40 protein-coding genes, 2 tRNA genes and 1 pseudogene are annotated in these 40,974 nt (G+C 62.2%); 25 read left to right on the forward strand and 18 right to left on the reverse strand.

Annotated elements, in window-relative coordinates:
- Positions 1–201: 201 nt before the first annotated feature.
- Genes FJ319_06380 through FJ319_06395 form a run of 4 tightly spaced genes read left to right on the forward strand, consistent with a single transcriptional unit; the run spans position 202 to position 4,999 of the window.
- Positions 202–1,212 (forward strand): D-2-hydroxyacid dehydrogenase, encoded by a 1,011-nt coding sequence (locus FJ319_06380; GenBank protein MBM3933915.1) that lies wholly within the window; start codon positions 202–204, stop codon positions 1,210–1,212.
- A 5-nt stretch (positions 1,213–1,217) separates the two neighbouring features.
- Positions 1,218–2,513: a M48 family metallopeptidase gene (locus tag FJ319_06385; protein ID MBM3933916.1), complete on the forward strand. Its 1,296-nt coding sequence runs from the start codon at positions 1,218–1,220 to the stop codon at positions 2,511–2,513.
- A 3-nt stretch (positions 2,514–2,516) separates the two neighbouring features.
- Positions 2,517–2,978 carry a four helix bundle protein gene (locus tag FJ319_06390; GenBank protein ID MBM3933917.1) on the forward strand — a complete coding sequence of 154 codons (462 nt, stop codon included), beginning with the start codon at positions 2,517–2,519 and terminating at the stop codon, positions 2,976–2,978.
- Complete coding sequence (locus FJ319_06395) at positions 2,975–4,999, forward strand: CocE/NonD family hydrolase (protein MBM3933918.1); 2,025 nt, start codon at positions 2,975–2,977, stop codon at positions 4,997–4,999. The genes FJ319_06390 and FJ319_06395 overlap by 4 nt, the downstream gene beginning before the upstream one ends.
- An 83-nt stretch (positions 5,000–5,082) precedes the next feature.
- Here the strand turns inward: FJ319_06395 and FJ319_06400 are convergent.
- Together FJ319_06400 and FJ319_06405 are read right to left on the reverse strand one after the other, a co-directional pair.
- Positions 5,083–5,155: transfer RNA gene (locus FJ319_06400), tRNA-Arg, on the reverse strand.
- An 81-nt stretch (positions 5,156–5,236) separates the two neighbouring features.
- Positions 5,237–5,308 (reverse strand) — tRNA-Arg (locus FJ319_06405).
- An 89-nt stretch (positions 5,309–5,397) separates the two neighbouring features.
- On the opposite strand from FJ319_06405, the gene FJ319_06410 reads away from it, so the two are divergent.
- The 3 genes from FJ319_06410 to FJ319_06420 all read left to right on the forward strand — a co-directional run bounded on the left by FJ319_06410 (position 5,398) and on the right by FJ319_06420 (position 7,787).
- Positions 5,398–5,625, forward strand: a complete 228-nt coding sequence (locus FJ319_06410; GenBank protein ID MBM3933919.1) for a hypothetical protein — start codon at positions 5,398–5,400, stop codon at positions 5,623–5,625.
- A gap of 184 nt (positions 5,626–5,809) precedes the next feature.
- The gene (locus FJ319_06415) at positions 5,810–6,706 is read left to right on the forward strand and encodes a hypothetical protein (GenBank protein MBM3933920.1); all 897 of its coding nucleotides are present in this window, start codon (positions 5,810–5,812) and stop codon (positions 6,704–6,706) included.
- 157 nt (positions 6,707–6,863) lie between these two features.
- Positions 6,864–7,787: a PAC2 family protein gene (locus tag FJ319_06420; protein MBM3933921.1), complete on the forward strand. Its 924-nt coding sequence runs from the start codon at positions 6,864–6,866 to the stop codon at positions 7,785–7,787.
- A 6-nt stretch (positions 7,788–7,793) separates the two neighbouring features.
- Here the strand turns inward: FJ319_06420 and FJ319_06425 are convergent, their stop codons facing one another.
- From FJ319_06425 to FJ319_06435, 3 genes are read right to left on the reverse strand one after another with little or no spacing between them, the layout of a single operon-like run.
- Positions 7,794–9,371 carry an NAD(P)H-hydrate dehydratase gene (locus FJ319_06425; GenBank protein ID MBM3933922.1) on the reverse strand — a complete coding sequence of 526 codons (1,578 nt, stop codon included), beginning with the start codon at positions 9,369–9,371 and terminating at the stop codon, positions 7,794–7,796.
- Between the two features lie 39 nt (positions 9,372–9,410).
- Complete coding sequence (gene acpS, locus FJ319_06430) at positions 9,411–9,842, reverse strand: holo-[acyl-carrier-protein] synthase (protein ID MBM3933923.1); 432 nt, start codon at positions 9,840–9,842, stop codon at positions 9,411–9,413.
- Positions 9,843–9,891: 49 nt separating this feature from the next.
- Positions 9,892–10,920 carry a hypothetical protein gene (locus FJ319_06435; GenBank protein ID MBM3933924.1) on the reverse strand — a complete coding sequence of 343 codons (1,029 nt, stop codon included), beginning with the start codon at positions 10,918–10,920 and terminating at the stop codon, positions 9,892–9,894.
- 199 nt (positions 10,921–11,119) lie between these two features.
- Here FJ319_06435 and FJ319_06440 point away from each other — a divergent pair, with 199 nt between their 5' ends.
- The 6 genes from FJ319_06440 (at position 11,120) to FJ319_06465 (ending at position 16,222) form a co-directional block, all read left to right on the forward strand.
- Entirely contained in the window at positions 11,120–11,497 is a 378-nt protein-coding gene (locus FJ319_06440) for an FHA domain-containing protein (GenBank protein ID MBM3933925.1), read from the forward strand.
- Between the two features lie 68 nt (positions 11,498–11,565).
- Positions 11,566–12,795: a hypothetical protein gene (locus FJ319_06445; protein MBM3933926.1), complete on the forward strand. Its 1,230-nt coding sequence runs from the start codon at positions 11,566–11,568 to the stop codon at positions 12,793–12,795.
- Positions 12,743–13,279, forward strand: a complete 537-nt coding sequence (locus FJ319_06450) for a secretion system protein E (GenBank protein ID MBM3933927.1) — start codon at positions 12,743–12,745, stop codon at positions 13,277–13,279. Before FJ319_06445 ends, FJ319_06450 begins: the two co-directional genes overlap by 53 nt.
- A 19-nt stretch (positions 13,280–13,298) precedes the next feature.
- Complete coding sequence (locus FJ319_06455) at positions 13,299–14,132, forward strand: class I SAM-dependent methyltransferase (GenBank protein MBM3933928.1); 834 nt, start codon at positions 13,299–13,301, stop codon at positions 14,130–14,132.
- Between the two features lie 28 nt (positions 14,133–14,160).
- Entirely contained in the window at positions 14,161–15,759 is a 1,599-nt protein-coding gene (locus FJ319_06460) for a D-aminoacylase (GenBank protein MBM3933929.1), read from the forward strand.
- Complete coding sequence (locus FJ319_06465) at positions 15,671–16,222, forward strand: hypothetical protein (GenBank protein MBM3933930.1); 552 nt, start codon at positions 15,671–15,673, stop codon at positions 16,220–16,222. Before FJ319_06460 ends, FJ319_06465 begins: the two co-directional genes overlap by 89 nt.
- A 91-nt stretch (positions 16,223–16,313) precedes the next feature.
- On the opposite strand, the pseudogene FJ319_06470 reads toward FJ319_06465, so the two are convergent.
- The 3 genes and pseudogenes from FJ319_06470 to thyX form a co-directional block, all read right to left on the reverse strand.
- Positions 16,314–16,679, reverse strand: a pseudogene (locus FJ319_06470) (hypothetical protein).
- Complete coding sequence (locus FJ319_06475; protein ID MBM3933931.1) at positions 16,676–16,924, reverse strand: DUF433 domain-containing protein; 249 nt, start codon at positions 16,922–16,924, stop codon at positions 16,676–16,678. The pseudogene FJ319_06470 and the gene FJ319_06475 overlap by 4 nt, the downstream one beginning before the upstream one ends.
- Before the next feature lie 7 nt (positions 16,925–16,931).
- Positions 16,932–17,732, reverse strand: coding sequence for an FAD-dependent thymidylate synthase (thyX, locus tag FJ319_06480; GenBank protein ID MBM3933932.1), 801 nt, complete (start codon positions 17,730–17,732; stop codon positions 16,932–16,934).
- A gap of 211 nt (positions 17,733–17,943) precedes the next feature.
- On the opposite strand from thyX, the gene FJ319_06485 reads away from it, so the two are divergent.
- The 4 genes from FJ319_06485 to FJ319_06500 all read left to right on the forward strand — a co-directional run bounded on the left by FJ319_06485 (position 17,944) and on the right by FJ319_06500 (position 20,916).
- The gene (locus tag FJ319_06485; protein ID MBM3933933.1) at positions 17,944–18,417 is read left to right on the forward strand and encodes a peptidylprolyl isomerase; all 474 of its coding nucleotides are present in this window, start codon (positions 17,944–17,946) and stop codon (positions 18,415–18,417) included.
- 69 nt (positions 18,418–18,486) lie between these two features.
- Complete coding sequence (locus tag FJ319_06490; protein ID MBM3933934.1) at positions 18,487–19,263, forward strand: SDR family oxidoreductase; 777 nt, start codon at positions 18,487–18,489, stop codon at positions 19,261–19,263.
- Between the two features lie 51 nt (positions 19,264–19,314).
- Entirely contained in the window at positions 19,315–20,040 is a 726-nt protein-coding gene (locus tag FJ319_06495; protein MBM3933935.1) for a hypothetical protein, read from the forward strand.
- 9 nt (positions 20,041–20,049) lie between these two features.
- Positions 20,050–20,916: an SMP-30/gluconolactonase/LRE family protein gene (locus FJ319_06500; GenBank protein ID MBM3933936.1), complete on the forward strand. Its 867-nt coding sequence runs from the start codon at positions 20,050–20,052 to the stop codon at positions 20,914–20,916.
- A gap of 48 nt (positions 20,917–20,964) precedes the next feature.
- Here the strand turns inward: FJ319_06500 and FJ319_06505 are convergent, their stop codons facing one another.
- The 3 genes from FJ319_06505 to FJ319_06515 are packed head-to-tail and all read right to left on the reverse strand — an operon-like array spanning position 20,965 to position 24,569.
- Positions 20,965–21,825, reverse strand: a complete 861-nt coding sequence (locus tag FJ319_06505) for an ABC transporter permease (GenBank protein ID MBM3933937.1) — start codon at positions 21,823–21,825, stop codon at positions 20,965–20,967.
- Positions 21,822–22,775 carry an ABC transporter permease gene (locus FJ319_06510; protein MBM3933938.1) on the reverse strand — a complete coding sequence of 318 codons (954 nt, stop codon included), beginning with the start codon at positions 22,773–22,775 and terminating at the stop codon, positions 21,822–21,824. The genes FJ319_06505 and FJ319_06510 overlap by 4 nt, the downstream gene beginning before the upstream one ends.
- An 18-nt stretch (positions 22,776–22,793) precedes the next feature.
- A complete protein-coding gene (locus FJ319_06515) occupies positions 22,794–24,569 on the reverse strand; it encodes an ABC transporter substrate-binding protein (protein ID MBM3933939.1) in 1,776 nt (591 codons plus the stop codon).
- A 129-nt stretch (positions 24,570–24,698) separates the two neighbouring features.
- On the opposite strand from FJ319_06515, the gene FJ319_06520 reads away from it, so the two are divergent.
- From FJ319_06520 to FJ319_06540, 5 genes are read left to right on the forward strand one after another with little or no spacing between them, the layout of a single operon-like run.
- Positions 24,699–26,510 (forward strand): hypothetical protein, encoded by a 1,812-nt coding sequence (locus FJ319_06520; GenBank protein ID MBM3933940.1) that lies wholly within the window; start codon positions 24,699–24,701, stop codon positions 26,508–26,510.
- A 38-nt stretch (positions 26,511–26,548) separates the two neighbouring features.
- Positions 26,549–27,967, forward strand: coding sequence for a hypothetical protein (locus tag FJ319_06525; GenBank protein MBM3933941.1), 1,419 nt, complete (start codon positions 26,549–26,551; stop codon positions 27,965–27,967).
- A gap of 51 nt (positions 27,968–28,018) precedes the next feature.
- A complete protein-coding gene (locus FJ319_06530; protein MBM3933942.1) occupies positions 28,019–30,052 on the forward strand; it encodes a CocE/NonD family hydrolase in 2,034 nt (677 codons plus the stop codon).
- 51 nt (positions 30,053–30,103) lie between these two features.
- The gene (locus FJ319_06535) at positions 30,104–30,439 is read left to right on the forward strand and encodes a hypothetical protein (GenBank protein ID MBM3933943.1); all 336 of its coding nucleotides are present in this window, start codon (positions 30,104–30,106) and stop codon (positions 30,437–30,439) included.
- 11 nt (positions 30,440–30,450) lie between these two features.
- Positions 30,451–30,705 carry an addiction module toxin, HicA family gene (locus tag FJ319_06540; protein MBM3933944.1) on the forward strand — a complete coding sequence of 85 codons (255 nt, stop codon included), beginning with the start codon at positions 30,451–30,453 and terminating at the stop codon, positions 30,703–30,705.
- Between the two features lie 11 nt (positions 30,706–30,716).
- Here FJ319_06540 and FJ319_06545 read toward each other — a convergent pair whose 3' ends face one another.
- The 3 genes from FJ319_06545 to htpX form a co-directional block, all read right to left on the reverse strand.
- Positions 30,717–32,135, reverse strand: a complete 1,419-nt coding sequence (locus tag FJ319_06545; protein ID MBM3933945.1) for an amidohydrolase family protein — start codon at positions 32,133–32,135, stop codon at positions 30,717–30,719.
- Between the two features lie 134 nt (positions 32,136–32,269).
- Positions 32,270–32,836 (reverse strand): hypothetical protein, encoded by a 567-nt coding sequence (locus tag FJ319_06550; protein ID MBM3933946.1) that lies wholly within the window; start codon positions 32,834–32,836, stop codon positions 32,270–32,272.
- 133 nt (positions 32,837–32,969) lie between these two features.
- On the reverse strand, positions 32,970–33,902 hold the full coding sequence (gene htpX, locus FJ319_06555; GenBank protein MBM3933947.1) for a zinc metalloprotease HtpX: 933 nt from the start codon (positions 33,900–33,902) through the stop codon (positions 32,970–32,972).
- A gap of 271 nt (positions 33,903–34,173) precedes the next feature.
- Here htpX and FJ319_06560 point away from each other — a divergent pair, with 271 nt between their 5' ends.
- Complete coding sequence (locus tag FJ319_06560) at positions 34,174–36,696, forward strand: hypothetical protein (protein MBM3933948.1); 2,523 nt, start codon at positions 34,174–34,176, stop codon at positions 36,694–36,696.
- Between the two features lie 204 nt (positions 36,697–36,900).
- On the opposite strand, the gene FJ319_06565 is transcribed toward FJ319_06560, so the two are convergent.
- The 3 genes from FJ319_06565 to FJ319_06575 all read right to left on the reverse strand — a co-directional run bounded on the left by FJ319_06565 (position 36,901) and on the right by FJ319_06575 (position 38,270).
- Positions 36,901–37,335, reverse strand: coding sequence for an OsmC family protein (locus tag FJ319_06565; GenBank protein ID MBM3933949.1), 435 nt, complete (start codon positions 37,333–37,335; stop codon positions 36,901–36,903).
- Positions 37,336–37,436: 101 nt separating this feature from the next.
- Positions 37,437–37,826 (reverse strand): hypothetical protein, encoded by a 390-nt coding sequence (locus FJ319_06570; GenBank protein MBM3933950.1) that lies wholly within the window; start codon positions 37,824–37,826, stop codon positions 37,437–37,439.
- Positions 37,827–37,859: 33 nt separating this feature from the next.
- Positions 37,860–38,270 carry a hypothetical protein gene (locus tag FJ319_06575; protein MBM3933951.1) on the reverse strand — a complete coding sequence of 137 codons (411 nt, stop codon included), beginning with the start codon at positions 38,268–38,270 and terminating at the stop codon, positions 37,860–37,862.
- Positions 38,271–38,400: 130 nt separating this feature from the next.
- Between FJ319_06575 and FJ319_06580 the strand changes: the two genes are divergently transcribed.
- Both FJ319_06580 and FJ319_06585 read left to right on the forward strand, forming a co-directional pair.
- Entirely contained in the window at positions 38,401–39,297 is an 897-nt protein-coding gene (locus tag FJ319_06580; GenBank protein ID MBM3933952.1) for a 2-hydroxy-3-oxopropionate reductase, read from the forward strand.
- A 276-nt stretch (positions 39,298–39,573) separates the two neighbouring features.
- Entirely contained in the window at positions 39,574–39,924 is a 351-nt protein-coding gene (locus FJ319_06585; GenBank protein ID MBM3933953.1) for a hypothetical protein, read from the forward strand.
- Positions 39,925–40,287: 363 nt separating this feature from the next.
- Here the strand turns inward: FJ319_06585 and FJ319_06590 are convergent, their stop codons facing one another.
- The gene (locus tag FJ319_06590; protein MBM3933954.1) at positions 40,288–40,473 is read right to left on the reverse strand and encodes a YjzC family protein; all 186 of its coding nucleotides are present in this window, start codon (positions 40,471–40,473) and stop codon (positions 40,288–40,290) included.
- Positions 40,474–40,974: the final 501 nt, after the last annotated feature.

A 40,974-nucleotide genomic window follows, 5' to 3' on the forward strand; every position in this document is an offset into this window, starting at 1 on the left:
ACACATGTCGCTCGCTGACACCCATCAGCTCAGCGGCCTTACTTGCCTCGCAACGCCCCTCCAGAACAAGGTTCAGTATCTGTGCTCTCTTCGCTTCTCGCTCGGTCAAATGTAGTCCTCTCATGGACTGACATATTCACTGAGCAGTTACCTACTGACAATATCACTGAGCAAAGACACACGTTCGCCATTCCCGTTGACATGCCTGTACCCCAACCTTATACTCCCGCCACTATGGCATTCAATCTGCTGATACTTACCTCCAGCATCAAAGACAAGCGTGAAAAGGACGCGGTCAGGACCTGGCCGGACCAGCTCCGCAAGCGCCTGCCGGACGTTCGCGTCACACTCTGCGAGAGCGTGGAGGAGGCCCACCGCCACATTGGGGAGGTAGATGCTGCGTTCGGGGACATCGTCCCAGAGCTATTCTCAAAGGCGAAGCGGCTCCGCTGGATTCACTCTCCCAGGCAGGGCCAACCGCCGGAATACTACCACAAGGCGCTCGTGGAGAGCCCCGTGCAGGTCACGATACCGCGAGCCATTTTCTCCGACCATATCGCCCACCAGGTACTGGCGTATGTCCTGTCATTCTCCCGTGGGATCCACCACTACGTGAAACAGCAGGCGCTGCACCAGTACGGCCCCAACCACCCGGTGACCTACCTGCCGGACTGCACGGCGCTGATAGTCGGGATGGGCGGCATCGGCGTGGAAACGGCCAGGCTCTGCGTTCCATTCGGTATGCGGGTAATCGGCATCGACGCGCGCCGCACGGACCCTCTCCTCGGCGTTGCCGAGATGCACGGCCCATCCTCGCTGCATTCGCTGCTCCCGCAGGCCGACTTCGTCATCCTAACCGTCCCGCACACGCCGGAGACCGAAAAGATGTTCACGATGCGTGAGTTCAAACTGATGAAGCGGAGCGGGGTCTTCATAAACGTCGGCCGCGGTGCGACGGTGGTGCTGGACGACTTGACGGACGCTCTAAATTCCGGGACGATAGGCGGCGCGGCGCTGGATGTGTACGAGATCGAGCCGTTGCCGGCGGGGCACAGGTTGTGGGACGCGCCCAACACGATTCTCACTCCCCACATGGCGGGCGAGGGGGCGTACATTGACGACCGCCGGCGCGAGGCGTTCTTCGAGAACTGCGCGCGCTTCATCAAGGGCGAGCCGCTGAAGGACGTGGTCGATAAGCGGATGAGGTTTTGAGCGACATGAACATCTTCTTCGTGGTGATACTGGCCGCGCTGATTGCGGAGTTTGTAATAGAGCTTGTGGCGGACTTCCTGAACCTCCGCGCTCTATCGCACGAGCCCCCCGCGGAGCTGAAGGGCGTTTACGACCCGGAGAAGTACCGGAAGTCGCAGGAGTACACGCGCGTAACGACCGGCTTCGGCATCATCACCGCCGGCTTCAGGCTGGCCGTCGTGCTGACCTTCTGGCTGGCCGGAGGGTTCAACGCCCTCGACCAGGCGGTAAGGGACCTCGACCTGCCGGTAATCGTGAACGGCATACTGTTCGTCGGTGTGCTTGCGCTTGCGAGCGGCCTGCTCATGCTCCCATTCGAGGTGTTTCACGCCTTCGTGATAGAAGAGCGGTTCGGATTTAACAAGACCACTCTGAAGACGTTCATCCTGGACCAGGTTAAGGGTGTCGCGCTGATGATCGTCGTCGGCCTACCGGTGCTGGCGGCGGTGCTGGCCTTCTTCGAGTACGGCGGCGACCTGGCCTGGCTGTACTGCTGGGTGGCGGTAACGGCGCTCATTCTGGCGCTCCAATACGTGGCGCCGACGTGGATCATGCCCCTGTTCAACAAGCTCACGCCGCTGCCGGAAGGGGAGCTCCGCACCTCGATACTTGACTATGCGAAGTCCTTCAACTTCACTCTCAACAACATCCTGGTGATGGACGGGTCCAAGCGGTCGACGAAATCGAACGCCTTCTTCACGGGTTTCGGCCGGAACAAGCGGATTGCGTTGTTCGACACGCTGGTCAAGAACCACACAGTGCCCGAGCTTACGGCCGTGCTGGCGCACGAGATAGGCCACTACAAGAAGCGCCACATCGTGCAGGGCACCGTCATCGGCATCCTCCACCTTGGCGCGCTTCTATTCCTTTTCTCCCTGTTCCTGAGCTCACAGGGCCTGCACGACGCTTTCTTTATGGACGAAAAGTCCGTGTACGCCGGCATCGTATTCTTCGGCCTGCTCTTCACTCCGATTGAGATGGTGCTCTCCCCAATCATGCACTGGCTCTCCCGCCGAAACGAGTACGAAGCCGACCGGTGGTCCGTGGACACCTACGGCAAGCCGCAGGAGATGGCCGAGGCGCTTAAGAAGCTATCGTCGGACAACCTCTCCAATTTGTCTCCGCACCCGATGTACGTCTTCCTGCACTACACGCATCCGCCGCTGCTCCAGCGCGTGCGAGCGATTGAGAGGGCGGGCAGTCAGCAGTCAGCAGTCGGCAGTCGGCCAAACGAAGACGGTGGCACGAGGCGCCAGGGATAACGTATGGCAGTCGCGAGCTACAGAGAACTCCGTGTGTGGCAGGGCGGGATTGACCTTGTAAAGGACATCTACCGCATAACCAGGGCGTTCCCAGCTACTGAAACCTACGCGCTGTCGAACCAGATGCAGCGGGCGGCCGTTTCAATTCCATCAAACATCGCCGAGGGATATGCTCGAAGGCGAGACAAGGAATACTCCCATTTCCTGAGTATCGCACAGGGTTCCCTGGCAGAACTCGACACACAGTTGGAAATCGCCAGGCAACTTGGGAACCTGGCCTGGGACGAGCATGAAAAATGCGTGAGGCGCTCGTCGCATTGGGAAAGCAAATATATGCTCTCAGGCAAGCTCTGGCTCGTGAAGGGTCTGCGGCCCACAGACCGGAAGGTTAATTCCGGGCTGCATTCTCCATTCTGGCCGACTGCTGACTGCCGACTGCTGACTGCCTCCGAGGAGCTCCGTTGACCGACTACTACGGCCCCCACAAAGTCCGCTTCGTCAAGAACGTGCTCATCCCCATGCGCGACGGCGTGAGGCTCGCCATGGACATGCACATGCCGGAGGGCGACGGCCCCTACCCGCTGGTGTTCGTGTACCAGCCTTACCGGAAAGACGACCAGACGCCGTTCACCGGGCCGATGCATTATTTTGCCACGCACGGCATCATTGGCGCGTTCATCGATTGCCGGGGATCCGGCGCCAGCGAGGGCATGAACGACGACGAGTACCGGCCTATTGAGCTGCAGGACGGCTATGACGCGATTGAGTGGATAGCAGCCCAGCCATGGAGCAACGGCAAGGTGGGCATGATGGGCGTTTCCTACAGCGGCTTCACCTGCGTGCAGGTGGCCGCCCTCCAGCCGCCGCACCTGGCGGCGATTGTGCCGATCATGTTCACGGACGACCGGTACACGGACGATTGCCACTACCGCGGCGGCGCGATGCGCTGCTACTACGACATTGGCGCGTACGGCGCATCGATGATCGGCATGAACTCCATGCCGCCGTACCCCGAGTACAGCGGGGCGGACTGGGCGCGGCTGTGGGAACAGCACCTGGCGGACAACGCGCCGTACATCCTCACGTGGTTGGCGAACCAGACTGACGGGCCGTACTGGCGTCCCGGCAGCGTGCGAGGGCGCTACGGGGATATCAAGGCGGCCGCGCTGATGATAGGCGGATGGCGGGACGGGTACTGCAACGCCCCGCTGCGATTTTCCGCCAACATGTCAGCACCGAACAGGGTGGTCCTGGGCCCCTGGAACCATTCCGGCCCCAGGACTGAAACGCCGGGACCCGCGGCGGACCATTGGCCGGAGGCGCTACGGTGGTTCAGGCACTGGCTGATGGGCGAGGCAAACGGGGCGATGGACGGGCCGAAGGTGGCCGTGTACGTGCAGGCGTATGACGAGCCGCGCCCAATGCGGACCGCGACCAGCGGATACTGGCGAGCGGAGCCATCGTTCCCTGTGCCGGGTGCCCGTACAAAGACCCTGTGGCTCTCACCGGGCGTACTGTCGGAAGATGTCCCGGCCAAGGCCGCGACTCGCTTCGAGGAGTACAGGTACCGGCCGACGGTCGGGATTGCAGGTGGCCTCTGGAGCGCAGGCGTACCCTACGGCCTTCCAACGGACCAGCGGGCCGACGAGGCATACTCCCTCACCTATACCACCGCTCCGCTTTCCCAGCCACTGGAGATCATCGGCATGCCGCGGGCGGTCATACACGCGGATTCCACCGCGCCGGTGATGGCGTTTGTGGCGCGCCTATGTGACGTTGCGCCGGACGGCACAAGCGCCCTCGTGACGATTGGGGTGCTTAACGGCACCCGCCGCACTTCGCTGGAGCGGCCGGAGGCCATGACTCCCGGCGAGGTTTACGAGCTCTTCGTAGACCTGGATGCTACCGCGTGGCGGTTCGACAAGGGGCACAGGTTACGGCTTTCCATCAGCAGCGCGGACTTTCCCAATCTCTGGCCTACGCCGTACGACGGGATAAATCGGCTGTACATGGGCGCGCTCCGGCCCTCCCGGTTAGATTTGCCGGCCGTGCCGTTGCGAAATGGCGCAGGCGACGCGCTGCCGGGCAACGAGTTCGATCTCTTTGTGCCTCCCACTGCCAATACCTGGTACCAGGGCGAGCCTGACAACCCGCCATGGCAGATAGTCCACGACCTTCTCAACGATCGTACGGGGCTGAAGCTCGACTTTGTGTCAACGTACAGGGGCGGAAAGTCGATGGTGGCGACTCGGACATCGAAGCTGACGGTGTGGGCGAGCAACCGCGACCCGTCGGACGTATCGGCGGTGGGCCAGCACCTGCGGACCATAAAGCGGCTGGACGGTGTGATGAACATCGATACCAGCGCCAACCTTACAAGTACGGTGGACAGCTTCCATCTTTCGATCCAGCTGAACGTGAAGGTTAACGGGATGCTGCACCACCAGGCGCGATGGGCCAGGAGCTACCCGAGGGCACTGCTGTAGACTAGCTGGGGCTTGAAGTGTCAGGAAAAAGGGAAGCCCTTCCGGAATTGCCGGGAAGGGCTTTATTGTGGGGTTCTTGAGAGTGCCCCCGCCCGGAATCGAACCGGGGCACACGGTTTAGGAAACCGCTGCTCTATCCGACTGAGCTACGGGGGCATGCGGGACCATTCAATTCTAGCCTATGCTGCGGCCCATGGCCAGACAGGCGGCGGCGTGGCGGGGCGCTGGAAACGGGAGTGCCCCCGGCGGGACTCGAACCCACGCTCCCGGCTCCGGAGGCCGGTGCTCTATCCGCTGAGCTACGGGGGCAACTACACAAATATAGCAGGATGGCACGCCCCTTCACAAGCCGAGTGCGCCTGGCCACGGTAATACTAAGGTAATACTGGGAATTCAGAATGGGCCTCATCACGGTGCCGCGAGTGACGAGGCTGGGCGGAAATGCATCCATTATTTTAGCCCGCAAGCAAGCTAAAGTATTGGATATTTTCATTTTCATCGACGTAATGCTTCCTGAGGTCGTTCGTCACGTTTTGCTCGCTTTCCACCAGGAACCTTCTCCGGCTGCCGAAACGGCGATGGCGGCGGTCGGACATCGCCGTAAGAAGGCCATTCAGGGGGGTTGACAACGGTATATGGCCTGAATATGATAAGGGCCGCTGTGGCGGGCAAGCCCTGAGTAGTCCGGCACCGGAGGGCGGTAGGGGCGGCCTGAAATCGTGCGGCCTAGTTCTCCCGCGGTAGTTCCAAATCACTGGAAATTTTAGGATAGGGGGCCAAATGAGAAAGCATTTTGCTTCGCGTGGCATCATGTTAGTGATGCTTATTTCGGTGTTTTCCTTCCTGCTTCTGATCGCGTGCGCCGGCCCTACCGGCAAGCCCGGTCTGCCTGGAAACCCTGGTAATCCCGGTCCCGCTGGCCCTCCGGGCCCCGCGGGTCCTCCGGGCCTTCCCGGTCTCCCCGGCAATCCCGGTAACCCCGGTGAGCCTGGTCACCCCGGCGAGCCCGGCCTCCCTGGTCCCACCGGTCCTTCGGGTCCTGCGGGCGTATCGCCCGAGGCCGCTCTTGCAACGTCGCCCAGCGGCATTGTATGGCTGAACCAGCCCTTGACGGTCTGGGGCTCCGGCTTCCAGCCGTTTGAGCCGGTCCAGGTCTACTTCAACCTGGGCGCCAGCAACGAGCCTAGCCTCGGCTTCACCGAGGCAAATGCGGGCGGCGCGTTCTCACTGACCGTTTCGCCGCTCGGCGCGCTGACCGGTGTGGCGAAAGCAGCCAACAAGGCAGCGCTTCTGGCCGCGCCTGTGGTAACGCTGAAGGCCCGAGGCGTTGACGGCACAATGGCCAGCACGCCGGTCAAAGTTGTCGAGACGATGCCCGTTCCTGTGGTCAGGCCCCCGGCGGCTGAGGCTCCTCTGGGCGCGAGCCTGGTGGCGGGCACCGTAGGCCAGGGCCAGACGATCACCCTGTCCGGCGCGGGCTTCCTGCCGCAGGAGAATGTTAACCTGTTCATGATCACCGGCGTGTCCGGCACGGCCAATGCTCCGGTCCGCGCGAGCATCGGCAGCACGGTAGCCAACAACATGGGCGCGTTCCAGATCACGATCACGGTCGCGGCCAACCGCGCAGTGGGTCTGTACACAGTCGAGGCCATCGGCCTTGATCTGTCGAAGTCTTCCGCCCCGCTGATCGTCGTCGCCCCGAAGTAGTCGAAGTCGGTACATCTGAATAGCAAACCGGTTATATAAGCCGGAGAAAGAGACCCCCTCGCGACGCTGAGGGGGTCTCTTTTTTTCCCCCGCCCACCCGCTGTCCCTATGCTAAAATCGTAAGGCCCCCTGAAATCCACACGGTGAATCACCCCGCATGAAGATCGGCGCATTTGAAATAGCAGAACCAGTCCCCGAGCTCAAGAATACCTGCGCAATCGCCATGCTGCGCCCGTGGGTGGACGTTGGACGCGTGGGCACGCTCGCCCTCAACAAGGTGGAGCGGCACCTGGGCGCCCGGGAGCTTGGCCGCCTGGCCCGGCCCGGCGTATTCTTGGACTTTACGCGTGAGCGCCCCAGGATTCGCATTGTGGAAAACCGGCGCATGCTGATCACGCCCAACAGCATCGTCCAGTATGCAAAGTTCGATAATTACAATCGCGACTTCCTCTTCCTCCACCTGCGTGAGCCGCACATGATGGGGGAGGACTACTGTGACGCTATTGTTGAGCTGCTGAAGTTCTTCAACGTGACGGAGTACTGCCGAATCGGTGGAATGTACGACTCGGTCCCGCACACGCGTCGCCTTCTCGTAACCGGCACACTGAGCGGGGAAAAGCTTCGCAAGGCAGGGCACCTCGTATCGCCCCGGTTAAACGCCTACCAGGGCCCAACGAGCATAGTTAACCTGGTGACTGAGGCTATGGCCGCTGCGAACGTGGAGACGACGAGCATCATGGTGCACATCCCTCAGTATGTACAGCTGGATGAGGACCACATGGGGGCCTACCGGCTCATCCAGGTCCTGGCTGCCATTTACGACCTTCCGGAATCGCTCGCGGACCCGGAGATGGGTAAGAGGCAGTACGACGGCATAGAGCTGGCGGTGGACAGTAATCCTGATGTGAAGGCCCTTGTGCAACAGCTCGAGGTGGAGTTCGACAAGGTCCAGGCAAGCCGGGACCCTGAGAGAAAACCTGCCCTGTCTGCCGATATGGAGAAGTTCCTGCAGGAAATGGCGGAGCGATTGGAGAACAAGACCAACAACCCTTCCGAGCCGCCCGAAGAGCACGGCCAGTAGGGCCGGTCAGGGCCGCACGAAGGGGCGGTTGGCCTTGAGGTCTCGGATGGCACGCGGCAGCGCCGGGAGAAGGTCTCCGGCGAGCATCCCCGCATCACCGATCTCCGCAGACGCTATCTCCCCTGCCAGCCCGTGCAGATATACGCCAAGCGCCGCGGCCTTTTCGGGGCTCAGCCCCTGGGCAAGTAGCCCGGCGATGGCCCCCGCCAGCACATCCCCGGTGCCTGCAGTGGCCATTGCAGGATTGGCGAACGGGCTGAGCATGGCCTGCCCCGTCGGGTACGCAACTACGGTATACGCCCCCTTGAGGACCACGATCTTGTTCCACTTCACCGCGGCCTCGATGGCAACGTTGGTGCGGTGAGTCTCCACCTCTCTGACCGTGCTGTTCAGGAGCCGCGCCATCTCCCCGGGATGTGGCGTCACTATGGCATCGTCGTTCAGGCGCTCCCACCATTGCTCGCCGCTCAAGCCGGCAAGGAAGTTGAGGCCGTCTGCGTCCACAACGGTCGGCGGAAGCTCCCGGTAGCTGCGCAGCATGTCCTCAATGAGCCGCACTGCGCTGGCAGACCGCCCCAGTCCGCATCCTATGAGCAGGGAGTCATATCCTTCAACGTTCGCCAGGATAGTCCCTGAGGCATTCTGCGCCGGCTCCCCCGGCGGGTCCTCAGGCAACGGCACGTACGTCGCCTCCGTCGCCTTTGCCGCGACCGCGGCCTGGATGCCCTGCGGCACCGCCAATGTCACCAGCCCCGCCCCTACCCTGCCCGCGCCTGCAGCGGCCAGGTAGGCCGCGCCGATGTAATTGACGGAGCCCGCCACGATGAACGCCCTGCCGAAAGTTCCCTTGTGGCTGAAGAGGGGCCTGGGCGGGAGAGCGGCGGCGGCCCATTTGCGGGTCATAAGCTCCAGCGGGATTTCGCTGTCCAGATCAGCCGGCGTGCCGATGTCCACAGCCTCGATCCTGCCGGCGTATTCTGCGCCCGGGGGCATGTAGAGTCCGATCTTGGGATACCCAAGTGTAACGGTAACATCGGCCACGACGCCTGCCGGGTCCACCTCCCCAGTGTCGGCGTCAAGCCCGGTTGGCAGGTCGAGCGCGACGATGCGCAGGTCCGGACGGTCCAGCTTTTCGGCCATGAGACGCGAAATTATCTCTTTGAGAGGGCCGTCTATGGCCCGGGACCTGCCGATTCCGAGGATGGCATCCAGCACCATATGCGCAGTATGCAGGCTCTCATCCAGCAGCACCAGCCCATCCTTTGTGAAAGCGTTGTGCACAGGCACATTGGCTTTGAGGAGACCAGACACCAGCGGATCGTGCGGTTTGCGGGGGAGGCAGAGAAAGACGGTCGGCCGGGCGCCCCATTCGTTCAGGTGCCGCGCCGCAACGAGCCCATCCCCGCCGTTGTTCCCGGGCCCAACGAGCACGGTAAGGGGCGCTTTCTTTACAAGTCCAAGATGGTCCCACACGCGGCGGGCAACGGCCAGGCCGGCGTTCTCCATAAGTGTTTGCGTGGAGATACCGGCTTTTTCGGAGCGGTTTTCCAGGTCCCGCATCTGGGCGGAGGTTACGATTTTCATACTGGTAATTTCAGCATACGCCTGTGGACGGCGTTCGCGCTATATGGCCGGAGGGGGAGGCGCATCCGCGCCGGCGCGGGTGGGCCTGAAAGGTACGAGGTTGCCGTGAAGGCTGTTACCGACGACGGTGGCGATGGCAGTGTCTTTAGAGTGGGAGAGGGAGACGGAGATATCGCTGAGGCCGATGCGCTCGGCGCGGGCGAGAGCGGTCCCGTGCAGCTTGATCGTGGGGGCCTTGCCGCACTCCCGGACAACCTCGATGTCCTTCCACCTGATTCCCCGGGTGCCTGTGCCCAGGAGCTTCATGACGGCTTCCTTGGCGGCAAACCGACTGGCAAGCTGCGGCGCACGTCCTCGGCAATAGGCAATCTCGGCATCCGTGTAGATGCGCTTCAGGAAGCGGTCGCCGTACTCGGCAGTAACTCTGCCAACTCGCTCTATCTCGATGATATCCACTCCATTGACTAGCATCCCTGCCCCCTGTGCGCTTGCGTCTAATGGAATGATATCAGTTTAAATGTCACCAGGAAGGGCTCGTGTCATTGGCGCTGTTGTTCGTGAGCCGCCGCTGTCCGGAGCCGTCTTCATTCATGACGAATATCTCGGCATCGCCGTCCAGGTAGGACGCAAAGGCAATCTGCTTGCCGCTGGGAGACCAGTCCGGCTGGTCGTCACGGGCCTCGTTATAGGTGAGGCGGGTCTGGGCCAGGTCAACCACGTTGAGAATGTAGATTTCTGCGTTTCCGTCCCTCTCCGACACGAAGACCAGCTCTTTGCTGGAGGGGGACCACGAGAGGCCGTACTCCGGGGCCGGGGTGCTGGTCACGCGTGTCTCCTGGTCTCCAGCAGCATCTACCAGGTAGATCTCCGGGTTGCCGTCGCGATCGGAGATGAAGGCGATGCGCTTGCCGTCGGGCGACCACACTGCGCTGTGGTCAGGGGTCTGCGTGCGGCGGAACTCGTTGACGCCGTCAGGGTTGCGGACATACAGACCCATTTGTGGGCCGGACTTGACTGAGAACACGATCGAGTCTCCGGCCGGAGACCAGTCGCCAATATCGTCGCCCGGCACTTGCGTCAGCAGAGTTGAGACGCCGCCGCCGGAGCTCACCAGGTACGGCACGGGCGTCCCGGCATCGATGGCAATATACGCCAGCCTGTTGCTGTTAGGGGCCCAGCGGTGGCCCGTATACTCGATAGGGCCGGCGACAAGGGCGCCGCGCCCTTCACCGTCCGTTCGCATGACCTCGATGGCGGTGTTGCCGCCTTCCATGGTCCGGAACGCGATCGCCTTCCCATCTGGAGAGACGCGGGGGTCGAACTCGCGGCGAGGGCTGTTAGTAAGGTTCGTTTCCTTGCCGTCAGAAGCGCGGATGGCGTATATTTCCTCGTTGCCGTCCCGGTCGGACACGAAGGCAATCGGCGCGGCGGAGGACTGGCACGCCGCGAGCGCCAAAGCCGGAAAAATCGCCGCACCCAGGAGCAGCCTGCCTGCCCTGTTCGGCCTGTTGGACACAGAGCTCTTGTGCCGTCGCCGCATGTCACCCATCCTGCATTGCCCTCAGATTCGCATACCTGTTGACATACAATACGAAACGGGAACGCGTACTTCAAGAAAGATTAGGTGGATATTCCTGCGGAATCAATGGTATTGCCCCAGCGGAGAGAGTTGCTTGACACCCCCCGTCAGGCCGTATATATCATTGGCCTCACTCCCTTGACCAGCGGCGCGAAACGGCACCAGTCCTATGCCACCCGAGGGGAGCGAGGTACCAATGCTTCTCCCCGCGATGCTCCTTGTGAAGGGCGGACCCAGTAACGGCGCAATCATTCCATTGCCGCCGGGCCAGTCCATTATGGGTCGCGCGCCCCAATGCGCAGTGATGTGGGACGATGCATCCGTATCCAGGCAGCATGCCTCCATCAGGACCGATTCCCACGGCTACACAATTACCGATCTCGGCAGCATGAACGGCACATTCGTAAACGGCAAGTCCATTGAAAAGGAGTCTCGCCGGCTCCGTCACATGGACCGCATCCAGCTGGGCGGCGCCGGCTCCGTCGTAACGTGGGTGTTCATGGAATCGCAGGCGACCGTCTCGCTTCCCAGTATCCAGGGGGCATAGCGGTCAGACCCTAGACCACGAGGACGGTTGGCTGTAACCTGTTACCGAGAGTCCACTTCGAGGCGCACATGGTCCGGAGAAGCGGCGCGGCGTTTGAGGAGCGTGTTGGACGCATCCTCATCGACGCGGGTTACGTAACTCAAGAGCAGATCAAGAAGGTCCGGCAGGTCTCAGAAAGCTCCAGCGACGGCCTCCTCGATACCCTTGTCTATCTCAAAGTCATCCCTGCAGACGCGCTCGCCACGGTCCTTACGGACAGGCTCAGGATACCTGTCGTCGACCTCAAAAGCGTCCAGGTGGACCCGAACGCGATTCGGACCGTCCCCGAAGAGATCGCCCGCGATCACGAAGTGCTGCCGATCGGCTTCGACCCCGACGGCTCGTTGCGGTTGGCCACCGCCACGCCCAACGACTTCCAGGTAGCTACGCGCATATCCTCGATCACCGGCCACCAGACCAGGTTCGTTCTCGCACTGGGTGGGCGACTTTCGGAGCTTATCGACCGCACGTACGCGTCCGGTTCAGTGCGCAGCGGCCATCCCGGCGCGAACGGCGCACCAGCCTCGCCGGCGGCCAACGCTCCTGCCGCCCTGGCGCTCTCCGGTGAAAACATTGCCGAAATGCAGGCTGTGCAGGCAGTGGAGACGATCACGCTCCAGGCCGTAAAGCGGCGCGCATCGGACGTGCACCTGGTGCCCACGGCGGATTCAGCGAAAGTCCTCTTTCGGTTGGACGGCGTGCTTCAGAAGGTGCTCAGCCTGCCCCTCCGCCTCCACGAGTCCATGATCTCCCGGATCAAGGTCCTTTCGGATATGGATATTTCCGAATCGCGGCGGCCGCAGGACGGCAGCTTTTCACTCCGCTTCGGCGAGAGGCGCGTAGACTTCAGGGTCTCCGCCGTAGGTATCACCTGGGGCGAGATGATGGTCATACGCATACTGGACCGCACGGGCGGACTCATGGGGCTGGAAGACCTGGGGCTGGATGCGAGCCCGCTCAAGACCTGGCGCCAGCTTCTGTCCTTGCCGTTCGGCATGCTCCTCGTATCCGGGCCTACCGGCTCGGGAAAGACGACAACCCTTTACTCGGCCGTGATGGAGCTGGTGGGCGACCGCGGCAACATCATGACCGTCGAAGACCCCGTAGAGTACCGTATCGAGGATATCCACCAGATAGAGGTGAACCGCGCGGCAGGGATCGACTTCCCCACCGGCCTCCGCTCCATCATGCGCCCGGGACCCGGACATTATCCTCGTGGGCGAGATCCGGGACGCGGAGACTGCGAAGACGGCCGTTGACGCGGCGCTCACGGGCCACCTGGTCCTCGCATCCATCCACAGCAACGACGCGTCGTCGTCCTTCGTGCGCCTGCTGGACATGGGCATTGAGCCGTACATGGCCGCCACCGCAGTAGCGGGGACGCTGGCGCAGCGCCTGGTCAGGAAGGTGTGCGGCTACTGCAAAGAGCCTGCCGCCGTTACCGAGGCAGAGGCATTTGCATACGAGGCGGAAATGCAGGAGCCTGCCACGCAGCTAGTAGCAGGCAAGGGATGCAACTTTTGCGGCTACCCCGGGTTTTCCGGACGCACAGGGGTTTTTGAGGTGCTCGCGGTGAGCCAGACGACCCGCAGGCTGGTAGCGGCGGGCTCCAGCGGCCAGGCCATCAGGGAACAGGCCCTGAGAGACGGGATGGTCCCCTTGCGCCGCGCGGGAATGCTCAAGTGCAAGGACGGTGTCACAGCCGCCAGCGAAGTGTTAAGGCGCGTCTATTTCGTGGACTAGCCTGCCGCCGAGGGAAACCATGCCGCTCAGTCATAGCGCAATCCACGACTACCTGGAGAGCCGGACGCCGATAGCAGACTTGCCGGTGGACTGGGAGCAGACGGGCTACACATCTGATGAGTTCAACCGATGGGCAGCCTCCCTTGAGTTCCCCGGATGGGATGGCGACATCGCCACCGAAGAAGAGGTCCAGGTCATCACGGCAATCCTCAATGCGGAGCCGGGAGACTACCTGCTGGATGTGGCTTGCGGGTACGGCCGTCACGCCCTTCCGCTTGCGGAAGGGTACGGCCTGCTTGTTACGGGCACGGACATTTCCGACGGCCTGATTACGAACGCCCGGCGCAGGGCCGTCCGCCGGGGCATCGACATCGAATATGAAGTCGGAGATGCCCGGGACATCCCCTGGGTAGACCAGTTCCAGCACGCAATGGTTGCGTTCAACTCGTTTTCTCTCTTTTCGCCGCAAGACGCCCCCCTTGTGCTCGGGCGAATTCGCAGGGCGCTCCGCCGCAACGGGCGGCTGTTCATGGACCTGGACAACAAGTCTTACAGCGTCAACCAGGTGACACACAGGAAGAACTGGTCCCTCTCGCCCCAGGGCCTGACACTCCAGGAGATCTACCTTCACGAGAAAAGGTCCGTCGAGGTCCTGCGCGACCTTCACTTCCCGGCGAGGGAAGACAGAGTGCGTGAGTTCCTGGCGTTCAAGCAGCTCTACTCCATAGAGGAGTTGACCTCACTTCTGCTAAAATGCGGCTTCAAGGCGGAGCAGGTGTACGGCGGTTGGGACCTCACTCCCCTCTCCAGACTGCGGCCGAAGATACTGCTGGTTGCAACCCGGCAGGACTGAGCAACGAAAGTGACTTAAGGAGACTCCATTGGGATTCGATACGATCATCCGGAATGGGACGATTATCGACGGCTCCAAGCAGCCGCGGTTCAAGGCGGACGTGGGCATAACAGGCGGCAGGATCGAAGCGATCGGCGACCTTGGCAAGGCGGAGGCGAAGCGCGTCATTGACGCGAAAGGGATGATTGTCGTCCCGGGCTTCATCGACATGCATTCGCACTCGGACCGGACGATCATCGACGACCCCGGCGGTGAGAGCAAGGTCCATCAGGGAGTGACAACGGACGTCGTCGGCAACTGCTCTTACTCCCCGTTCCCCGTCCCTCCGGGCGGCCCTCTGGGCGGCTACAAGTTCCAGACGACGAACGTAGAGTGGGGCTGGTCTGACCTGGCAGGGTGGGCGAAGATGATCGAGGAGAAGGGCGTCTCCATGAACATCGCCCCTCAAGCGGGCCACGCTGCCGTCCGCGCAGCCGCAGGCCTTCTGGACAATCGCCCTCCCACGCCTGACGAGATGGCGAATATGCGCAGGCTCACCGCCGAGGCCGTTGAGCAGGGTGCCTTCGCATTCACAACGGGCCTCACGCTGCCTCCCGGCAGCTACGCCACAACGGATGAGATCGTGTCGATCGTAGAGGCGATCAAGCCGTACGATGGCGCCTTCTACGCCACGCACGCGCGCCTCTGGGCAAATAACCACGTCGGCGCCGTCAAGGAAGCGGTAGAGGTAGGCAGGCGCACGGGCGTGCCCGTCCAGTACTCGCACATGGCGATCATAGACAGCCGCGTCTACGGCCAGGGCGAGACGATGACCGACCCCATTGAGCGGGCGCACGACCGCGGCATGGACGTTACGTACGACATGTACCCCTACACCGCCGCCGGCTCGCACCTGGCGCAGCTAATACCGGACTGGGTGCAGGAAGGCGGCGTGGTGAAGATGCTGGAGCGCCTCCGCACGCCGGCGATCAGGAAGAAGGCCATAGAGGACACGAGGAAGGGCTGGTTCAAGGGCCTCCCGTGGGAGTTTGACTCGATTGTCATCGCGTCCGTCTCCTCCGAGAAGTTCCATAGCATTGTGGGCAAGAGCGTTGCCCAGATTGCCAAGGAGCGCAAGGCCGACCCTCACGAGACTTACCTGACGCTTATCGACGAGAACGACAACAATGTGGGCGCCGTGTTTCACAACCGCGTGGAGGGCGACGTGCGCTACTTCATGGGCCACCCGCTCGCGATGATCGGCTCAGACGGCAGCGCCATCTCCCCCAGCGGGAAGTACAGCAAGGACAAGCCGCACCCCAGGTTCTACGGCACATATCCGCGCATACTCGGACGCTATATTCGGCAGAAGCCGTCCGTGATGACGCTGGAAGAGGCCATCTACAAGATGACGGCCTTCCCTGCAAAGCGAATGCGCTTCAAGGACCGTGGCGTGATCAAAATCGGCTACATTGCAGATATCACTATCTTCAACCCGGACACGGTCATAGACAACGCAACGTTCGACAATCCGCACCAGCTGCCCACCGGCGTGCCTCATGTGCTGGTCGGCGGAGAGCCGGTTGTTTCCAACGGCAAGCACACGGGCGCCCGGCCGGGCAAGGTGCTCAGGAGAGGTTCTTCCTAAAACTACCGCTATGAAAGTCAAACTGAAAAAGATAGTTGGCACGCTGGACGCCATGAAGGACCAGCAAACGGCTTACCTCCACAAAGTGACTGGAGAGGTGCTGACGTTTGACGAAAGTGTCCTGGAGTCCGCAAAGAACGGTGCCCAGGAAGGGGAAGGCGCCGGGTCCGAAGCTGTCAAGCGCGCCGCAGATGTGCTAAAGGACGCCGAGACTTTCGCGCGCCTGCCGCTGAAAGGGGACATCCATGAGTACAGGCTCATGTCCACCTTTGCGGACTCAATCACCAACAAGTCTGTAGCCAGCATGGTGAAGCTGTCCATAACGGGCAAGGGCGCGTTCCGCCGGTTCAAGGATGTGCTGCGCCGCTACGGCATGACCGAGCAATGGAACGAGTACAAGGAGCCGGCGATCGCAAAGGTTGCGCGGCGCTGGTGCGAGAGAAACGGCATCGAGTACGAGTAGCGGCTAACGCGCCCGCTCCAAAGGAAATCCGACACTCGAAACATGACCGGGCCTATCACACTGTGATGCCCGGTCTGATTCTGATACTGGTTCAGTCCAGACTCTGATGTATCCGGATTCTGCCGGTTTCCACAATCCACAGGGCACTGCCGATTGGTTTGCCCTTAAGCTCCTCGAGAAGATTCGTCACCATTCTCTCGAGTAAAGGGACTGTAGGATTGCGAGGCACTCTGATGACTGCAATGCCTTCAGTGTCCTCAGGCGGGAAGCGGGTTACGTCGGAGAAGTCCAGGTCCAGAGTTATGAGGCATCTTCGTTAGGCTATGCAAACGTCGTAGATAGACCTGTCCACATTGCCCGAAAGACCCTCATCTCGCACGGTATGTACGTCGTGGCCGTACCGCTCGAAGATACGCTGAGTGCGGGTGCCGAAGTTCTCATCAAGCTTGAACCTCACCCTGCCGCCTCAGTTGGGATATCGACGTACCGTTCACGCGAAATCTCCGCGCCGTATGCGATTGCGGCCCTGACGTCCTCCTCCGAGAGTTGAGGATACTCTTCAAGAATTTCCAGGATGGTCATACCCGCAGCAAGGAAGTCCAACAAAAGTGACACCCATATCCTGGTGCCCTTAATACAGGGCTTCCCGAAGCAAATATTCGGGTCGACCGATATTCTTTTTAGCAGCGGGTTTCGTTCCATGCCCTTACTATACCTTGTGGTACTTCGCGATTGCCACTTTCGTGCCGTCCGGCAGGCCCTCTACCGTGAAGTCCCCGAACAGCAGCGGCGCTTCTTTCTGAAGCAGGTCCAGCACCAGCAGGGCTAGGCGGCGGATCTCCCAGTCCGCGTAGGCAGCGCCGCGCATCTCTATGAAGTGGCGCCACGCCCGCACGTTGGCAGTAACGAAAATCTTCGTTTCAGTGGCGTTCGGCAGCACGGCGCGTGCCGCCTGCCTGATCGCCTTGCGGCGGTCGGTCGGATGCGGGAAAGCGTCCTTCGGCAGGCTCCTGTCCAGCGCGGCCACAAGGTCCTTGTAGCTGGCGGACGCGGCGTCCATCGCGCGCTCCAGTATTGCGCGCGCATCCTCCGTGCCCGGGCGGTCCGGCAGGAGCGCAGGCGGCACGACGAAAGAGCTGCTGTCCTCGTCCACATACCGCTGCGAGCGCTGACTGTACGCAAAGCCTGCGCGGTGACGCACCAGCTCATGCGTGAGCGCGCGAGACACCCCGGTGAAGACGAAGCCGTAGTTCACGTGCTCGAATACTGAGCCGTCCCCCTTCGCGAGCAAGTTCGTCACGAAGTCGGAGATGTCCTTGCGGCCCTTACCGAAGCTCATGTAGCACATCCTCGCAGAGACCTCGATCACTGCTGCGGACTCATCCTGCCCTGCCCTGATGCTGTCCGGAATGCCGGGCAGGGTCTCCTCTTCCAGGAACGCCGCAACCTGCTCCCAATCAATTGATGTGCGGGAGACCAGAAACACCTTGGGCTCGGTCAGGAGTGTCATTCGAAATTCCTTCAGGTTAATGGCCAATAGGTTAACATCCGGACACAGGACGCGTCACCGGTGACGGCACACTCCCCTTCTGTCGCCGCAGCATTCTATCTGGTATGCGCCGCAAATGTTATAGTTACTGCGGTGTCAGCTAACCGAAAGGGGGAGACTCGTGGCGAAACTAATAGCAATGGCTATGCTGGCCATCATGGCGCTGGCCTTGATGGGCTGCAAATCTTCAGGGCCCGAGGCGACCGCGACGCCCGCTGCAAAAGTGGCCAAGGCAGGCGACACGGTGGTCGTGCACTACACCGGCAAGCTTGTCGACGGGACCGTCTTCGACTCTTCCGGGGACAGCGACCCCATAACGTTCACCATCGGCGAGGGTAGAGTAATCCCGGGGTTCGAAAACGGGGTAATCGGAATGAAGGCCGGGGATGCAAAGACGCTGAATATCCCTGTGGCGGAGGCGTACGGAGAGTGGTCCGACCGGCTCGTTTTTGAAGTCGACAGGAGCGAGATACCGCAGGACATGGCGCCGGAGGTCGGTATGCAGCTTCAGGGAGACATGGCGGATGGGAGTGTAGGGATCTTCACCATCGTGAAGGTGGCGACTTCCACTGTAACCCTGGATGCGAACCATGAGCTCGCGGGCAAGGACCTGATCTTCGACGTTCGCCTCGTAAGCATCAACTAGTTCCCTGTAAGACTTTGACGGGCGCGAACACCTCACGCTGCCCGTAATCCCTGCGTTCCGGAGGACTCAATGGACCTTGGAATTTCGGGCAAGGTTGCCCTGGTAACCGGCGGCAGCCGCGGGCTGGGCCGCCAGTGCGCGCTTTCTCTTGCCGGCGAGGGCGTGAAAGTGGCCATCTGCGGGAGGACCCGGGAGACGCTCGATAAGACCGTCGCCGAGCTCAAGGCAAAGGGCGTGGAGGCGATCGGCGTTCAGGCTGACATCTCGAGCGAAGCGGACGCCGCGCCGCTGCACGATGCCGTTGTGAGCCGGCTCGGGCCAATTGACATCCTCGTGAACAACGTGGGCGGCAGCAAGAACAGGTCGGACATCGCCGGCACGTCGCTGGGGGACCTCAAGGCCACCTTCGATCTCAATGTGTATGGCGGTTACGAGCTAATGAGGCTCGTCATCCCGCACATGAAGTCCCAGAAGTGGGGCCGGATCATTAACATCTCCTCCATCTGGGGTAGGGAGCACGGCGGCAATGTTGGCTACATGTCCGCCAAGGCGGCGGTGATCGCGATGACCAAGCACGCCGGTCTCAGCCTGGCGAAAGACGGCATCACCGTCAACACGATTGCGCCGGGCTCCATCGACTTCCCCGGCGGCGGCTGGGAGCGCTACCGGAAGAGCAATCCGCCGGAGGTTGTGCAGGACTTTGTAAAGACCAACCTCCCGATGGGCCGCTTCGGCTGGCCTGAGCCCGTGGGGGACATGACGGCCTTCCTGGCCTCTACGAGGGCAGACCTGATAACGGGCGCGTGCATCCCTGTGGACGGCGGGCAGGGCCACACGATGATCTGACGCCGATCGACGGATAACACTTATTGAACACAAATCACGACGGAGTCTTGAATGCCGTTTTGCTGGCATTGCGGTAAAAGAACGGACGATAAGGACATTACCTGCGCGGCGTGCGGGAAGCAGCAGCCCGTTGTGCAGCAGACCGAGCCCGCTCAGGGGCAGGAAAACAAGCCCCCGACTGCGGCCGCCCAGGCGCGCGCCGGCGAAATGCCTGTGGTCATCCCGGTTGGCCGGGTGGCGATCATGGGCGTGCTGGGATCGGGCATCTACATGATCTTCTGGATGTATCTGACCTGGAAGCACTACCGGGACCATACGGGTGAGAAAGCCTATCCCGTGTGGCACGCCCTATCCATCCTGGTTCCCATATATGGCCTTTTCCGGGCGCATGCCCACATCAAGGCCTACAAGGCCCTGATGGATAATAACAACATCCCCAACAGCCTCAGCCCCATGCTGATGGTGCTGGTGCTGGTAATCATCAACATCCTCGCGACCGTGGTCCTCCCGCTCACGTTCAATCCCGAGACTCTGCGACCGCTGGACGAGCTTTCGAAGGATGCATCTCTCACCGTCTTCATACTCACTGCCATTCAGATCGCGATAACGACTGCTATTCTTGCTTCCGTGCAGGCCGACATCAACAAGTACTGGGAATCGCTGAAGAAAGCGACGGTCTCCAGGGCCCGGTTCAGCACCCTCGATATCGTGATTGCTGTATTCGGCCTGTGGGACCTCATCTGGACCCTTGGGCTCCTGGCCGCACTGGGAGAGTAAGGCGCGACCATGGCTGACATGCTAGACGAGGTCCTGGAATCGAGGGACGCGGAGCTTCTCACGACGGGCCTGAAGTTCACCGAAGGGCCGGTCTGGCACCCTGATGGCTACCTGTACTTCACGAACCACCCCGAGATCTGGCGGCTTGACCCCAAGACCAAAGAGCGATTCCCGGTGGCCCACAACAGCACGGGCGGCAACGGGATGACCCTGGACCTGCACGGCAGGCTTGTGGTGTGCGAGCCCTGGGGGCGTCGGGTCTACCGGCTTGAGGAGGACGGCTCGCGCACTCCCCTTGCCGTCACCTGGCGCGGTCTGCGACTGAACAAGCCAAACGACGTAATCTTCCGGTCGGACGGGACGATGTACTTCACGGACATGGGGTACTGGCCATACACGGTCGGCGTCGCCAACCCGGAAATACGGGCGAACCACATCTTCGGCGTGACGCCGGACGGCGAGGTATTCGCCGCCGCACCGTACGAATACCCCAACGGCCTCGCCCTTTCCCCTGACGAGCGTACCCTTTACGTCGCCAACACACGCTACTACAAGCATGTCGGAGCGTTCGATGTTCTGGCTGACGGCTCGCTGGCCAACACCCGCGTGTTCGCCGAGCTAGGGGAGCTCGAAAAGCCGGGAGTCCCGGACGGGCTGAAGGTGGACATGGAAGGCAACGTCTACTGCACAGGGCCGGGCGGCATGTGGGTCTTCGACGACAGCGGCGCGCATTTGGGCACGGTCATCCTCCCCGAGCTTCCCGCCAACATGGGTTGGGGAGACGACGATAACCGCTCCATGTACGTCTGCGCGCGCACTTCTGTATACCGGCTCAGGATGAAAGTGCCGGGCACAAAGTTGCCGCGGGCCAAGTAGCAGGACGGGTCTGACGAGCAGGACATGTCGGACTGGTCGGCCGGAGAGCTACAAATCGCGGTCGCCGCCCCTGGGGTCAAAGATGTCCCGGAGGGCGTCCCCGAGCATTGCGGTGGATAGCACCACAGCGCTAAGGGCGAGGCCGGGGAAGATCGTCGCCCAGGGGGCGACCTCAAAGTAGCGACGGGCGCCCTCGTTCAGCATTCGGCCCCAGGATGGATACGGCGGAGGGATGCCCAGTCCAAGGAAGCTGAGCGAAGTTTCCAGCACGATCGCCGCGCCGAAGAAGCCGGTGACCTGGGCGAGAATGATTGGGAGGCCGTTGGGGAGCACATGGCGCCCCACAACCCGCAGGGGGCTTGCTCCTATCGCCCTGGCAGCCTCGATGTACCCTTCTTGCCGCAACGCGAGTGTCGTCGCCCTTGCCAGCCTCGCCACCTGCGGGGCGAGCGCGATTGCGGCAGCGCCCGCGCTGCTGACCACGGCGGCCCCCAGGGACGTGCGCTCGGGACCCAGCGCAACCAGGATAACCATCGCAAGGACGAGCGGGGGGAACCCAAGGAACACGTCCACGACGCGCTGGACGAGCATGTCCACTTTGCCTCCGATGTACCCGGACGCCGCCCCCACCACGGTCCCGCCGACAGCCGCCAGGCCCACGCCGAGGAACCCCACGACCAGCGACACCCGAGCGCCGTGGACAACCCTGCTGAAGATGTCCCTTCCGAAACCGTCCGTTCCGAAGAGGTGATCTCCTCCGGGGGCGAGAAGGCGGCGGGCGGCATCCTGCTCAAGCGGGCCGTGCGCGGCAACAATATCCGCCAGAAGCGCGACGGCGACAAACACCGCCAGCACGGCAAGCGATGCCGCAGCCACCGGCCTCCTGGTTACCAGCGCGATGGCCCTCATGCCGTGTGGGATATCCTGGGATCAAAATATGCGTAGAGAACGTCCACCACCAGGCTGACGATCAGGGAAATGAAGACCAGTAGCGAGGCGAGGGCCAGTACCACGGGGTAGTCGCGCGCAAGGCCCGCCTGGACAAGCCCCCTGCCGATTCCCGGGAGGCCGAAGACCGTTTCGAGCACCAGCGCGCCGCTGAGAAGCCGCCCGAATTGCAGGCCGAAGACCGTCAGGCTGGGGACCATGGCGTTCCGCAGAGCGTGCCGGAGGACCACGTTGCGCTCGGTCAGCCCCTTCGCCCTGGCTGAAGTGATGAAGGTCTGGCTGAACGCCGATATCATGCCCGCGCGCGTCACCCGGATGATGTGCGCGCTATACTCCCAGGAAAGTATCACGGCAGGCCACACCATGATGAGCGCGTGTCGCCATGGGTCCGTCCACGGAGCAGCGTAGATGATGGGCGGCGACCATTGGAACACGAGCAGGAGCCCGAGGAGTATGAAGAGGGCCACCAGCAGGTCGGGCATCGCCATGCTGGCGAGCGTAAGAAGTCGAACGAGGTAGTCAGGCCATCTGTTTCGCCGGACCGCCGCCATCACGCCCAGTGGAAACGACACGAGCATGGACAACACCACTGTGTAAATGGCCAGAAGGAGGGTCGTCGGAAGCTGCCGGGCGATTATTGACCTGACGGGCTCCCGCGTTTCTAGAGAGCGGCCGCCGGGTTCGCCGCTGACGACGCTGAGCAGCCACCGCCGGTACTGCTCGTACAGCGGCCTGTCCAGGCCAAGCTCCTCGCGTAGCGCCTCCTGGATGCGCGGGGTCGCAGGAGCGTCTCCCGCTATGACGTGAACAACGTCTCCAGGCAGCGCCATCAGCGCCAGGAACACGAGGGCGGAAGCCAGCAGCAGCGAGAGCGGGACGAGTGCCGCCCGCCAGGCAATGTACCTAGCCACGACCGCCCGCCGGTGCCGTCATTTCGCCAGCCAGACGGTCGAGAAGTCGGTGTTGGCGTGGCCGTCAAACATCGGAATGGCCAGCCCGCGCACGTAAGACCGGTAGGCCACCTCGTCGACGGACTCGGCGATGGGGATTACGTAGGTTTGCTCAAAGAACAGGTACCGTTCAATGTCGCGCCACCGGGCAATGCGCTCCTCGGGGCTTGCGGCGTCGTTCAGGCGCGCGTACAGGGCGTCCACACTGGCGTCCTCGTGCTTCGTGAAGGCATCCGGGTTAATGCTGTAACGGCCGTAGACCGAGACTGTGGCCTCGGGAATAGAAGGAGGCGTCAGGCGGCCCTGCTCGGAATCGAAGTCCAGCGTCAGGCGGGCGGCGTTCCACTCCGCCTCGTCCAGCATTTGCAGGGTGAGGTCTATACCGAGCCCGGCAAGCTGGTCCTTGAGATATTCGCACGGGGCGGGATTGAGCGCGCGGCAGAGGTGGCCCATTCTGAATCCGCCCGCGTAACCTGCCTCCGCCATCAGCATGGTGGCCTCTGCGCGACGCGATTCCAGCGGCGCCTGGTCGAAGCCCGGCCAATTAACGAAGTCGCGGCGAATCTCCCCGTCGCCCGCGGTCGTTTCCAGTGAGGTCCAACCGAACGGCAGTGCAGCGGGGATTGCGGCCGGCTTGTCTATCCACAGCGCAATCGCGCGCCGGATGCGGGAGTCCTGCCACGGACCAGTCTTGAGGACGTTGAACGCCAGGCGGAATGTGCCTCCCTCGATCCTGGCAAACACAACGTCATCGCCCAGGTCCTTCACGTAGCCTTGCTTGCGCTCGGGAGAGAGGTAGTGGCCCTGCCCACGCGCGCCGCCGTCCAGCCGGCCGCTACGGAATGCGATGTCCATCGCCAGCGGCTCGGTCATGACAACGTAGTCGATCCCGTCCAGGTACGGCAACGGGCCTTCCGGAGATGTCTCGAAGTACCTATCGAAGCGCCGTACCTGCACGATCGTCCCCGGTTCGTACTTCTCCAGGGCGAATGGACCGAGACCAACCAGGCCGACGTCCAGGGGGCTCAAGCTCACCTCGCCGGCGTCGATTCGCGGCTGCATTAGGTGGCGAGGGTGTGCGATCTTGAACCTCGGGTTGGCGAGCGACTCGACAAAGTGGCGGTTTGGCGCGGCGAACACGACGCGCAGCCTGTCAGGTCCGGGCGCTTCGACCCGCTCAATCTCTCCAAGCTCCGCCTTGAAATACGCGGGGGCGCGGACCTTCTCCCCTGCCCTGGCCCCGAAATACGCGAGGTCAAGCCAGAACTTCGCGTCGGCCGCGGTGAACGGCGTGCCGTCGTGCCAGAAGACACCGGGGCGGATGTCGAACGACCACTCCGTGAAGTCGGTGTTGTGCGACCATGAGGCCGCCAGGTAAGCGCACACCTGCGAGGCATCCTCGCGGCACCGCATCACAAGGTTGCCCGGGCCGAAGAGGGCACCTCCGACGTGGTGTAGAGCGATGCTGCTCGTGCGGAGGGAGTCGAAGCCGGCGGGAGGGTCGCCCCTGTTGGCGAGGACGAGGGTGCCGCCGTACCTCACGGGCGATGCGGCAGCGCCTGTGGCAACGGGCGTGGCAGAAAGCGCGGAGGCATCTCGGCCGCAGGAGGCTGAAAGCAGGGCGAGCGCCGCGAGAGCAAAAGGGACTAGCAGCCTGGCGGCCACGCGTGGACCAACAACGTTCGGCAACCGGGCTCCTCCTGCTTCGCTCGGCTGTATGATGCCCCTGCCCGCAATGCGTGTCAAGGGAGACATGATCCGCGCGCTGCCTCCAGTCCCAAAACTGGGGTATAATCACCACCATCTTGCCGCCAGGAGGTCCCATATGCCCATTCGCAAGAACAGCCACCTCGCATCCATGCGCGCCGGTAAGCCATCGTCCAGATGTACTTCCCCTCGGAGATCTTTGTTGAGCTGCTTGGCCTGGCCGGGGTGGATGTGGTCATGTTCGATGGCGAGCACGGGATATTCTCACCCGGCGAGTTGGACAGCATGTGCCGCATCGCCGAGGCGCACGGGATGTCTACAATCGCCCGGGTGCCGGATATTGGGTACGGCACCATCCAGACGTACCTGGACCGCGGCGTTCAGCGGATACTGGGCCCGGACATCCAGAACAAGGCGGACGCGCAGCAGCTTGTGAACGCCTGCCGCTACCCTCCCATCGGCAGGCGCGGCACGGGCGGCGCTCCGAGGGCGATAGGCTATGCGGACGTTGGCACGGCGGACATGCTCAACCAGCTCAACTCCGAGATATTCGTTTGCGCCTTCCTGGAGAGCGTCGAGGCGGAAAAGAACCTCGAAGAGATTATGTCCGTCCCGGGGATAGACGGCTACTATGTGGGCCCGGCGGACTACTCACTGTCTATCGGCGTCACGGGCCAGCTCACGCACCCCAAGGTGAAGGAGTTCTCCGACCGCGTGAAGAAGGCTGCGGAGTCGCGAGGAAAATATACTTCGGCAAGGACCTCATATCCGTGGAGCGCGCCACCAACATGGTGCTCAACAGCGCGAAGGACCTGGTGGCACGGAACAGGGCAAGGCCAGGCTAAGGAGGGCGACACCGTGAAAGTACTTGTACTGGGCGCGGGGTTCGGCGGGCTGGAGCTGACGGCGACGCTGTCGGAAGCACTCGGCAAGAAGCTGGACCTGACTCTGATTGACCGCGAAGACTCGTTTGTATTCGGCTTCTCCAAGCTGGAGATAATGTTCGGCCGCGCGGCCCCGGCGGAGGCGCGCCACCCGTACCGGACGCTGGTAAAGCCTGGGGTGCGCTTTGTACAGGCTGGCGTGCGGTCCTTCGACCCGGCAGCGCGGCGCGTGGAGACGGACCGCGGCGCGTTCGAGGGCGACGTGCTCGTCGTGGCGCTAGGGGCGGAGGTGGACCCCGCCGCCACGCCGGGCCTCGTTGAAGGCGGCCACGAGTTTTACTCCGTCGCCGGCGCAACGGCCCTTCGCAACGTCCTGCCGAAGTTCGAGCGAGGCCATGCCGTAATCGGCGTCACTTCCACTCCGTTCAAGTGCCCTCCCGCGCCCAGCGAGGCGGCGTTCCTGCTGCACGACTATCTCACTGCCAACGGCCGACGTTCAAATACGAAGATATCGGTGGTGATGCCGTTCGGCGTCCCCGTGCCGCCTTCACCCGCGGCATCAAAGGCTATTCTGGCCGGTTTTGCGGAGAGGGGTATCGAGTTCGTTCCCGGAAAGCTGGTGAGCTCGCTGGACCCATTGAGAAAGGTCGCCACGTTCAAGGACGGCGGAGAGATTCCATACGACCTTTTCCTTGGAATACCCGTGCACAGGGTCCCGCGGGCGGTCTTCGATGCCGGGCTGACTGTGAATGGGTGGGTGCCGGTCAATCCGAAGAACCTCGAAACGAAATTCCCGAGCGTTTACGCCGTGGGCGACGTGACGAGCGTGGGAACGCCGAAAGCAGGCGTCTTCGCCGAAGGCGCGGCGCGCGTGGTTGCCCAGTCGATCATTTCGAAGGTTAGCGGCGGGCCGGGGCCGGAGGAGTACAAAGGCCAGGGCTCTTGCTATGTGGAATTCGGCAAAGGGACGGTGGGCCGCGTGGATGTGGACTTCCTCAGCGGCCCTTCGCCGACAGGGACATTCCAGTCGCCGTCCGAGGCGACGCGCGCGGAGAAGCGCGTGTTCCGCGAGAGCCGCCTTTCGCGATGGCTAGGGAGGGCGTGACGGGGACAACCGGTCTGTATGCGCGATGGAGAATCACGATGGCCCGCCTGTTGCTGTTTCCGCTGCTTCTTTTGTGCGCCCTGTCCATGGCCTGCGGTGTGGACGAGGAGCTCTACCAGGCTGCGCTGCTGGAAGCGGAGACCCTTCGCTCGCAGCTTGCAGTCGAGACGCAGCGGGCCGATGGCGCAGAGGCGACGCTGGCAGCGGAATCCGCCCGCCTGCAACGAGAGATCGATGAGCTGGTCGGACAACTCGAAGAGCGGGCCGGCCAGGTGGAGAGGCTAACGGGCGAGAACCGCGCTCTTGCCGGTGAACTGGACGCTCTTGGGAGCGAACTTGCCGGGCTGGAGGCGGCGCATTCCGTCCTCGAATCGGACCATCTGGCGCTCGGCGTCGAGCTGCAAGACGCCCGCGACGACATCGCGTCTGAACAGCGCAGGAACCAGGAGCTTACTGAGCAATTCGACGCGCTCGCGCTGGAGCACCAGGCGGCGGTGGCCTCCAACGCAACCCTGACTACGTCGCTCTCCGAGACTCAGACCGAACTGGCGCAAGCTTCAGAGGCCCTCGATTCCGCAACTATTGAACTGGAAGTGGCCAACTCTCTCTACGAAGCCCTTACAGAAGAACACGTGCTTGCCATAAAGGCCCGTGACGCCCTATCTACTGAGAATGCAGACCTGATTTCGGCGAAGGCCTCTCTCGAAACGGCGGTGCTTGAGCTAGCGGTCAAATACGACGGCCTTGTGGCGGACATCGGTGCGATAGAAACGCTGGGGAAGCGCAAGAGCACTCTCGCCGGAGAAGTCGTTGTGTTGGACTCGCAGGTCGTCTCGCTACGGCAAGACATAGCGCAGCTCGAGGAGCGCAGGCGGCCGCTGGTCGTCCAGTCGTACAGGAACAGCTTCCGCTGCACAGGCAGCATGGAGCCTAAGATAACCTGCCTGGACGAGGCGCTGTGGCTGTCCAATTTCAAGGCCGAGGATATTACGTTAGGGGCAATAGTCTCCTTCTATCCGACCTCGGACTGCAGTATTACCTCCGGCCCTGTCGCCCACAGGGTAGTGGACATACGGTGGCTGGGCGGCGCGTACTCTTTCCGCACCAGAGGAGATGCGGCTGACGAAGACGACGGATGCTGGCTGCCGTCGTCCAGCATCAATTCCTACCTGATAGACCTGTACAAAAATGTGCGCCCTGAGTACGCGGAGCTGCGGAACGCGGTGAACGCTGCGCGGGCCGATCTTGACGCGAAGGAGGCCGACTACCTGCAGAAGCTTCAGACCTACCAGCAAAAGCGGCTGCAGTACTGCGGCAGCCTGACGGGGACGTGCACGCTCTCCACCCCTCGCTATAATGAGATGCAATCGCTCTACCAGGCACTTGAAGCCGCATACAATGCGTACTCTGTCGCCTACTTCAACTACCAGGCGCTGATTGCCGTTGCGAAGGGATAACCATTGCCCTGAACGGCCTCTTGATGCCGAGACCTCAGAACAGGAGCACCCATGCCAATCGAGTTCCCGCCGCAGAACGGCGTGCGTTTCATAAAGAACATCATGATTCCCATGTCCGAGGGCACGAAGCTTGCCATGGACATGCATATCCCGGACAGCGCGGACTGGCAAAAGAATCCCCTGCCCGTCATTCTCGAGTACATACCCTATCGCAAGGACGACGTTCACCCCTACACCGGCTACCACAACCGCTTCGCAGAAAACGGCTTCATCGGCGCGCGGCTGGACTGCCGCGGCACCGGCAGCAGCGAAGGGACGAACGTGGACGAGTACGAGGTGCGCGAGCAGCAGGACTGCTACGAGGCTATAGAGTGGATCGCGAAGCAGCCCTGGTCGACCGGCAAGATCGCAATGTTCGGCGCGTCCTACGGCGGCTTCACTGCGGTACAGCTCGCCGCCCTCGCGCCGCCTCACCTCACGACGATCGTACCGATGGTCTTCACCGACGACCGCTACACGGACGACTGCCACTACCGCGGCGGCGTCTTCAGGTGCTACTACGACACGGCATTCTACGGCTCCATGATGGTCGGCATGAACGCTATGCCGCCCTACCCGGAGTACAGCGGCGACCGGTGGGCGGAGATATGGGAGCAGCACCTGCGCGACAACGCGCCCTATACGCTTACGTGGCTCAAACACCAGCTGGACGGCGAGTACTGGCGTCCGGGCAGCCTGACAGGGCGCTTCGACAAAGTGAAGTGCTCGGCGTTCCTGATCGGCGCCTGGCGCGACGGCTATCCCAACCCGCCGATGCGCACCTTCCGCAACATCAAGTCGCCAAAGAAGGTGCTCATCGGCCCGTGGAACCACTCGCGGCCTAACATAGCCATCCCCGGCCCGCAGATCGACTACCTGCACGAGGTCATGAAGTGGTGCGCCTACTGGCTCAAGGGTGAGAAGAACGGCGTAATGGACGAGCCGCCGATAACGTACTACATGCAGACGTACGACAGGCCGGACGCCGACCGCCACGACACGACCGGCTACTGGCGCGCCGAATACGATGCGCCGGTGGAGGGCGCGCAGCTGATGAAGCTGTTCTTGCGCGAGGACGGCAGGCTGGACGGCGCAGCGCCCAAGGGTAAGGGACAGAAGGACGTGTACGAGTACCGCCCGACCGTCGGCATCACCGGCGGCCTGTGGAGCGGCGGCATCCCGTTCGGGCTGCCGACCGACCAGCGCACCGACGAGGCCTACTCGGTGAACTTCACATCCGAGCCGCTCGCTGAGCCGATGGAGATACAGGGCCAGCCCGTCGCGAGGATACACGTGAGCTCCACCGCGCCCGTAATGGCGTTCGTCGTGCGCCTGACGGACGTGGCGCCTGACGGCACGAGCGCGCTCATTTGCAACGGCATCCTCAACGGCACGCGGCGGAAGTCGATGACCAGTCCCGAGCCGATGAAGCCGGGCGAGGTCTACGAGCTCCAGATCGACCTTGACGACACGGCGTGGCGCTTCCCTGCCGGCCACCGCATTCGCGTGTCGGTCTGCAGCGCGGACTACCCCAACCACTGGCCGACGCCGTACAAGGGCGTAAATACCCTCTACCGAGACGCCGCGCGACCGTCCAGCATCACCCTGCCGGTCATCCCCCTCAGCTCGGCCGAGGAGCCGCGCAACGCCGCGGTGAAGTTCGCGCACACTCCCACGCCCACGCCGGTCTTCAGCGGGCCGCCTGACGTTGTGCCATGGGAGATCGTGACGGACCTCCTCAACGACCGCTCAGGACTGCGGCTGGACTTCACCTTCAAGGCTCGCGCAGGAAAGTCGATGGAGGTAACTACGCAGAACAAGTTCGAGAGCTGGGCGAGCAACCGCGACCCCTCGGACGTGGTAGTCACCGGCAAGCACCTTCGCAAGATCGCGCGGCTGGACGGCGTGACGACGGTAGACACCTGCTGCACCATCCGCAGCACTGAGACGGCGTTCCACGTGACGGTGGACCTCGAAATCGAGGTCAACGGCCTCCCGCACTTCCAGAAGCGCTGGGTGGAGAGCTTCAAGCGGGAGCTGATGTAGGGAGCCTGTGGATCGTGTCGGAATGATAGACTGGGCACAGGAGGCGGAACGATGCGTGAAACACTTGTTGGTCTCAGGACCGATAACAAACAGCTCGTTGGAGTGATAACTCTGACCGTCGAGTTCAAGCAGGAAGACGGCCAGTGGGTGGCCACGTGCCTTGAGCTCGGCACTTCAACGTACGCTGAAACGCTGGAGGCTGTTCAGGCGGAAATTGCAGAGGCTGTGGACCTGCACCTGAACGAGGTCGCGCGCCTGGGGTTCGAGGATGACTTTCTCAAGGAAATGGGCGTCCCGATGTGGCGACCCAGGCAGGTAGAGGTGGCAACCAGGCGCGGCACAGACAAGACCAAGTCTGAGCCCTGGCTTGTAGGATCAACTACCTGAGGAGCCGGTGATTGGGCCGCAATGTTACCGGCAAACAAATGATCAGAATATTGGAAAAGGACGGCTGGACGCGGGGCGGTCAGCGAACGCACGGAATCTTTTTTCACAAGCGTTATCCCGGAGAATCGTTGCCACGCACTGTGATTGTGCCGGACAAGAATTCAGTGCTGCCGACAGGGACCCTGGGCGCCATACTCGGAGTAAAGCAGACGAAGCTCGGTAAGGATGGCCTGGAAGAAGTCATCGAGAAATACGGCCTAAAGTAAGACCCTCCCCCTCACTCCCCCACCACCGGCCAGCGGTGCTGGATATTGAACCCCATGCGCCGATAAAGCGACCGCCCTGCCCTGTCTATGCGCGCCAGCTCCGCCTCGGCGTCCACCCGCGTGAACTCGCCCTTGCGGAGGATGATCTCCCCGTCCACAATCACCGTGTGCACCGGACCGGAGCGGGCGCTGTAGAGCAGGCTGTTCATCGGGTCCAGGCCCGGGTGCCACTCCGGGCGCGTGCGGTCCTGGATAACGATGTCCGCCTTCTTCCCGGGCTCTATCGACCCCAGCTCGTCCGCTATCCCCATCGCCCTCGCGCCGTTGATCGTCGCCATCTCGAAAGCCTGCTCTGCCGTGATAGTGGGCATCACGCCGCGCGCCTCGCGGTGGATGGTCGTCGCCAGATACGCCTGGTGACCAATGTCAAAGGCGTCCGAGTAGTTGCCGGAATCGGAGCCGAGGGTGACGTTCACCCCCTGCTGCACCATCTCCGGGAAGCGGCCGAAGCGCGAGACGCCCATGCCCACGCGCAGCGAGGCCGCCGGGCAGTGGGTCACGCTCGTATCCGTGCGCGCCAGGACCGGCACCTCCATCTCCTCGGCGTGGATCATGTGGATAAGCTTCGTGGCTGGCCCCAGAACGCCGAGCTGCTCGAGGTATGCGGCGGCGGGAACGCCCTTCGTGTGCTCCAGGTAGTCGGAAACGTCCTCCGGCCCGAACGACTGGTGCAGGTCCATCAGCACGCCGCGCGATTCGGCAAGCTTCTTCGCCTCAACCAGCAGCCGGTCAGTGCAGCGGCCCATGCCTGCCATGCCCACGATGGCCCACACCCGGCGGCCGGCGACGCAAGGGAGCGCGTCGAGCTGCCGCTCGAGACTCCGCAGGCAGGCGTCCGTATCCCCTATCGAAACGGACTCGTGCGGAGGCACGTCCCAGCATATCTCGGACAGCCCGCCGCGAAGGCCCACCCTGTCCGCTACCTCCGCGGTAAGCTCAGACCTGAACCGACCGCCGTTCTCGCAAAACGTCGTAGTGCCGTTGCGCACCATCTCAAGGCAGGAGAGCATGGCAGAGCAGTAGCCGTCCTCCTCGGTCATGTTCGTCCAGTACGGCAGCCACTGCGTGAGCTCCTTCTCCTCGGGCCACGTATCCGGGATCGTCCCCCGCCCCAGCTGCTGCGCCAGGTGTACGTGGCAGTCCACGTAACCTGGGTGCACCACCGCGCCGCGCGCGTCGATCTTCTGCCTTGCGGAGTACGTGCTCTCCAGAGATCGCACCAGCCCCACATCCACAATGCGGCCCTTATCGACGGCAATCGCGCAGTTCATCAGAATGCGCCGCTGCGCGTCCACGGTGACGATCACTCCGTTAGTGACGAGCAGGTCTACAGTCTTCGGAGCCTTCGCGTCGCGAGGGGGTGTGCTCATTGCATGCTCCTGGAGAAAGTAACGGGCCCCGTGACTTCGGGGCCCGTAAGATAATATCACTCTGAACTACGGTCTGCGCTTCGCCTTTTGCTTCTGCCTGACCGACTGCTGACTGCTCACTGCCGACTGCCGTCCTAGAACGGTATCCCCCACAGCGCGTACCAGCTTTCGAGGGCCTTCTCCATGGGGATCTTTTCCTTCTCCATGAGCGCCCCTAGGCGCATCTCCGCCGCGTTGTCCCGCTTGTTGTCGCCATCGAGCACGAAGGGGTAGAACTTCCCGCGCTTCATGCTGTATATCCAGTACGCCTTGCGTCCCTCGAAGTCGAAGCGCAGCACGGAGGCGAGCAGCCTGTCGCCGAAGCCGTGCTCCACTATCGTCTCCGCCACCAGGTGCAGCGTGGAGACAAGGTCCTCGAAGTCCTTGTCGTCCAGCACCACCCAGCGGGTGCCGTGTCCGTCGTCCTTCACTTCGAACCGTGTCCCGGTGGCGTTCTCGGAGACCTTTAAAAGGTCCTTCAGCTCCTTCTCCAGGTTGGAGAAGAAGCTGCTCTCCACCGGGCGAAAGACTATACCTGCGTACCGGGTTGGATGAAGGTCAGTGCGACCCTCAAGCGAAACGGCGGCCGTTATTGCGGAGAAGAAGTGCTCGCGGTTCGCCTTCTTGACCTTGTTGTTCTTCCCGAAAATAACCCCTAACATCCCCAATGGAACCTCCGGAAAAGATTAATCGCAGAGTACGCACAGAGCGCAGAGTTAAGACTAGAGACTGCGTCGTTCCAAAACCTCTGTTGCCTTAACTTTGCGTCCTTTGCGTTCTTTGCGATTAACTGTCTTATCTCCCGCCCCGCTCCATCGCCATCTGGATGCGGCGGAGGCGCTCCACCCGCTTTTCCACCGGCGGGTGGCTGGAGAAGAGCGAAGCTATGGAGTCGCCTTTGAGCGCGTTGACGATGAAGAACGCGTTCGCGTGCTCCACCTGGCGCAGGTCGCGCTCCGGTATGCGGTACATGTCGCTCGCGATCTTCTGCAGCGCGGATGCAAGCTGCATCGGCGCGCCGGTGAGGATTGCGCCGCCGCGGTCTGCCGCGTACTCGCGGTAGCGGGAGAGCGCCAGGATAACGATCTGGCTCAGGAAGTAGATCAGGATCGTACCCAGGTATACCGCAATAATCACCATGAACGCGTTCCCTCCCCCCTCACGGTCCCTGCTGCGCCCTCCGCCGAAGCCGCCAAACATGCTCATCCAGAACATCATCTGCATTACGTAGCCGGCCATGATAACGATGATGCTCGCCCAGGTCATGACCATCACGTCGCGGTTGCGCACGTGCGAAAGCTCGTGGCCCAGCACCGCCTCAACCTCGGCCTCGCTCAGCCTGCTCATCAGGCCGCGCGTGACGGCTACCACTGCGTTCTTGGGGTTGCGGCCCGTCGCGAAGGCGTTCGGGACGTGCGTGTCCATCACCGCAATCCGCTTCGGCTTGGGCATGTCCGCCATCGCCGCCAGCCTTTCGATCATCGCGTGGAGCCTCGGCTCCTGTTGCGGAGTCACCTCACGCGCGCCCGTGGACCACATAACCAGCTTGTCGGACATGAAGTACTGGAAGAACGACATGCCGACCGCGATTATGAGGATAAACATCCACGGGATGCCTGCCCAGAAGAGCAGCCCCATGAACGCCACGTAGAGCAGGGCCAGCATGATCATGGTGAAGCCCATTCTGATCATGAGCTCCGGGTCCCGCCCGAAGCCTCGCTTGCGCATCGCCATCGGTTTACCTCCTGTCTGCAAAACCCAATCAATTAGATTGTAAGTTATTGCCGATACGGAAGTCACGATTCGCGTGCGACATGCGACCCGTCGAAACCCGTCGGAACCTTTTCCGCATGTCCGCCGTCATTAACTGTGAGCGGGTTGAGCGGGCTTCGTCTGGTCCCCCTCTCCAACGTGAGAGGATGTCCGCTCCGGGACAGGTGAAGGCCGCTCTCAGTGTCGGGAAGCACCAAGAACCAGTATCAGACCAAGGAGTTCGGAAATGTTTAGCCTTAAGAAGATAGCAGCCCCCATTGTGGTGGGCGCGCTCGCAATAGAGGGAATGGCGTGTGCCACCAATACGCCCGCCGCTCCCAGCGACCAGGTGAGCGGGTCCCCAACGCCGGTATCCACCCCGGCAACGGTCCCGACGCCAACGGCCACAGCGCCAGCGGCAGTAAAGGATGTCCCAGCGCCCATTGACGAGGTTACCCTTGTGACCCGCGAGTCGCTGCCCCCGCAGTACTCGCTCAGCATCAAGTCCGGCCTGCCAAGCGGCTGCGCCAAGTTCAAGGACTTCCAGGTAACGCGCACCGGCGAGACGATCAAGGTAACGGTTACGAACACATTGCTGGCCGACCCCAACGTGATGTGCACGATGATCTACGGCATCCACGAGTCGATGGTACCCCTGGGGAGCGACTTCAAGGCCGGCGTGGCGTACACAATCGAGGTCAACGACAAGTCGTTCACGCTGATCGACGGCCGCCTGGTTGCGAAGGGCGATGAGAACCTCGCCCCCATCGATGAGGTCCGCGTGGACGTGGAGGACGGTAAGGGCGTGCTGGTAATCGTCTCCGGCATTCCCAACGCGTGCTACGCATTCGACAATCACACAATGGAGATTGTGGACGGCGTCCGCGTCGTCAAGGTATACAACAAGAGGACCGCGCCCGCAGACGCGGCCTGCGCCGAGGTCTACGGCTCACACGAGACGAGGATCGACCTGGGCGGCGACATCGAGGTCTGCTCGGTCTACCAGTTCAATATCAACGGCCAGCTCCATGACCTGCAGGCCATCGCGCCGAACGTCCGCTGCGCCCCACCGGTTACGCCGGGCCAGGGCGAGCAGCAGGACCGGCAAGAGGTCCAGGCGCCCATCGAGAGCGTCAAGGTCGTGAGGGACGCTGACGGCGCGTACTACCTGCAGGTCGTCGCCGGACTGCCGGGCGGCTGCGCGCAGTACAGCCACTTCGAGATCACCCGCGACGGCGCAGTGATCACGGTAATCGTCAAGAATACCGAGCCGGTCGGCCCCGTGGCATGCACACGCGAATACCGGTACAACGAGCTGCTCATCCCGCTGGGGAAGAACTTCACGGCGGGCACGAGCTACACGGTGAACGTGAACGGCGCGGACCACAAGCTGACCAGCGAGGGAAGCATTGACCCCGAGAAGGCGGGCGAGCGCAAGCCTGTCCTCGCCCCCATCGACGAGGTCACTATCGCGATGCTCAAGTCGATGCCCCCGCAGTTCCTGGTGAACATACTTGCCGGGCTGCCCAGCGGGTGCGCCCAGTTCGGCGGGTACATGGTTGAGCTCGACGGCGACAGGATCAACATCACGGTAACAAACTATATGCCCAGCGACCCGAATGTGGCGTGCACGATGATCTACGGCACGAAGCAGATCGGCGTCAACCTGGGGAGCAATTTCGAGCAGGGCAAGACTTATACGGTGAGCGTCAACGGCGTCGAGCAGACGTTCGTCGGCGGCAAGCCCGCGGACTGGCCCGAGACCACGGACGGCAAGCCCGGCCGCGGCAGCATCAACGAGCCGCTCTGGATCGGCGTCGGGTCGGTTATAGCTGTGGACGGCGGCAACATCCTGGTCGAGGTTGTAAAGGTCCTCTCGGACTCGCGCTGCCCGGCCAACGCAATGTGCATACAGCAGGGCGAGGCGAAGGTCCTGGTTGAAATCACGGTAAACGGCGTCGTCTCGCAGCACGAGCTGGTGCTGACCGGCGCAATCGACAGCAAGGGCACGTTGAAGGTCGGCGACTACGTCGTCAAGCTGATGGAGCTGAACCCGTACCCCGGCACGTGGCAGGGCGCGCAGCCCAAGCACACAGCGACGGTCATCGTCCTGAAGCCGGGCGCGGAGGTAAAGCCGCAGGTGACGGTCAAGCCTGGCGAGAGCGTCAAGCTGACGCCGGACGGCAAGCTGCAGATCAAGTTCATCGAGGTCCTGAAAGACTCCCGGTGCCCGGCCAACGTAGTCTGCGTCTGGGCCGGCCGCGTGCGGGTGAAGGTGCAGGTCACCTACAACGGCATGGACCGCGGAGAGTATGAGCTGATTCTCGAAGGCGACAACACGAATGCGAACGTCATCATCGAGGAGTTCAACCTGCAGCTTGTGTCGCTGGACCCGTACCCGGGCACGACGACGGGCGCAACAACGCCGGTGGCGGGCTTCTCCGCCTACCGGGCGGGCGGCGATGTGGTCTCGCAGCACGTTATGACGCTCAGGGCCGAGGCCGTCGCCGGCAAGGCGCGGACCTACAAGTTCACGGCCGTCATCGTGGGCGGGGCGGACAACGACCAGGAGCTGTACTGCAACGGCTGGGAGTGGAAGTTCGGGGACGGAAAGGGCGAGGCCGCCATTCCCGCGTGCATCGTGTGGAGCCCGGACGTAAAGATGCCGCGCGAGTTCGCAATGGAGCACACATATGACAGGACCGGCACGTACGTAGTGTCCTTCACCTACGGCCGGCTCACCGCCGAGACCAGGGTTGATGTGAGGTAGCAGAAGCGGGTCTCGGCCGATAACAACAGGGGGTCCCGGAATTCCGGGGCCCCCTGTTGTGTTTGTGGTGTGATGCATGTTCCGTTACATCGTAGGGGCGCACAGCAGTGCGCCCGTGTCTGGCCTACGACTACCTTTGTTGAAACCATCGGGGCCGGGCGCACAGCTGTGCGCCCCTACAAAGATATGGCCTCTGCGGAAACCTCACACGCTATCCACAATCTGGAACGAGTGCGTTATCTGCGCCTTGCCGCTCAACGTAGAGCCAATGGAACAGTACTTCTCTTCAGATAGCTGTATCGCCCGCTCCACGTGGTCGGGGTCGATTTCGCGCCCGGAGATCGTATACTCGAGGTGAATCGCCCTGTACGTCCACGGCGGGTCTTCCTGCTGCTGGCCCGTCGCCTTCACGGACATGCCCGTCATCTCGTGACGCTGCTTGTTGAGGATGTTGACCACGTCAATTCCTGTGCAGGCAGCCAGCGCGGTAAGCATGAGCTCCCCGGGCTTGAACGCCGTGAATGGCGCGCCCTTCTCTATCGGCGCGTCCACCTGGATGGTGTGGCCGAAGGCGTCCGCCGAAGTGAACCGGTACCCGCCTTCCCACTTGACGTCTACAACCTTCGGCGACCGCGCCATATGCCTTCCCTCTTATTCACCCGGCCGCTGCCCGCAGCGGCTGTTTGCCTGACTCACTGCTGACTGCTGACTGCCGACTGCTGACTGCTGACTACCGTACCCTACTGCCCCTGAAGCACCGTCCTGAATGTCCCGACGTACACCGGGTCGCCGATGCTCGTGCCGGGGTACGAGTTAAGCGCCAGCACCTCGATCATGTACCCGCCGACGCTCCAGCGCGACTCCTCCGTCGGGTCGGGCTTCAGCACCAGCGCCTGCCCCCCTAGCGAGCTTGCGCCGCGGTGCGCCGACACCTGCACCATCGCCTGACCTACGGAAACACACTGCGTCCCCATCGGACAGCGGGAGTCTTCCAGCACCTCCTCGAATTTTACCCTGATGCCGCCGCCTTCAACAACAGCGGCCTGCCCCACCTTCAACTCGAATGTCTCACCCGCCGGTACCGTGAGGTCAGTGGCAACCGGCTCGGAGCTGCCTGAAGCCAGGGCCACATAGGTGTACGGCGAACCGTTGACTATGAACGTTTAGGTCTTGCCAGCCTGGAGCGTGCCCAGCGAGATGTCGTGGCCCACAGTCCCGTACCGGAGGTCGCACGCGATGTTCCGGTCCACCGGCTCGTTGTTCAGCACGGTGATGGAGAACGAATCGGTCGGTCCCTGCGATACCTCGTACCCTGCGAAGGTGATGCAGCCGTTGGGAAGCCCGGACAGAACGTGAAGAAAGTACCCGGGCGGGTTGCTTTCATTGATGTTCACCTGCAGGTTCTCAATCGGCGCGGGGGCCTCACGCGTCTCGCCCACGGAGAAGGTGGGCGTCGGCTGGGCCGCCGCCGGAGAGGTGGGCGTGGCGCCGGCGCCGCTCCCGCCGCAGGCAGCAGATGAAACCGCGAGAACCAGGCCGGCGACAGCGATAAACAGACGTGAGATTGAGTGCATATTTGCTCCATTGAGACGGGCTCTTCAAATCAATGATACCCGCACCGTGAAGCACCAGGAAGCTCGTCACTTGACGGTACACACCCATTCTCTATAATTCTTCGCAAGACGACATGCAAAAGGAGTTCCAATGCCAGACAAGAAGGTTGGATTTATCGGCCTCGGCATCATGGGCAGGTCCATGGCCAAGAACCTCATCAAGGCCGGCTACGCCGTGACCGTTTTCGATATCAACCCCGCGAGCGTCAAGGAGCTCGAGACCGCCGGCGCAAAGTCGGCGGCATCTTCGAAGGCCGTTGCGGCAGGGTCGGACATAGTCGTCACGATGGTGCCTGACTCTGCCGACGCCGAGAAGGCGATCATGGGCGAGGGCGGCGTGCTGGAAGGGGCCAAGAAGGGCCTTACGGTCATCGATATGAGTTCCATCGCGCCCATCTCCTCGCAGAAGATTGCGAAGGCGTGCGAGGCGAAGGGCGTGAACTTCCTGGACGCGCCCGTGAGCGGCGGCGAGCCAAAGGCGATCGACGGCACGCTGGCTATCATGGTCGGCGGCAAGGGCGAAGTATTCGAGCAGAACGTCGCATTCCTGAAGTGCATGGGCGCGAGCGTCGTCCTCTGCGGCGGGTACGGCGCGGGCAACACCACCAAGCTCGCCAACCAGATCATCGTCGCGGCCAACATCGAGGCGCTCGCCGAAGCGATGGTGCTGGTCAAGAAGGCCGGCCTGGACCCTCAGGTCGTGTTCGAGGCGATCAAGGGCGGCCTGGCCGGCAGCACGGTCATGAACGCCAAAGCGCCGATGATGATCTCCGGCAATTTCAAGCCCGGCTTCCGCATCCGCCTCCACCAGAAGGACCTCCACAACGCCCTTCTGACCGGCAAGGAGCTCGGCGTCTCCCTCCCCGTCACGGCGGCCGTTCAGCAGATGATCACGGCGCTCATGACGAAGGGCAAGGGCGATTCCGACCACTCCGCCATCGCTAACTACCTCGAAGAGCTGGCGGGCATTACGATCAGCGGCAAATAGTCTGATCTGCGTCGTTCTATAAGCAGGGCCACCCGTGGCGGGTGGCCCTGTTTCACTTCCCCCTCTTCCTCAGTTGCAGGCCTGTTCTGGAATTTTCATAGCTACCTGTATAGGTAAATACCCTCGTTGACCCCCCGCGTTACAGGCACCATAATTGACCTGTGGGCCGAACATGTGTGCTAGTTCGGCGGCCCTGTTCTAAATTTCCGGGGGTCTCATAAGGTATCGCTGCGGAGTCGCGTTCTGTGACGGCCGCGGATGATGGAGGGGAACATCGTGATCCTGTTCAGGTCCTGTCCAAGGTGCGGCGGGGATGTGGACTCAACATTTTCAGAGGATGTCAAATGTATCCAGCGCGTTAACAGGCCGGAGGTAGCATACCCCGGCCCGCGGGTGCTCACAGGGCGCTCGGATGCGCTCGCCAGCCTGCCGGCGGAGATGGAGACAATGGCAGGCGGCCCCGGCGGCGCGGTGTGCCCGCGTTGCGGCGACGCCCGCACCAGCCGTCTCGGGCGATTGAGGGAGGAGGACAACGTGTGCTTCCGCTGCCGCAAGTGCGCCTTCATCTTCAGCCCATCGCGCGAGCAGACGGCCCGCGCGCCGGAAGGAGGGAGTAAGGATCGGTAAGGGGCACATTGTTAAGAATTGCCCCTTACCCAAGAACATCAAGGGGACCAGGCTGTTGGTAGCTATTCCTTCTCGCTCCGCCAATTGACTACGTAGGGCTGTTATTCACCGCCCTTTGCAAAAACGAAGGCGCCGATAAACGCAAAAACTAGTCCACCTACGGTAAACGGGACGTTTTGAAACCCAAAGCCAGCCACTAGTGCGACTAGACTACTGGCGATCAGGATGGATACACCAAATGCCTTCACGTGGATTCTCTTTATGGATTGTTCAAGAACCTTGTCGCAACAGGGATTCGTAAACCAATATGCATTGAGCTCTAATGCGGATGGGGCGGTAAACGCCCCATCCGCACGCACCTAACTAGACTTTGCCGTTGTGCTTTGTCTTGTCAGGCTTTCCGTAACCCATGCCAGGTTTGGGCGTCGGGGGAAACGGCTCCCCCCGAACAACCGTGACTTCCCTGCCCTGGTCGCCGCCCCGTGGTCCAACCACAGGATATTGACCAGAGTCTGGGGCTATCTGGCCGGGCTTGTACTTTGGTGGCATATGTCACCTCCGTCAATCACTACCGTAGCGAGTGGCAATCGACATTCCGCGATGTCGCTTACTCAACAACGCTGCCTAGCTGTCAATGCTCAATGACTTTGTCAGTCTTACTGCTCAGTGATTTTGTCAGTACGACTGGTTTTGGTTGAATCAGTCTCGATCTCCAAGGGTGATCTGGACCCGGCTTTCGATCCTTGGGCGTGGAGAGGGGCGTGCTGGAGACGGACCCGTCTCCAGCACGCCCCTCTCCTCGCTTGCCCGCCTGAGCTTTTCTTCGCCTTGCTCGCAGGACTGCGGGCCTCAGGGGAGCAACCGTGCTGGCCAGCTCACGCCCCTTGTGCATGACCACGATGCGCCCGTCCAGCCGCTCCTGTACCTCTACGGTCGCCCTGGCGTATGTGCTCCGCTCGCTGTCAGGCTCGATCTGCAGGTCCTCTCCACCAAAGCTCACCGTGTTATCCGCGGCCACTGTCCGCTGGTATCGGAAGCACAGCACACTGT

Source organism: SAR202 cluster bacterium, assembly GCA_016872355.1.
Taxonomy (GTDB): Bacteria; Chloroflexota; Dehalococcoidia; order Lucifugimonadales; family VGZY01; genus VGZY01.

Bases quoted from the DNA above. Each gene is read 5' to 3' on its own strand.
- FJ319_06380 (MBM3933915.1), top strand. From the start codon at position 202: ATGCCTGTACCCCAACCTTATACTCCCGCCACTATGGCATTCAATCTG.
- FJ319_06385 (MBM3933916.1), top strand. From the start codon at position 1,218: ATGAACATCTTCTTCGTGGTGATACTGGCCGCGCTGATTGCGGAGTTT.
- FJ319_06390 (MBM3933917.1), top strand. From the start codon at position 2,517: ATGGCAGTCGCGAGCTACAGAGAACTCCGTGTGTGGCAGGGCGGGATT.
- FJ319_06410 (MBM3933919.1), top strand. From the start codon at position 5,398: ATGGGCCTCATCACGGTGCCGCGAGTGACGAGGCTGGGCGGAAATGCA.
- FJ319_06415 (MBM3933920.1), top strand. From the start codon at position 5,810: ATGTTAGTGATGCTTATTTCGGTGTTTTCCTTCCTGCTTCTGATCGCG.
- FJ319_06420 (MBM3933921.1), top strand. From the start codon at position 6,864: ATGAAGATCGGCGCATTTGAAATAGCAGAACCAGTCCCCGAGCTCAAG.
- FJ319_06425 (MBM3933922.1), bottom strand. From the start codon at position 9,371: ATGAAAATCGTAACCTCCGCCCAGATGCGGGACCTGGAAAACCGCTCC.
- acpS (MBM3933923.1), bottom strand. From the start codon at position 9,842: ATGCTAGTCAATGGAGTGGATATCATCGAGATAGAGCGAGTTGGCAGA.
- FJ319_06435 (MBM3933924.1), bottom strand. From the start codon at position 10,920: ATGGGTGACATGCGGCGACGGCACAAGAGCTCTGTGTCCAACAGGCCG.
- FJ319_06440 (MBM3933925.1), top strand. From the start codon at position 11,120: ATGCCACCCGAGGGGAGCGAGGTACCAATGCTTCTCCCCGCGATGCTC.
- FJ319_06445 (MBM3933926.1), top strand. From the start codon at position 11,566: ATGGTCCGGAGAAGCGGCGCGGCGTTTGAGGAGCGTGTTGGACGCATC.
- FJ319_06455 (MBM3933928.1), top strand. From the start codon at position 13,299: ATGCCGCTCAGTCATAGCGCAATCCACGACTACCTGGAGAGCCGGACG.
- FJ319_06465 (MBM3933930.1), top strand. From the start codon at position 15,671: ATGTGCTGGTCGGCGGAGAGCCGGTTGTTTCCAACGGCAAGCACACGG.
- FJ319_06475 (MBM3933931.1), bottom strand. From the start codon at position 16,924: ATGGAACGAAACCCGCTGCTAAAAAGAATATCGGTCGACCCGAATATT.
- thyX (MBM3933932.1), bottom strand. From the start codon at position 17,732: ATGACACTCCTGACCGAGCCCAAGGTGTTTCTGGTCTCCCGCACATCA.
- FJ319_06485 (MBM3933933.1), top strand. From the start codon at position 17,944: ATGGGCTGCAAATCTTCAGGGCCCGAGGCGACCGCGACGCCCGCTGCA.
- FJ319_06490 (MBM3933934.1), top strand. From the start codon at position 18,487: ATGGACCTTGGAATTTCGGGCAAGGTTGCCCTGGTAACCGGCGGCAGC.
- FJ319_06495 (MBM3933935.1), top strand. From the start codon at position 19,315: ATGCCGTTTTGCTGGCATTGCGGTAAAAGAACGGACGATAAGGACATT.
- FJ319_06500 (MBM3933936.1), top strand. From the start codon at position 20,050: ATGGCTGACATGCTAGACGAGGTCCTGGAATCGAGGGACGCGGAGCTT.
- FJ319_06505 (MBM3933937.1), bottom strand. From the start codon at position 21,825: ATGAGGGCCATCGCGCTGGTAACCAGGAGGCCGGTGGCTGCGGCATCG.
- FJ319_06515 (MBM3933939.1), bottom strand. From the start codon at position 24,569: ATGTCTCCCTTGACACGCATTGCGGGCAGGGGCATCATACAGCCGAGC.
- FJ319_06520 (MBM3933940.1), top strand. From the start codon at position 24,699: ATGTACTTCCCCTCGGAGATCTTTGTTGAGCTGCTTGGCCTGGCCGGG.
- FJ319_06525 (MBM3933941.1), top strand. From the start codon at position 26,549: ATGGCCCGCCTGTTGCTGTTTCCGCTGCTTCTTTTGTGCGCCCTGTCC.
- FJ319_06530 (MBM3933942.1), top strand. From the start codon at position 28,019: ATGCCAATCGAGTTCCCGCCGCAGAACGGCGTGCGTTTCATAAAGAAC.
- FJ319_06535 (MBM3933943.1), top strand. From the start codon at position 30,104: ATGCGTGAAACACTTGTTGGTCTCAGGACCGATAACAAACAGCTCGTT.
- FJ319_06545 (MBM3933945.1), bottom strand. From the start codon at position 32,135: ATGAGCACACCCCCTCGCGACGCGAAGGCTCCGAAGACTGTAGACCTG.
- FJ319_06550 (MBM3933946.1), bottom strand. From the start codon at position 32,836: ATGTTAGGGGTTATTTTCGGGAAGAACAACAAGGTCAAGAAGGCGAAC.
- htpX (MBM3933947.1), bottom strand. From the start codon at position 33,902: ATGCGCAAGCGAGGCTTCGGGCGGGACCCGGAGCTCATGATCAGAATG.
- FJ319_06560 (MBM3933948.1), top strand. From the start codon at position 34,174: ATGTTTAGCCTTAAGAAGATAGCAGCCCCCATTGTGGTGGGCGCGCTC.
- FJ319_06565 (MBM3933949.1), bottom strand. From the start codon at position 37,335: ATGGCGCGGTCGCCGAAGGTTGTAGACGTCAAGTGGGAAGGCGGGTAC.
- FJ319_06575 (MBM3933951.1), bottom strand. From the start codon at position 38,270: ATGCACTCAATCTCACGTCTGTTTATCGCTGTCGCCGGCCTGGTTCTC.
- FJ319_06580 (MBM3933952.1), top strand. From the start codon at position 38,401: ATGCCAGACAAGAAGGTTGGATTTATCGGCCTCGGCATCATGGGCAGG.
- FJ319_06590 (MBM3933954.1), bottom strand. From the start codon at position 40,473: ATGCCACCAAAGTACAAGCCCGGCCAGATAGCCCCAGACTCTGGTCAA.